Here is a 45,634-nt window from a genome sequence, read left to right as displayed (position 1 = left end):
CACCTCTTCAAACTCGACATTGAAGGAGGATTTATTAAACTCTCAACTCCAAGTGGAAGGCTGGAACTGGAGTTTTATCGTGCAAAGTACCACGAGAAGTTTAGGGAGTGGAAAATAGGACAAGCGTGGCTTGTTAAAAATTCAAAGGGGAGTTTCATCAATATTGTCTTTTCCGAGGAGGTTGAAGTTAGAGAGCCAAAAGCCTTTGTTGGTGTGGACTTGAACGAAAACAATGTTACCCTTAGCCTTCCAGAGGGGGATTTTATCCAGATTATCACTCACGAGAGGGAAATTAGAACGGGCTACTTCTTGAAGAGAAGGAGAATCCAGAAGAAGCTAAAAACGGGTAAAAAGAGGAAAGAGCTTTTGGAAAAGTATGGTGAGAGGGAGAGGAACCGGCTGAATGACTTGTATCACAAGTTGGCCAACAAGATTGTCGAGCTGGCGGAGAGATACGGCGGTATTGCTCTCGAAGACTTGACGGAAATCAGGAACACAATAAGGTATTCGGCTGAAATGAACGGTCGCTTGCACAGGTGGAGTTTTAGAAAGCTCCAGTCTATAATCGAGTACAAGGCGAAACTGAAGGGTGTGAGTGTCGTTTTTGTCGATCCTGCTTACTCTTCATCCCTGTGTCCGATATGTGGGGGTAAGTTAAGCCCGAATGGGCACAGGGTTTTGAAATGCGAGTGTGGTTTTGAGGCTGACCGTGACGTGGTCGGCTCTTGGAATATTCGTTTGAGGGGCCTGAAGATGTGGGGAGTCTCCGTTCCCCCCGAAAGCCAGCCAATGAAGACGGGAGGCTGGAAGCCTACCCGTTATGAAATTAACACTTTACACACACTTTACGGGTAGGCAGAACGGCTATAAGCTACTTCGGAGACTCTTGATTGCTTCTTCTACTCGTTTTCCCGGTTTCACTTTGATTGTTTTAACCTCTCCCTCTCCAAGTATCACCTTTCCCTTGGGGCAGTCCATAGGTGTCGAGAGGACGTTTACTCCTCTTTACCGCCGCAGATTGTGTTCTTGTCCTTACACCTTCCAGCCTCAAGCTGAACCGTCACGTGGGTTATTCCAAACCTTTTTAGCCTCTCTGCAATATCATCTATGAGCTTTTGGGCCTCGCTGAGGGGCATATCGTTAACCTCAACGTGACACTCGAAGTGGACTTCCTTCTCTCCCACCCTCCAGGCGTGGAAGTGGTGTGCATTCTTAACAACTGGGATGCTCTCAATTTCCCGTTTTATCTCCTCAAAATTTAGATTTGGTGAAGCCTCCATGAGCACTTCAACGCTCTCTTTTAAAATTTCGTAGCTTTCACGGAGGATGTAGAGCGAGATTAGGACTGTGATGAGGGGATCTATCCAGAGGATGTTCCACTTTATGATAGCTATTCCACCGGTCACAACTGCGACTGAAGACAGTGTGTCACTCAATAGATGGAGATAGGCAGAGCGGACGTTCATGCTCTCGTGTGCGTGCTCATGAAGCAGGAGAACCGAGATTAAGTTGGCGAAAAGACCAATTAAAGCAACGCCGAGCATAAGAGGCCCGTTTATAGGTTCGGGATTTTTAAACCGCTTGTAGGCCTCAACAAGGAGGAAAAGGGCAACACCGACGAGAACGGCCGAGTTAACGAATGCGACCAGAATCTCGGCCCTCTTATACCCAAAGGTGTACTTTTCGTTCCTCTCGCGCTCGCCAATCTTTATGGCCAAATAGCTCACGAGGATGCTCATTGAGTCGCTGAAATTGTGGAGGGAGTCGCTCAGAAGGGCCAGGCTTCCGGAGAGAATGCCGCCGATGACTTCAGCTAGTGTTGTCACTATGTTGAGGACGAAGGAAAACAGCATTCTGCCCTTGAGGTCTTTGTGGTGATGCTCCCTTATCATCTCCACTCTCACCACTCTCAACTCTTGAGTGATAGTATAAAAGACTTTCGAACGTTAAGATCTGCATGGAAACGGGCTTTTATTTGAGATGGCGTTCATTTTAAAACGGTGATACTATGGAGCGTCTTGAGTATTCTGCACACTTAAAGTGGGACGGCAATGTCGGGAGCGAGGCAAAGGTGAGAGAGTTTACATTTAATATAGATACGAACACAGATGGTCATAACAAGGGACCGAATCCTACGGAATATCTCTTAGCGGCGATAGGCGGTTGTATAACCGTCAACTGGGGGAGGCTCATCAAGAAGATGCGCCTCGACGTGAAGGCCTTTGAGGTTGAAGTTAGGGGCTGGCGCGGGCTCGATGAGCCTCAATTGAAGGAGATAACTTACAAGATCACCATCTTCACTAACGAAGACGAGAAGAAGATCATGCGCGTTAAAGAGCTTGCCGAGAAGTACGGAACTGTTTTCAACACGGTCGGGGCGGAGAAGATAAAGGGAGATGTGGAGATAGTAAAACCGGCGGACTAAAGAGCTTCTGCTTTGTTTTTCTCATTAAGCCTGAAGCAGGCCTCAAAGGGACACCTTACCCCCTCCGCAAGCTTTAGATAGAGGATGAGGAAAATTATCTGGAATATTGGAAGTGTAGCCGCTGGAATGGCCACGAGGGGTTGGAAAGCGAGCGTCGCTATCGCTATAGCCGTTCCGTTGTTCTTCCCGACGCTGAGGAAGGCTATCCCCATGTGTTCCTTGTAGCTCAGGCCGAGAACCCTGTCCAGCCACGTTATGACCCCGAGCATGATGAGCATATAGACCGTGTTCACAATAGCAAGCTCAACGAGAAGGGTCCACTTGCTGAGCAGGAGCTGGGCCTTCATGAAGAATATCAGTCCCACGAGGAGGAGCATGGTGCTCATTGTTATCGAACCAAAGAGCGGCTTTAGCTCAAGGAACCTCTCCTTGCCAAGCTTTCTCGTGAGGAACCTCCTCGTGAGGTCGCCGAGGAGCATGGGGAGGATGAGGACTATGAAGACCGTTCTCAGGAGCAGAGAGAGCGGAACAGGGACGTTGTAGGCACTGCCGAGGAGCTTTATCCAGAGCGGGAGCATGATCGGGATGAGGAGGAAGTTAACGCCGAGCGCCACCGTAGCAACTTCAAGGTCCCCTCCGGCTAAACCGGCGTAGCCTATGCTCATGGATGAGCCGGGGACGAGCATAACCAAAAGAAAGCCGAGGGCTAAGTTGGTGTCATGGATGAAGCCCTTAACGAGAAGGAAGGCTATCAACGGCGTCAAAACGAAGTTGTACACCAGACTCAAAAGGACGGGCTTCGGCTCCTTCAGCACCTTGGGTATCCTCTCGAGGTTGAGGTTTATCATCATCGGGTATATCATGAGGAAAACCAACACCGTGGTCAGGTTGCTCAGAGATACCTTGTGGGCCTTAGCAAAGCCAGGGAAGACCAATCCAAGGCCCCACCCAACGGCTATGGCTATGAGAGAGTACCACAGCAGGTTTTTCTTAAGGTTGTTTGCGAGCTTACTGAACACATGCATCACCTCATCATGATATTTTCTTCATTTGAAACTAAATTGATTCGAATCCGATATCATTTAAAAGCATTGCTGGACAGAGCTGGGTAAAAGGCTCAAGCGAGCCAGAGAAAGCCTACCACCCTTCCGTCCTTCACGAGCTGGACCTTGGTACCCCATCTTCCGTACCAGTATGCACCGATCTCCACCTCTTTGGGGTCAACATCTTCCCAGAGCTCACCAATTATTTCCCCCTCAATGAGCAAGGGGACGTGGAGGGTTCCGCAACGGCACTTCCATGCAGCACCTTTGCTAACTTTCTCAAGCAGATCTCTTGCTTTTGTCTTGATTTCCTCGTAATTTGACTCTTTTTCCATCACATATCCAAACCTTCCAACCTTCCACTTCCATCCGGGAACTCCAAACGGCATCTCAACCACATCCAGTTTTTCTGAACTATAATATCACAATGTTGTTTATAAAGTTTTCTATAATATTCTAAGCAAAAGTCATCTAGAGCGGTAATTTTATAAGGGTTTAATGGTTAAGCATAATCGGTGAGGGGAGTGCCAAGATGGATGATGGAAGAAATGAGAAATCTGAAAAGTTTGATGATGCTCCTCAAGCCCCTTTTAGCAGAACCAAAGAGAGGCATTATCAGGATTCTCAGCGATGGCGTTAAGGGGACGAACGAAATCTATCAGGCCCTCCAAGAGAGGGGCCTTGAGATGCCCCGCTCAACGCTCTACTACCACCTCTCAGCCCTTGAGGACGCCGGAATAATAGAGATGGCCGGGTATAGAGAAGAAGGCGGTGGCGCCCCGGAAAAGCTCTGGAAGCTAAAAACTAGAAAAATCGGGATAGACCTCGTCACGGGAGAAATATTCAGAGAGTGAAGAGGCTCTTTCTTCCTATTATCTCGTCCCTGCTTTTATCAGCTTTTAAATCCTGGATTAACTTAAGGACTCTGGATTTTATCTCGTCCCTCACTTCCCGGTACTTCTCTATTGGCTTTCCATAGGGGTCATCTAATCCCCAGTCCCAGGTCTTCTCCGGAGGGGCGTAGGGGCACCTGTCGAGGCACCCCATGGTTATGACGATGTAAGCCCTCTCGGCCATCTCCTCGGTGTAGAGCTTCGGGTACTGCCCCTCAAGGGAAATCCCGATTTCCTCCATGACCTTCCGCGCAAGAGGGTCTATCTCCTCAGCCGGCTCCGTTCCGGCACTCATTGCTTTAAATCTCGAATCGTCGTTAAGGTGATTAAAAAATGCTTCCGCCATCTGACTTCTGGCTGAGTTCTTAACACAGACGAAGAGGATGAGCCTTTCCTCCATTTTTCTCACCATAAAGAGCTTATGAGACCCTTTTAAATATCTTTTCGCAATAGTCTATAGAGACCAATATAGATGAAACAAATCTCATTTGAGTTTTCACCTTTGGTTTTAAAAAGGCTTTTATTTGAAAACTCCTTCAACTCAAATGGGTGCGGGAAATGGGCGAGAAAAAAGGGTTAAGCTTCTTCGAAAAATACCTCTCACTCTGGGTGGCTCTCTGTATAATGGCGGGCATAGCCATCGGAAAGCTCTTCCCAACAGTACCCCAGGCACTCTCAAAGCTCACGATAGCTAACGTTAACATGCCCATAGCGATTTTGATATGGGCGATGATTTATCCCATGATGGTTAAGGTAGACTTCTCCGCTATAAGGCGCGTCCACAAGGGGCAAATGTTCAAGGGCCTAATCGTCACTTGGGTGACCAACTGGCTGATAAAGCCCTTCAGCATGTTCCTCATAAGCTCCCTCTTCATCGGGGTGCTGTTTTCATCGAAGCTCGGCCTAATCGAGCCCTCACTTGCCAAAGAATACATAGCTGGGGCAATACTCCTCGGTGCTGCTCCCTGCACGGCAATGGTCTTCGTATGGAGCTATCTTGCAGATGGAGATCCGCTCTACACGCTCGTGCAGGTTGCAACAAATGACCTCATAATTCTCTTCGCCTTCGCTCCAATAGTCGGCTTCCTAATGGGCCTCAACAAGGTTCCCGTCCCTTACGACACGCTCCTCCTCTCGGTGGTGCTCTTCGTTGTCATCCCCCTGACGGCCGGTTACCTCTCAAGGAGATACATCCTCACAAGGAAGGGGCAGAAGTGGTTTGAGGAAAAATTCCTTCCAAAACTCAGCACCGTATCAATAATAGGCCTTTTGCTGACGCTGATACTACTCTTCTCCTTCCAGGGAGAGATAATCCTCAAAAACCCACTCCACATTGCCCTCATAGCGATCCCGCTGACTATACAGACTTATTTCATCTTTGCTATAGCCTACGGGTGGGCGTGGCTCTGGAAGCTTCCACACAAGGTTGCAGCTCCAGCATCGTTCATAGGGGCAAGCAACTTCTTTGAGCTGGCCGTGGCGGTCGCTATAGCCCTATTTGGCCTCGAAAGTGGGGCGGCTTTAGCCACAGTTGTGGGTGTTCTTGAGGAAGTGCCGATAATGCTGAGTCTGGTATGGATAGCCAACAAAACCAGACACCTGTTCACGTCCGAATTCGAGGCCGGAAGTGCAGTCCCAACGCTTGCTGAGGAGTAGTGACTTCTTCTCAGCTTTTTTATTTTTAACACCAAAACCCTAATCAATGAAGACACCGTCATTAATTCTGGGATGTGCCATGAAGGTTGAACTTCCTGCACCGAGACTTAAAGGTGAGATGAGTGTTGAGGAAGCGATAAACCTGAGGAAGAGCATAAGAAAATACAAAGATGAGCCATTAACCCTTGAAGAAGTCTCCCAGATACTCTGGGCCGCGTATGGAATAAATGCCTGGGGTAAAAGAACTTCTCCAAGCGCAGGTGCTTGCTATCCATTTGAAGTTTATGTAGTAGTCTCAAATGTCGAAGGGCTTAAACCGGGCCTCTACCACTACGATGGCAAAGCCCATACTCTGGAATTAATCCGCGAAGGGGACTTGAGCAAACCCCTCGCTAGAGCATGTCTCAATCAAAGGCACGTAGAAACAGCTCCGATAAACATCATCATAGTGGCGCACTACGAAAGGACGACAAGAAGATACGGGGAGAGGGGGTATAGGTATGTGCACATAGATGCCGGACACATGGGGCAGAATATTTATCTGCAGGTTACCGCTTTGAAGCTGGGGACAGTTGCTGTAGGAGCTTTTATAGATGAAGAAGTTAAAAAAGTGCTTGATGTACCAGGAGAGCCGCTCTACATATTCCCCGTGGGAGTTCCAGAGGACTAAAGCTCGCTGGCTTTGTAAATGGCTATATCTTCCCCTTCTTCAATTAATTTTGCCTCGTACCGTTTTATTTTGCCGTTGGTGTTTATCTCCATGATCACCTTTTCTGGAGAAAGCTTTTTATCTGTTGTGAACTCCTTTGTCTCTATTGCCTGTGTAAAGAAGTCCCCACTCCGATCGAACTTAAAGACGAGTGTATTTCCTTCAAATTCATAGCCTTTGTAAACCGCTCCTCCCATTCTGAAAGTGGCTTCTAGAGTAATGTATTTTTCCTCATTAGCGTTGCTAATCACGTACCCTCCCACAAAAACTATCGCCAAAACCAAAATTCCGAAAAACGCTTTCAGACTTTTCATACTTTTTCACCTAGAATACGCTCCGTTTAAAAATTTAAAAGAATTTTGACAGCTTCAAATATCTTTGAAGCTAAATTTTGTGAAGCTCCTCGAATTTCAGCAGGACTTCCTCCTTTGTCCTTATGAGGTTCTGCCTTCCGATCTCTTTTCCGTCTTTGAGATAAACGAGTGTGGGAACGTTCAGAATGTCGAATTTCTTCACGAGGTCTTCCCACTTCTCAGCGTGTACGTGGATAATCCGAATATCCTTGAATTCGTCACTTAACTCCTCCATGAAGGTCTCAACCAGCCTGCAGGGCGGGCAGCTTGGAATGGAAAACCAGAGCACAACCTTCCCCCTGCTAAGATCAACCTTTCCATCGTATTCGAGTATCATACCAACACCACCATTATTTTGCCTTCAAAGGATAAAAGGATTGTCAGATATTAACGCGCTTAAGCATAAGCGAGTTCGTGACCACGCTGACACTGCTAAGGCTCATGGCCCCGGCGGCCCACTCGGGCCGGAACTGGACGCCGAAGAGCATGTAGGCCAGCCCGGCCGCGAAGGGTATCAGTATGGTGTTGTAGAACATCGCCCAGAATATGTTCTGCTTTATCTTTGAAAGCGTCTTCTGGCTGAGCTTTATGGCCCTTACGACGTCCCTCGGGTCGTTCCTCACGAGCACTATGTCGCCGCTCTCCATCGCTATGTCGGTCGCGTTCCCCACAGCTATCCCCACATCCGCCTGGGCCAGTGCTGGGGCGTCGTTAATCCCGTCCCCCACGAAGATGACGGTTTCTCCCTTCTTCTGGAGCTTCTTTACCTCGCTGGCCTTATCGCCCGGAAGCACCTCTGCTAAGATGTAGTCCACGCCGAGGGCCTTTCCAATCGCTTCGGCAGTCCTCCTGTTGTCGCCGGTTATCATGCCGACCTTCTTGCCCATCCTGTGCAGCTCCTCAATGGCCTCCTTGGCGCCCTCCTTTATCGTGTCAGCAACCCCAATCACGCCGGCCGTTCTGCCGTCCACCGCCACTATTATCGCCGTCTTTGCCTCGTTTTCCAGCCTGTGGAGAACTTCCTCGATGCCCTCTATTGAGCGGCCGCTTTCAGCGAAAAGCCTCCTGTTCCCTGCCAAAACCTCTCTTCCGCGGACTCTGGCCCTGACGCCTTTTCCGGTGATCGCCTCAAACTCCTCCGGCTCTTCCACCTCTATCCCCAGCTCCTCGGCCTTCCTCACTATGGCCTCTCCAAGGGGGTGCTCCGAGCGCTTCTCCGCCGAGGCCACCAGTTTCAGGAGCTCCCTTTCGTCCATGCCGAAGGCTATCACGTCCGTGACCTCGGGCTTCCCCTTCGTGAGCGTCCCGGTCTTGTCGAAGAGCACTACCGTTGCTTTCCTCGCTATCTCAAGGGCCTCGCCGTTCTTGATGAGTATCCCCATCTCGGCGCCCTTGCCTATGCCGACAGTCAGAGCCGTCGGGGTGGCTAATCCAAAGGCACAGGGGCACGCTATGACGAGGACGCTCAGCAGGGCTGTAAAGGCGAACACCAATGGCTTGCCGGCTATGAAGTACCAGTAGGCAAAGGAGAGAAGGGCTATCGTGAGCACCGCCGGGATGAAGTAGGTCACCACCGTATCAGCCAGCCTCTGGACTGGAGGTTTGGTGTTCTGCGCCTCCTCCACAAGCCTTATTATCTGAGCTAAGAGCGTATCCCTTCCAACTTTTTCCGCTTTAACCTTAAGGACGGAGTTCTTGTTTATTGTCCCCCCGATGACCTTATCTCCCGCCCGCTTCAGGCTTGGGATGGGCTCACCGGTTATCATTGACTCGTCTACGTAGCTTTCTCCCTCGATGACAACCCCATCGATGGGAATCCTTTCACCGGGCTTTACGATTACCACGTCCCCGGCCTTGACCTCGGTTATCGGGACTTCGATCTCCTTCCCGCCCCTCAGGACGGTTGCCTTCTTCGCCTGGAGTCCCATGAGCTTCTTTATTGCCTCGCTCGTCCTTCCCTTTGCCCTCGCCTCAAGGTAGCGTCCGAGCAGGAGGAACGCCATAAGGAGGACGCTAGCCTCAAAAAAGTTGAACTCCCTCGGGATTACCCCAAATGTCGCTAGGACGCTCGTCAGGTAGGCCGAGCCGATACCTAAAGCGTACATCACCTCCATGTTGAGGGTCTTGTGCTTGAGCGAGGAGTAGGCCTTCCTGAAGATTCCCCTGCCGGCGTAGGCTATGGCAACTGTGGCTAGGAGGAAGTGGATGTAGATCAGGTTTTCAACATAAATTCCAAACCTCTTCAGCTGCATGGAGAGAAAGAGGGGTATCCCAACGCTCCAGGCCACTATGAGGTTGCGCCTCATCTCCCTTATATGCTTTTCCCTCACTTCCCTTTCGATGTCGTGGCTCTCTTCACCCTCCACGCCCAAAAACTCGTACCCCACGCTCTCAACGGCCTTCTTGATGTCCTCAATACCAACAAGCGAGGGGTTGTAGGACACTTTGGCCGTCTCGGTCGCGAGGTTGACGTTCACCTCAAGGACTCCGGGGAGCTCTTTTATCGCGTTCTCAACGGTCTTAGCGCACATCGCGCAGGTCATGCCGCCGATTTTGACCACAGCATCCCTGCGCTCCCTTATCACCTCGTACCCGACTTCTTCTATCGTCCTGATGATCTGGCTCAGGCTGACCTTTGACTCATCAAAATCAACGAAAACCGTCTCACTGTTCAGGTTGGCCTTTGCAGTTCTCACACCATCTAATTCAGCCAAGGCCATTTCTATGGTTTTAACACACATGGCGCACGTCATGCCGTTAACTTTAAGGGTTATCTTCACACTTACCACCATTATTTACTTCGTGATGAAACTTATAGGCATTATTTATACCAAAATGTAAAGTCCAGTCGAATGTTTTTTATATTTTGGTAACCCATCGGCAGGTGAGGTGTTAATGATGAACAGGCTGGACGACCTTGACCTAAAGCTCATATACCTCCTGCTGGACGACGCGAGGCTCAGCATATCCGAGCTGGCCGAGAGGCTTGGAGTCAGCAGGCCGACTGTTAGGGCTAGGCTGGAAAAGCTTGAAAAGGAGGGAATAATCGAGGGCTACACCATACGGCTGAACCCGGAGCTTCAGAGGGCCCACAACGTGATCGCTCTCATCGTCAAAACTGAAAACCCGGAGAAGATGGATGAATTTGATGAGATATTTGAGATCAACCGCTTCACGAGCACCAAGTACCTCATAAAAGTCGCCGTCAATACCATGGAAGACCTCAAGCGGGTCATCGAGGGGACGGGCGTTGAAGTCCTCGAAATAATGCCCATCCTTGAGAGCAGGGAAAAAAGGCTCAGACCCAAGGTAAAGGTTCCCTTCAGGTGCGACTACTGCGGAAAGGAAATCGTTGGGGAGCCGATAGTCTATAGGTACCGCAACAGGGCCTACTTCTTCTGCTGTCCGACCTGCCTCACGGAGTTCAAGAAAATCCGGGAGAACCTGGAGAAGACAAAGGAGAAGGGCGCAGTGGGAGCCAAGGGGCACGAACATTGACCTCGGGACTCGGGAAGAGTGAAGAGTAAGGGGGTCTTTATTAAACCCCCCAACTCGGCTTTTTCGTGAAGGAAGCTTTTGGGGGTTTACCCGCTTTCCGGAAATTCCCCCATCAAACGTTACCAACCACGGGTTTACAAAAATTATAAATATCTGGTAGCTCTGTTTTTATTCACCGGTGTTTTAATGGAGATGTAGCAATGGCAGATAGGCGGAAGTTTCCAGGTTAATGGCACTTCCTTGCAATCCCAAATCCCGGCTTGCCGGTAGAAGGTGAACCCCATGGTCAGCGAGGTGATCCGGCTAACCGGCGTCTCCAAATCCTTCAAATCCTTTGGGGACGTTGAGGTGCTTAGGTGCATAGACCTCTCAATCCGTGAGGGGGAGTTCGTGGTGATAGCCGGAGAGAACGGCTCCGGTAAGACAACGCTCAAGGAGAATCTTAATGTTTCTTATGGATTTAGAACTTGATGAGCATACTAGGGGAATACACAATGAAGAAAAATGCTTTATTTTTATCCCTTGCATATTTTCTTTCTGTAATTGGAGATGGTGTTAGAACGGTTGTTCTGCCATTAATAGTTTTAGATATCACGAACTCAACGTATTTCATGGGCTTGGTCTTCTCAATTGAGACGATGGTTTTTATTGTCTGTGGGATGTTCTCGGGTGCTATTGCAGACAGGATGAACAAAAAATACCTCCTTATTGGCTCAGATATATCGAGAGCAATCCTTGTTTTGAGCATTATTCCCATAGGTAGTGGTTACCCCCAGTTTTTCAAAATCTGGGTGTTAATTGTGGCAGTGCTGATGAGCTTTGCGGAAACATTCTTTAGGCCCGCTTTTTTTGCTCTGGTGCCTGAAATCGTTGATGAAAAGGATATTGATAGGTTTAATTCACTTTTAACTACATTGTCCAAAGGTGGGGACATAATTGGATTCTCGCTTGGAGGGGTTTTATACAACATACTAAAGATTAACGCCCTCCTCGTGGATGGGCTATCATTTTTAATTTCCGCAGCGATAATCGGGACTATAGCAGTAACTCAAAAGCCGATGGTGGGGTCTAACAGGAACATACTAAAAGACCTGAAAGAGGGCATGGTATTCATAGGAACCAACGGATTCATACGGAGCATACTGTATTACGGCCTTTTGATGAACTTTTTCTCCGCCCCCATAATGATCACAATGCCGGCGCTGGCGAAGGTTCTCTTCCCAGAAAAAAGCGGATATGTCTATGGACTCATGAAAATAGGGTCGAGTGCGGGGGTAATAATCGCAGGTATTCTCCTTTTATCCCTCAAAAAGATAAACAGAAAAACCTTGTTTGTTTTGGGCATCACGGGAGAGGGCGTGGCGATGCTCCTACTCGGATCATTACAGCCAATATCTGGACAATATGAGCTAATACTGCTGATACTGATAGCAATGAACTTCATCCTGGGCGTTTCTGTGGCTATACTGAACATACCCATTACCAGCTGGCTCCAGATATATACTCCTCAAGAGATGAGAGGAAAGGTGAAAATGATTAATGACGTGATTCTGTCTGTTCCAATTGCAGTCTCTCCTCCATTATTTGGGTACGTATTAGAAAAAATTAACATCTTCCATCTGCTTATCTTTATGGGTGCCATGACGACCATTATTGGGTTCAGTGCATATTTTAATATGGTAGAGCCTGAAAAGGGATAGTGTTTACAAAAAGCTCGGCTACACCATCGAGAGGGAGCACGAGATTGAGCTTGAAGGCAAAAAATACAGGTTCTACAGAATGGTGAAGCCGTTCTAACCCCAGATAGTTCTTCTGCCTTCAAAAAGCAGTTATTTGTGGATTTCTTCTCTGGAGAGCACGTACACCCCAAGGAGCATGATCATGCCAAAGACGACCTTCAGTGCCGTGAGGCTCTCGCCAAGAGCTAGGAAGGCGAAGAGAGCACCTATGAGTGAAGAAGTTGAGAAAATTGCCCCCGTCCTCATCGCACCGATTTCTCTGAGGGCAAAGAGAAATAACACGAGAGAAAAGCCTATGCTGAACGCACCGACGGTTAAAACGTACGGAAGGCTCTGGAGCGGGATGTAAAAGGGGACTCCAATTAGAGAGGCCAGAGTTAATAGTGCACTTCCTCCAAACAGCCCCTTCAGTGAAGTTACTAGGAGCAAGTCCCTCTTAACACTTAACAGCTTGCTCAGGTTATTATCTATCGCCCATGAAAGACCTGCAAGGATTATTAAAATGTTCCCAAGAATGCCTTTGCTCAACTCCACTTCTCCGAAGTTTTCTGTCGAGATAACAACGGCTCCGATTAAAATTAGAAGAATTCCCAGAATACCTCTTCTTGAAGTCCTCTCTTTAAAGATTAGCAGGGCGATCAACACCGTAAACAGCGTTTCAGTGTTGAGCAGGAGGGATGCATTGACTGCAGTCGTTCTATAAAGCCCAAACATAAAGAACAGCGGCGCCAGAAAGGAGCCGAAAAGCACTATAAAAGCCAGCAACAGCAAATCTCGCCTTGAGAAGCCTTCCTGGGCTTTAACGCTGGATTCAAGCCGTTCAAGGATTCTATCTTTAAGGGGCGTGAGACGGAGGAACATCAGGACCACTCCGGCTGTTACGTAGATGCTACCCGCCACGATCATCGGGTGGACGTCCCTGAGGGATATTTTGTTCAGGGTCGAGCTCATCCCGAATAAGAAAGCTGCCAGGAGGGCACTTGCGTAGCCGTAATGGTGGGTCATGTGGTAAAGCTGGAATAAAGCCTTTATAAGCCTTGTTCACACGAAAAGGGTGAGGGTAGCATAAAATCGCACTGTTTCATCTAAAGTGCCACCGGCTGGGATTGCTCCCTAAGTTATGGGTGCAGAGAGAAGGAATGCCGCGAATTTAAAAAGCCCGAACCCGAAAAATCCGGTTAAGCAAGAAAAATGATGTAGAAGAGACTCACAGCCACGAGCACCACACCCACGGCTAAGTCCATGTTTCCAATTATCTTTGAAAGCCTGTTAACAGCTTCTCCGGCTTTTTCGTATTTTCCGGCATAGTGGAACCCGAGAGTGACCAGCAAAAGCGGAAGGACTGAAATACCCACAAAGGTTAGCAGAAAGACCATCTTGGTCATAATCGAGAACCCAGCTCCGGAGACTATGGAAGACATAACCAGATATATGGGAAGGGCACAGCCACAGGAAAGCGATATCAATGCCATTATAGAGCCAGAAAGGAAGGCAACCGGGGGAGATGTTGCTTTTTCTATTACAGTATTTGTCTTTTCCCGGAGGGGGTTCATCAACTGAAAGCTCACAACACCTTTTGCGGAGAGTATCTTGTAGGCTCCAACAGATATTCCAAGAAAGGCCGCCAAATAGCGCAAAACTGAGAACTTGGTAACGAGCCCCATAAAGAAATACCCCAAAAGGGCGAATCCCACAAAAGCTCCTGCAGTGAAGGATAGCCCAACCTTGAGGACTTTCCTCTCATCTACGAGAACTATAGCGGATAGAAGAAAAATTATCATCAGAAAAACAGAGGGCCGGAGGGCATTAAGAATCCCCAAAGCCACAACCGATAGGGTTGTTCCGGCATATTGGGAGAAAGACTCAGCTAACACGTAGGTAGGTAATAAACTTAACAAAAATAAGAAAACCAACGAATAAAATTTACGCCTCATTTCTCTCGCCTTTAGCTTTAGTGCTCCTCTTCCTCTTCAAAGCCCATAAACCTTTCGCAGGTCTCGTGCATTTCCTTCATCTCTTCCCAGCTAACGCCCATGTACGCTCCCATTTCCTCGTGGAGCTCCGTGAAGTTTCCATCGGCCATGTAATCCTCCATTTCTTCGTGTTCATCCATCATATCATGCATGCCATATCCCATCATGCCCATTCCGTGACCACCCATCATTCCCCAGCCATTCCAAAAGCTTCCTCTCCCTTCATTAACCCCGCCGGAATGGGCCAGGCCGTACGGAACCGCTATAAGCGCCCCGACTATGAACCCTATCAGCAGTGACTTCCACTCCATAGTACCATCTCCCTTTTTCCAAGCACTACTAAGTGAACAAATGCTAATAGGCTTATCATTCCCAACATGATAAGCAAAAGATTGTTTCTTTGCCAGTATGGAAGGATAAACTTAATTGGAAGTTCGCAAAGATAATCAACAGGCGAGAGACGTGAATCCCGCGAAAAAATATGATAGATTTGCAAGGTTCTACGATCTGTTTGAAAGCCCTATGGAAATGAAAGCCTTTTCAAAGTACAGGAAGAGGGCATTAAGCCTGGTTAAAGGTAGAGTACTTGAGATAGGGGTAGGTACAGGCAAAAACCTGGCCTATTACCCAAAGAACGTGGAAGCCATTGGTATAGATTTCAGCAAAAACATGCTAAAGAAGGCTGATGAACGAAGAAGGAAGCTCGGGCTTGAAAACGTCAAGCTGTTATACATGGATGTCCAGGACCTGGAGTTTGAGGATAATACTTTTGATACCATAGTTAGTACATTCGTGTTTTGCACTGTTCCGGATCCAATTAAAGGGCTAAAAGAGGCTTACAGAGTGCTAAAACCTGGAGGAAGAGCAATATTCTTGGAACACATGAAGAGTGAGTCAAAGCTTCTCAACGTCCCCCTCTACCTCATGGAGCCCTTCATAAGAACGCTCCTCGGAACTTCTCTGCTGAGGGAAACTCAGAGAAACATCGAGAGGGCGGGCTTTAAAATAGAAAAGGTCGAGAACCTCTTCTATGATATCGTGAGGCTGATAGTGGCGACAAAGAATAAGGAGTAAATTGTTAATCATTATCCTTCGAGGATCTTCAGCGTCACGGTTTCCAGGGGGAAGCTTTTGGGCATCCACGAGATGCTCCTCAGTATTCCGCTTGATCCGGTTCAGCTCGTGTTCATTAGAACTCTCGGAGGTTTTATCATAGGAATCACGGGGGATAGCTTTGGGTAGTATCGCCGGATGGATGCTTACTGAATACCTAGGCAATCCACTCTCCCTGACAAAGATATTCAGTGGAGTCCTAATATCGGCTCCTCTCCTCTTCAGCTTCACTTTTCCGGTAATCCTGATAACGTTCCTGTTCCATTAGATACGCCTTGACGTTGCAAAGGGAGTCATTGCTCCTGTGGCATTCTTTGCGCCCCTCTACATCTCCAAATATCCGGGGATGGGACTCTCAATACCAATGGCATTCGGTATTTCCCTGCTCCTTTCCATGGGGGACCATCGTTGTATCTTCTCTGATGATAAAATCCCTCTATGGTTGGTCTAAGATTATATACGTCCAAACAGTGAAAACTATCGGAAGTTGTAAGTTTTTACGTACTCAATGTTCAGACATCAGGTTCACAGGATATTGCTTTTTTATAGTAGTTTGTTAACTTAATGTTTTAAACATAAAGTTTAGAAAAAACTTAAATTCGTAATTAATACTATTTGTAATTGGAGAGCTAGTAAGGATGTCAGAAAGTAACAGGTGGCCCGGACAGATGTGTTTTAACTCTATCTTGCTTCATTACTTTAACAGGCTTATGAAATACTACGGGCTGGCGATGGGCTCTTCATTATTCTTCTCTATACTTTCAAAAACGCCATTTATAATCGAGCCACTCATTTTATACATCACAGTATTTGTTATTGGATATGTTATTGAATGCAACTCTACGTTATACCAGATAAGGAAATTCTCCTGTGGTGGTAGATATTACAATCTTGAAAAATTTGGTATTATATCAGCGCTTTTTGCCTTCTCCATGTTTTATGTATTCTCAGTTTCTGGCATTATGATAGCTATTGGTGGATTTGAATTCTCGGTGAATGATATCCTGAATATGAGCCTTGTCTCAACAATTTATTCGTGCTTCCTTCTGTTTGGAGTATTTCTGATTTCTGGTCTAATCCCTGCGGTAATATTGCTAATGATTGTGGTGATTCAGACATCATTGATAGTTGGGAATTCGGGAAGTATTTCAGAGTTGGTTATGGGGATCCCTAAAACTGAGAATCCCATCTTAATATCATTATCAACCATGGCCCTTACCATACTATTCCTAACATTTATAGGAAGGGAGCCAAGTGTGAGACCAGTCATGATCCCAGTAAAATTTTTTAAAGGAACCCTGGCGTGGATTTCCTTCATTATGAGCTACTCAGTAAGGTACTCCTTTATAACTGCCCCTATACTTATGTCCCCCATTATTTACAAATATATTTCAGGGCTTGAAAGAATTGAAATAATATACATGACTATTGGATACCTTCTCCCATCTTTTTTGATTAGTAGTGTTAGTGTGGCAGATACGTTGAGACTCTTAAACTTTAGGAAACTCTTTATTTCCTTATCAATGTTCACCCTGTTTTCAATGATCATAACCGTTCCATTTACCGTCGGGATAAACACTAAAATTATCCTCAGGTTGATATTGTGGTCATTTCTTGGTTCCAGTATAGCACTCTTGAGGAAATTCAAAAAGTACTACGGAAAAGATTCAATATTGCTTCCCTTTCTGGCGTCTATCCTAATGATCCTGGGGATATATTTTGGACCAATGGTAGTTCCCTTTGCGTTCATATTTTTGTATGTATTCCTGCGGAGGTGTGAATGATGGGGGAACCTCTCATTATGTGCAAAGAACTAACAAAAACATTTGGAAAAACACGTGCTCTTGACAGGATTAACTTTTCAGCCCCTCCGGGACTGATAATATTGCTTGGTAAAAACGGAAGTGGGAAAAGCACCTTGGCTAAGATAATCAGTACGCTTTTACCCTACGACGAGGGGAATGTAAAGGTAAAAGGAAAGGAAGTAAACTCAAACAAAAGAGAAATCCGGCAAATGATATCATACCTACCCCAAGATAATATAGTCGAGGATGTCTTAACTGTTCAGGAAATTGTTGAACTGTATTCCAGGCTTTTTGGAGAACCCGAAACTAAGGCAGATGAGCTATTGGATTACCTGGGGCTCTCTCCGTATAGGGACACTCTTGCCGGAAACTTAAGCGGAGGCTTAAAAAGGCGCCTGTCAATACTCCTTGCATTTCTACCTGACAGAGACATTTATATTTTGGACGAACCATTCGAAGAGCTGGATTTTTGGGGGCGAATTAAGGTTATGGAGCTAATTCATCACGCTTTAAAGAAAGGTAAAAGCATTTTCCTCATATCTCACACGGCCACCTGGCTTGAGGAGATAGCCGATTATATATTGATTCTACATCAAGGAAAACTACTGTACGCAGATTCTCCCAACAATCTGAAACAGGCATTTAAGGATGTTTATGCAATAGATATGGAGTCACTTTCGGAGATTAAGAAAATCCTGAAAAACCCCCATAATGTAACAGTGGCAATCAATGAAAGAGTGTCGGTCGTTGGAGAACGCCATGCCCTCTCCAATATTACAAAGATTAAAAACGAAGAGATCCGGGAGGCATCTATCAGCGAAATATGCGCTTTTATCGCGAACAATGCAGCTTTACAGCAAAGCAACTTCATCAAAAAACTATAAAATTTCATACTGCATGCTCTGGAGGTTTGAGAAATGCCTCACAAGATGATCAAATCTCGGTTAATGGAGGAAGTTAAATACACTGCGAAAGAGCTTGGCATTCTTGGAGTGAACGCCTTAGCGAACGTAGTCATAATCATATGGCAATTTCCAGAGGATGCAAAGGCGGATGTAGATCAAGAGCTTACTATTTCAGTGGTAAAAATCCATCTGCCCCGGATGTTATCTTCTGCAACCTCTGGAGGCTCTTGTTTTCGGAAAATATCAAAGAACCTCAGAGTTGAGAAAAATGTCCGAGATAATAATCAAAATAGAAAATCTTGACCTCATTTACAAGCGTGGCCAAGAGCGCATCAAAGCGTTAGATTCAATTAACTTGACTATCAGCAAAGGTGAAAAAGTTGGCATACTGGGTCCCAACGGGGCGGGGAAGTCATCACTAATAAAAATTTTGGCGGGAATTATTAGGCCTACATCTGGAAATGTAATTTGTTTAGGTTTGAACCCCTTTAAAGACCGTCGTAAATATCTGGAAAAAATTGGAGTTGTTTTTGGGCATAAAGGTTTTTTAATCCCAGATGTACCTGTTATAATGTCTCTTGAACTCGCAGCTGCAGTATATGGTGTGCCTAAAGAAGAATTTAACAAAAAACTCAAAGAATTGACTGAAATTTTAGGAATTGAACGAAGTCTTCTAAAGCGCCCTCCTCGCTTGATGTCCCTTGGTCAAAGAATAAAATTTGAACTAATTTCTTCTCTCCTTCACGAACCCGAACTTCTTATTCTCGATGAAGCCCTAATCGGAATTGATGTTGTGTCAAGACATATTATAAAAAACTATTTGACAAAAATAAACAAGGAACTTGAGACCACAATTTTAATTTCATCCCATATTTTATCTGACGTGGAAGATTTTTGTGATCGAGTCATAATACTGAACAGTGGCAAGTTAGTACTTGACACGAGCATAGAACAGCTGAAAAAGCGGCTTGGACAATTAAAGCAAATTGAAATGCACGTAATTTCCGAAGCTTATGCACCTTACGTAGCGGAGATGCTCAAGAAGGTCTCTTCTGATGTTACAGTGGACGGGACATTTGTAAAGTGCAGATTGCCATCTGAAAAAGTCAATGAAATTTTAACACTCATGTTAATGCCCAACAATCACAAATTGAACATTATAGAGGACATTATCATTAAAGAACCTTCTTTGGAAGACATCATTAAGAAGGTGTCTAACTATGAATAGGCTGTCTTGTGTAATCAACGTCCTCTTAAAATCTGCAGTGGAAAGGGTTAGGCTGTATAAAACCGACTTAGCTCTCTATTTAGTAGCATGGTGTGGATTTACCGCTCTGTTAATGACCTTCTGGACTTCGGTGTTAGCCAATTTTGAGATTGTGACCTTTACACGTGGAGAAGTGCTTGCATTTATAGGGATGTACTATATTGCATGGGGCATCGTTTCTTTTTTCTGGGGTGTACGGGATCTTCATGTTTACATTGTAGATGGCACAATTGACGTTTACCTGACCAAGCCCATAAATCCTGTGTTTTTAGTAATCTTAACAAAAAGCCATGCTGGAGTAGTTTTGGAAATTCTTACTGGAGTGATTCTACTCCTAATATCAATTCCACTATTGCCCAACCCAATAACTACTAAAAACATTTTTTTAAGCATTATTTTCCTCTCAGGAGGCGTAGCTCTTTATGCTTTAATCTACGGGGCTTTGAGTATGTTGGCCTTCTTCGTAGGTAGGATGGAGCACACTATTGAGCTAATTGACTACGCCTATGAATACACGTATTATCCGCTAAATTTTCTACCTAAGGGTCTGAGAAGCATTCTTACTTGGGCATTACCCTTGGCATTCTTAGTCACACTCCCTACTCTCAGTTTACTTGGGAAACTATCGACTAAGAAGCTCATAATATCAATCATCGGGGAGGGTATTCTACTCATCGTGTGGTTTGGGATTTTTGTGGCTGTTTTCAAAAAGGGCTTAGAGAAATACACATCTGCAGGAGGATGAGTGTATGAAGCTCGCAGTGGTGAAAACTCTTGTACAGGTTCATTTTGAGAAGCTCAAGACGTATAGGCGGGATTTTTTAATAGGGTTTGTTTCTGCTCCCATACAATTTCTCTTTCTTGTAGCTTTTTGGAGCTATGTCTATAGAACCTTCTCTCAAAAAACAGATATACCTACACTTAACGTAACGATTGCTTATTATGCTCTTCTCCTTATCTATGATAATGCAATCTCAGCATTAAATATCTCTGGAAAGCTCTCTAGAGATATATTTACGGGCAGAATTGATGTACTTCTCTCTAAGCCAATTTCTCCCCTGCTTAATTATGCCATTGAAGGTTATGTAAGATACCTTGTTTTTATACCGGTCTACCTCATTGTTTACTTTCCTATTGCGATAAAACTTGGTTTAAAATTTGACACTGAACATATTCTGGTAGCTTTCTTAGTTTTGTTGGCCTCCTCTACTATCAAGTTTTTAATAAGCTCTCTACTCGGCTTAGCTTCTGTATGGACTGGTAAAATAGTAGGTATAACAAGAATATATCAATTTGTTGAGTTAATACTCTCTGGAGGATTTGTTCCCTTATACCTTTATCCTGAGCCACTAAAAAGTATTGCAACATTCCTTCCTTTTTATTACCTCGCATACGTGCCAGTAGTGATTTGGATAGCTCCTGAGCTTGTTGCTCCTTCAACTTTTGTACTGTTGACTGTGTGGATTGTAGTATTGCTCTTCTTGGTGCATGTTATAACTCATCGTGCTTTATCCTCATATCAGTCTTCGTATGGATGATTTTTGGTATTTCGCATTGGCTCATCCACCTATTGTGACTGAAAGGTTTTAGAGTTTTCTTCCTGAGGGCTTATCATGGCAAGTGCCCCCAAACTACTATATATCATGAGATTCTAATTCTTTTGGTGTTGTTTGAGTGAGAATAGCTGAATGGATGTGTAAGCGCCAATGCTTACTAAAAAAACCAACACTCCCAGCCTGACTACGTTATTAAGGAGGAATAATCTGTCAATCACATTAAAAATTAACCCCGGGATGATTAATGTTAAGATGGTTGAAATTAAGGCTGAGTAGTAAGAGTTAAACTCTTTCTTAAACCCCCAGAAGACGATTAACAAAAAACTAAAGGATATGAAGTAATCAACCATCATAATATCGCCGTCCAATAAGTCCATGTTATCTTAATGTCAATCCGAGTATTAACTCTCCCAGCATAAGTTATTGTGACATGCCCCGAACGGTCATCCGGATTTAAAGAAAAGTAGTCCCAGTCAAAATAAGATTTGTCAAATGCATCATATGCTTGAATTTTTATGGAATGAAATGTCATAGGAAGTGGTAGAGGTACATCAGAAATTTCGACGGGAATAGTTTTGGGACCATCCCACTCAAGATATAATGGGCATGCATACTCTGAGCAGTGTATAAGATCAAGCTTGGCATAAGCATAGAATTTGCCATCCTCAGCCGTTCCAGAGGCTGTGTAAATGTGTCCGGCATCACCTACTTGAAGGTGCAAGGTTATGGTGATGTCTTTGAAATATACTACCTGTTCTGGGCTTATTTCCTTTTGGTTAGTAGGTTCTGCTACTGTCATTTGGGCAGTCCCCACCAAAACCAACACTAACAACCCCAACAGTAAACCTAAGAGTTTTCTCCTCATTGAGAGACCCCCTTTACAAACTTCTTGTATTATAGCATAATGTTTTATGTTTTCAAATCTTATAAATTTTTTCTTCAAGTTGTAAATATTATCATGATAAGCAGTTAAGGTTAAGTTTTTGGCAGTAGAAAAAGAAGGAGAAGAGGACTGAAACCATCATATACTGAGCGGTTTCAGCATTAAACTTCTCGCAGAAACAGAACCCTATACACCGTCAAAATTTGACGTCCTCTGAAATCACCACAATGCTCTTGTATGCAAAAATATTAAAATATCTTCGTCTACTAATAGCATTAGGGAGTTAATGGCTAATTTACGCAATAAAAGCTCACCGCTTAACTAAACGCTATGACTCAACATTAGCACTCGACTCTTTAAGCTTTAGCGTAGGGCAAAATAGGATAATTGGACTAATAGGATCAAATGGGGGCTGGAAAGACGACTTTAATAAAAATTTTAACTACTCAGCTCAAGCCTACATCAGGGAAAGCCTACGTTCTGGGCCATGAAGTGGGAAAGGGGAGCACTGAAATAAGGAAGAGAATTTCCCTTCTACCTCAGGAGGTCAAAGCCCACTTCTACACCCTCACACCTTTTGAGTATATCTACCACTACCTTAGAATGCGCGGGCTGAAGAGGCAAGAGGCAAAAGAAAAAGCCCGTGAAGCTATAAGAGAATTCAACATAAGCTATGCCGACAAGCCAATGGTAGAGCTCTCGGGCGGGATGGTTAGAAAAGCGCTGGTTGCTATGGTCCTTTCCTTCGACGCTGAGCTGTACTTCTTGGACGAGCCTACAGTCGGCTTAGACCCCTCGGCGAGGTTCGAACTCTGGCAGATTTTAAGAGAGAAAACCAAAAGTTCAACGATTTTTCTGACCAGTCATTATATAGATGAGGTCTCAAAGGTCTGCGACGAGGTAATTCTGCTTGACAAGCGGATACTGCTCCAGGGGGAGCCCGAGGATATCGTAAAGCACTACTTGCCGCGCTTTAGGAAGAAAGTTGTGCTGTTTGAGTACGCGGACGTAGGAGAATATGCTGTCAAAAAAGCAGGGAAATACACTTTTGTTTATCCGGAAAGCGAAAGCGAGCTTGAAGAACTCACAGAATCGCTCATCTCCAGAGGAGTGCCCTTCAAAATTGAAGAACTTACAATTGAAGACCTGTTCCTGCTGGGGTGGTCTGATGATTAGCGTAATCGAGTACTACGCCAAGGCCCTCACGAAGAGCAGGGCTTCCCTTATAAGCTTCGCCATTAGACCACTCTCTTTTATCTTTCTCTTAACCGTCGTGAGCGGTGGAAAGCTTTTCCCAACGGCACTCATTGGGGGAATGATTAGCTTTGTCACAGGCATTGGAATAGCTGACTTGACCATAGAGATAGCAGAAATGAAGACGCGCTCAAAGTTTTATGATGTACTCTCGACCCCCAGTGCATTCGCTGAAACTCGGCCTTAGAATTTCAGTAGGGATGAGCATTCCCGCGTTGCCTTACTTGGTTGTTCTCATTGCTACCTTAACCTGCGTGAGGGGACTTTCTCTCTCGGGAATAGTTCAAATAATCCTTCTCTTAGTGTTTTTATGGCTTTGGAGTGTTTTCGTTGGACTCTACATAAGTGTGAAGCTCAAGGAGCCGATAGTTATAATGAGAGTTTCGAACATCACCCTAACAGCTTTAACGGTCTTCGCCCCAGTTTACTATCCCATTGAAGTTCTTCCAAACTTTGCCCACAAAATTATTCTCTTTTTACCGACGACAAGCTGTGCATACCTAATTCACTCACTTTATGAGCCATTAAGTGAGTGGAAAATCGCTTTAACGAGCTTAACATTTTGGTCTTTAGGGATCGGGGTTTTCAAAGAAGAATTGACGCTAGAGGGCACAACACGGCATTTTTGATATATCTCCTTTGAAGGAAAGTGCGGCAAGCTTTATTGCCTCGCTCATCGTCGGGAAGACGTGAAGAGTGTCTATAACCTCATCTATAGTCATTCTGTTCCTAATTATCACAGCGGCCTCATGGATCATCTCAGCGGCGTTGTAAGCTAAGATATGAACCCCAAGGATTTCCTTCGTTTTTGCATCAACGACCATTTTTATCAGGCCCTTTTCTTCACCCAGGATCAATGCCTTTGGGACGTTCGAGATCTCTACCGTTCTGCATGAGCATCTTGTAATCCTTTGAGCTTCTCCATCAGTCAATCCAACGCTTGCAAGCTGTGGATCAGTGAATACAACCTCTGGAACAACTCTATAGTCAATTTTAATATTCTTGCCCTCTAACGCGTTTGTTGCTGCAGTAAACCCCTCCTTAGCGGCAACCGTTTCCAACATAGGTTCGCCTACCACATCTCCAGCTGCGTAAATGTTTTTGCCTGCTTTCAGCGTTTCATCCACAACCACCTTTTCGTTGGTTTTCACATTAGTGTTCTCAAGGCCCAAACCGTGAGTATTTGGACTCCTCCCAGTCGCGAAGAAAACGTACTGTCCTTCAAACACCTTCTCTTTTCCCCCTCACTTCAGCATGGACTCTAACTCCCTCTCCAGCTCTTTCAAGGCGTCTTATCTTCACGGAAGTGTTTATATTGACCCCCTCCTCACCTAGAATGTCCTCAAGCTCTATTGCCAGTTCAGGCTCAGCTGTGGGCATTATCCTTATGCTTCTCTGCAGAAGAGTTACCTCGCTCCCGGCCCTCGCAAAGATCTGGGCGAATTATAAGGCTTGGGCTCTCCCACCGATGATTACAACTGAGTCGGGAGCCTTTTCAAGTTCAAGTGCCTCAATATGGGTCAGAATTCTGTTCTTAACGTCTTCAACACCGTCTATAGTTAAAATTCTTGGCTTTGCACCCGTTGCTATGAGAGCTTTCTTAAATTTAATCTCCCTACCATCTACTACAATTCTATGATTCGACTTAAACCTTCCTGAACCGTTGATATAGTCAACGTGCTCTAGACTCTCCAGAACTTTCTCATACTTCTCTCTCCTTAGCTTTTTTACGAGTTCATCCTTTCCGTCCAGCAGTTTTCTAAAGTCAAACTCCTTAAGGGTGAAGCCTAAGCCGGAGTAATGATTCACTAACGCCCTTTTCTTAAGTTCTAGGGCGGTTAGGAGATACTTAGTAGGAACACAGCCAACGTTTACACACGTCCCTCCAATCGGGCCTCGGTTGACCATGAGAGTCTTTACATCAAGCTCATCCGCTTTTAAAGCCGCAGCAAAGCCCGCCGCTCCGCCTCCAATAATAACAAAATCGTATTCGTTCATCATGTTGTACCTCCACTAACAAAAAATCTGATTCTAGTGCACCAAAAGATTAAGGGCGAAAAAGATCAGTGGCAGCATCCATGTCTTCTGTGGCCATGTTCGTGGGAATGCTTTCCATGTTCGTGTTCCATCTCTTCCCCTTTAATGTATTCTTCCGGGTTAGCTTCAAATTCAGCCTTGCATTCAGGGGAGCAGAAGTAGTAAACTTTGCCATTATATACTGCTTTAAGTTCAGTTCCTTCACTAACTTCCATTCTACATACCGGATCAATGGGCATTTACTCCACCTCAACTTCGTAGCCGTATCGCTCTATTGCCCTTACAATGTCTTCAAGCCTTGTCTTTTCAGGATCGAACTCAACAACGGCAGTCTTCTTCTCAAGGCTGATCTCTCCCTTAGCTCCAACACTCTCAATTGCCTTGCTTATCCTCATAACGCAGTGCTGGCAGCTCATATTAGGTATTTTCAATATAGCTTTCATCATTTTGCCATCACCAGAATTACCTTAGAATAGAACATTTATTGCCCTTATCTTTTTCAAAGTGGGAAAAGTAATCAAAAAAGTTTTAAAAATTGAAATTACAGGGACTCGATAATTTTGATAACCCTTTCCTCCATGGGCTTCATGAGCTTAACTACTTCTTCCCCTGCTATCTTCCATGCCACACTGGGCAAAGTAACGCCGAGGTAGTTTCCGTCCTCTCTGCGGTAGCCAAAGCCCGTGCAGGGGAGCAAAGCCCCTATATTTGGGTCTATCTTCACAAGCTCTGCCACGAGCTCTTTGTCACATATGAATAGGAGATGATAGTCCGCGACAATGCCGTCCTCTCTTTCCACTATCGCCACAGGAATCCTTTCCCCTATGAGAAGGAAACCTTCCTCTTCAAGCCTCTTCTTGAAGCGCTCCCATAGGAAGTCAAGGTCTTCCTCGAACTTTCTCACGTAATAAAACACTCTCACACCTCCAGGAACATCTTTTTGTCGCTCGTCTCGACCATTATGCACTTTTCAAAACTGTATTCCACCCCTACTTTCTCTAAAAATTCCCTTATCTCCTCACTCTCGGCTCCAGGCTGGAACCAGAGTTTTTTGAAGCCTGCTTCAACAGCCTCCTTCGCCACCTGCAAACCTACTTTAGGTGGAACTACAAAGACTATGACATCTACATCCCTTGGGAGCTCTTTGATGCTTTTGTAGCACTTCACGCCTTCAATCTCATCGTAATTCGGATTCACTGGAAGGACTTCAAAGCCTTTGCTGAGGAGATCCTTCAATATTATATTCCCATACTTAGCAGGGTTTTTGCTTGCTCCAACGAGAGCTATCCTCTTGAATTCTTTCACATTCATTTTCCTCACCAAGCTTGAATTACGGTTCACCCTTTTTATACGTTTTTGGACAAAAATGGATAAAAGAGGATCATCCAGTGCTTTTTAATCTGGAATTCCTTGGAGCTAAGGAAGGTTCTTTGCCATATGCCCTCAAGACAAGATAGAGAGCCACTATAAGGTAGCCGAACTGAACTATCACCCTTCCCCACTCCATCTTCACTGAGTAGCCGAAGAGCACCGCGAAGATTGAACCAATAGCTCCCTTGTGGTGGAACACGCTCTCCTTGGGAATGCCGAGGTCGTAGGCAGGTTCTTCAATAAAGCCTAGGTGCATTCCCTCTTCCTCAGCCCACTCTATGAGCTCGTGGGTTCCGTAGCCGGCTAATCCAGCGGCAACAAACACGAGCAGTATAGAACTGTAGTAGAAGAACGTCCTCAGGTTTATTCTCATTCCTACCCCATAGATTAGGTATGCTAAAACCAAAGCGCTGATGACACCACCTATAAGCCCCGCTAAAGTTCCTCCCAAGTCCTGGGTGGCGAAAGGCGTAAGGAATAGCACCGTCTCAAGACCCTCCCTGAAAACTACTATGAAGGTGAATCCTATTAAAGCGAAGGGGTTTATGGCCTTGCTTACCTTGCTTTCTATTTCGGCTTTAATATTCCTTCCTTTGGTGGCCATCCAGTAGATCATGCTCGTTAGCACTATAACAGCCAAGTAAGAGGCAACTCCTTCAAAGAGCTCCTTCTCCTCAAGCCCCCCGTAGATTTTCAAGATCGCACCGCCGAGGATCACGCTGGCGAGCACGGAAAGGCCGACCCCAGTCCACACGTCCTTGATCTGCTTTTCCCTTCCGGTACGCTTGAGGTATGCGATTATGATGGCCACGATTATGGCCGCCTCAAGTGCTTCCCTAAACGTGATGAGGAACGCTCCAACATTCATTCTTCCACCTCCAAATTCTTAGGCTAACCTAAAATAAATCGGGTGGCTTATTAATTTTACCTTTGCCAAATTGAAATCTCTGACTCTTGGTTAGGAATTTCCCAGGAGCTTTATTGAACATGATGTTTGTCAAACCTTTGAGGTTTGATTAATGAAGTACAAACAAGCGATTCTCGTACAGAATATATGTTTTCGAACCCTACTCATCCTTGGCCCTTCAAAAGTGCAGAATTGGGGAGGTATAATTTCAAAGTGGAAAAGTGTAGCAGATATTAACCCCACGTATAGTCAAAGGCGCAATTTCGTAGAAGGTGCAAAAGTTTAAAGGCTGACTGCTCCCCGCCGTGAAGGACGAGGCTTTCGAAAGAAAAATGTAAAAAGTAAATAAAAGCAAACTGTGCTCACAGGAGCTCTTCAACGAGGGTTATTACGTTGCTCCTCGCCTTTGACTTTAGCTTCTCTAAGTGGTCGCTCAAGGCTTCTCCGATGCCGTGCACGAAAAGCCTCAGAGCCTCTTCTCTGCTTAATCCTCTAGACTGTAAGTAGAAGAGGGCATCCTCATCGAACTGGGCAACGCTTGATGAGTGGGATGCGTTCTCTATCTCTCCAGTATCCACTTCAAGCATCGGCACGCTGACGCCGAGGGAGCCCTCATCCATTATGATGACATGGGAGCTGACCTCACTCGATGAACCTTTGGCCTTCTCGAAAACCTTCGCCACGCCTCTGTGCACGACCCATCCTCCCCTGTAGGAGTAGCCGTTCACCCTCGTCTCGCTTTTGCTTCCTTCTCCATACTGGAGGACGTTGGTGAGATAATCAACTGCCGAGCCTATCCCTATGGGAATTCCCCTTAGGATAAGCTCACTCCCAGTGCCTTCAAGAGAGTAGTCCTCCCTGTGATGGCTCATCTTTCCGCCCTTAACTACCGTGAAAGCCCTGACTTTCGATCCATCGCCGAGTGTAGCCCTGAGGAGGTAGTGTGACAGAGCCTTGTGGTTCCCAACGGTCAGGATTTCCGCTTCGGCGTTTTTGAGCCTCAGTTCGACCACAAGGGACTTTGTACCGTTTTCAGAGAGATCGTAGATTATTATGGGTGCATTGGCGTTTTCCACTTCGATGCTGAGGTGGTGGCTTATGAAGGCGTTTTCAGAAAGATGTGAAACTATTACAAAGGGCTCAAGCAGGTTCTTGGTTATCCTAAGCCGGTAAGCTTTTTTGAGAGCATAGAAATGGAAGCCCAGAATCCTCGACTCCTCCGGTTGGGAAAGACCGAGCGTGCCTTCCGCAAGCTCAACGCCCTCTGGAAGGTCAAACTTTGACTCGCTTCCGGAGAAAATCACATTGGCATTGATTCCCACATCTTCACCCTTCGCTTCGGTCGGGAGCTTGAGGGGCGAGTTTTCTTCAAAGAGATTCCATTTCGTGTAGCTCTTTATTGTAGGGCTGTCACCATACTTCTGGTAGGTGAGCTTTTCAAGGACTTCCAGGGTTATTTTCGGCATATTAAAGTGCCCGCTGGGGAATCCAGAAGAACACATCATCCAACACCCCCAACCTCGCTGAATTCGAGCTCTATGACTTTCTTGAGAACCTCCACATACTCGAACGGCAACCCCTCAAGAATCTCGCTGATAAAACCGAGTACTATGAGGCTCTTGGCTTCTTCCTCTTTTATACCTCTTGAGTTGAGGTAAAAGAGCTTGTCCTCGCTGAGCCTTCCGGTTGTTGCCTCGTGGATTATGCTTGCTGAAGGCTCGTCGTTCTGGTTGTGCGGGTAGGTATAAGCCTTGCTCTTCTCGTCGAGGATGAGAGAATCACATGAGACTGTGGCGGTCGAGTTCTTTGCACCTTTTGCTATCCTCACGAGACCGCGGTAGATGTTTATTCCACCATTGGCGCTTATGCTCTTGGAGACTATCTTCGAACTGGTGTTTGGAGCGAGGTGCCAAGTTTTAGCCCCAGTGTCCTTGAGGTAAGGCCCGTTGCTGAGCGAGACCACGTATTGGGCTGTCCTCGCACCTTCACCCTTGAGGACGCTCGATGGGTAAGTGTAGGTTATGTGACTCCCTATGCTCCCTTCAATCCACTCTACGTAGGCGTTCTCTTCTATTATGGCGCGCTTGTTGTTGAAGTTGATGACGTTCCTGCTCCAGTTCTGTATTGTGGTGAACTTCACCGTGGCGTTTTTGTGGGCATAGATTTCCACCATACCGTCGTGGAAGGAGAATCCCTTGTACATTGGGGCGCTACAGCCCTCTATGAAGTGAACGTAGCTTCCCTCGTCAGCTATAAGGAGGGTGTGCTCAAACTGCCCCTCAAGGGCAGACCCTATAACAAAGAACGCTTCTATCGGGAAGGGAACTCTAACGCCTTTTGGAATGTAGACGAAGGCCCCACCGCTCCAGAGCGCGTGGTGGAGAGCTGAGAACTTGTGATCTCCCGGCGGGAAGACTTTTCCGAAATACCTCTTGACCAGGTCGGGGTACCTCTTTACGGCCTCCTCCATTGGGAGCATGATAATGCCCTTCTTTTCGAACTCCTCTTTGAGCTGGGAGTAGACGCTCTCGCTGTCAAAAACAGCTGTAAGGCCAGAGAGGAACTTCTTCTCTATCTCCGGGATGTTGAGCCTCTCGAATGTTCTTCTAATGTTTTCGGGCAGATCGTCCCAGTCCTTTACTTCTCTCTCAAGCTCCGGCTTGGAGTAGAGGGAGAAACTCTCAAGGTCAAGCTCTTCTATTCCCACTACCCATTTTGGCATGGGGAGCTTTTCAAAAAGCTCCAGAGCTTTTAGCCTGTGCCTAAGCATCCACTCCGGCTCGTTCTTTATTCTCGAGAGCTCCTCTACAGTTTCTCGGCTTATCTTCCCTTTAAGTTCGATTTCCTTGGGATATGGGACGGCGGTGCCGAGTATTTCTTCGAGGGAACCGGCCTTTAATATTTCTTCAAGCTTGGAGTGCTCGCTCATAACTCCTCCACCGCCGCAAAACCCTTCTCCTCTATCATTTTTACCAGCTCAACTCCATCTGATGCCACTATCTTTCCTTCCTTGATAACGTGAACTCTGTTTGGCTTAAGGTGTTCGAGGATTCTTCCGTAGTGAGTTATCAGCAGAACGGACGTGCCCTCTTCATGGAGCTTGTTTATGACACTCGCTATCATCTTCAGGGAATCAACGTCAACTCCGCTGTCTGGCTCATCCAGGATGAGGAGCTTCGGCTTCACAAGATAAGCCTGGAGCATCTCGAGCTTTTTCCTCTCTCCACCAGAGAATCCAACGTTTAAAAACCTCGCGAGCATTGATTCGTCAAGCCCAAGCTCTTGAACGGCATTAAAGATGAGCTCGTAAGCCTGTATCTCGTCCAGGCCCTTGAGGTTTTTCAAAACCCTCTGCAGAAACTGAATCACCTTGACGCCTTCCACTTCTATCGGGTGCTGAAAGCTTAGAAAAATTCCTCTTTTAGCTCTTTCTTCGGGAGGCAGATTGGTTATATCTTCTCCCTCGAAGAGTATTCTTCCGTCTATAACCTGATATCTAGGATGGCCCGCTATGGTTAGAGCAAGGGTGGATTTTCCGCTCCCGTTTGGTCCCATCACGACATGAAGTTCTCCCTTATCAACGGTGAGAGAAATGCCCTTTAGGATTTCTTTGTCTTCCACTTTGACCCTTAAGTTATCCACTTTCAACATGACCATCACCGTCCATTATCGGTACATTTTTGGGTAAGGAAAAATGCTTTTAAAAGTTTTCTACACAGAAGTGAGTAATTTGGGCTTGAAAGAACACCGAATGAAATCTAAACGAATTCCCGGAGATTAGAGAAGATATCTAGAATGAAAGAAAGGAGCAAAAGGAGAACGAAATTACTCCCCGCCCTGCATTAAGATAGTCGGGAGCTTTGGAGCTCTTGCAGCTAATTCTGTATCGAGCATGAATATAATCTGCGGGCTGTCCTTTGCGAACTTTAGCTTATCGAGTATTTTCTTTACGCTTGCCTCTTCCTCAATCTGCTCGTTGATGAACCACTCTAAGAACGCCCTTGTCGGATAGTCCTTCTCCTCTTCTGCGAGTGCGGCAATCTCGTGAATTGACTTGCTTATGAACTTTTCATGCTCATAAGCTGCTTCAAAAGCGTCTATTGGACTCTCCCACTCCTTTGGGGGCTTTGGAATCTCACTAAGCTCAACTCTCCCATTCCGGTCGTAGATATAGTTGTAGAACCTCAATGCGTGGCCCATTTCTTCCTCGGCTTGGGCCTTCATCCAGTTGGCAAAGCCCTCAAGGTTCAGATCGTCAAAATAGGCGGCCATGGCAAAGTAGAGATAGGCCGAGTACAGCTCCTTGTTGAGCTGCTCATTCAGGGCTTTTAACATTTTTTCGCTTAGCATGTTCATCACCAAATTGATTTGGTTTTCCAACTATTTAAGTATTTGGTTCAAATTATTCCTTCTTTTTTCAATTCGTTCCTGATTTTCTCGAATTCCTCTAATTTGCCCTGTGTGACAACTCTTTCAGGTCTGAAGGGGCAGTCACAGTATGGGTATTCAAGGAAGGCATCGTAGGTGCCGATTTTCCTTGCTATGGCAACTATCTCCTCTTTGTCAAATCCCAGAAGAGGCCTGTGAACTGGAAAATCCACGCTCATAGTCTCAAAGTAGAGATTCGTTAGGGTTTGAGAGGCAACCTGACCAAGGGAATCTCCCGTTACTATTCCGAGGGCGCCCTTTTCTTTCGCTATCTCAGCCGCCCTCCTCAGCATGGCAACTTTACAGACCACACATGTCCATTCTCTTCTGTGGAGCTTGTTCAAAGTGACGACGTAGGGTTTGAGAATCTCGAAGTGGTTTTCCACAATGAGCTCTATCGGCTCCGGGGAATAATCATTAAGGATATCCACCACTTTTTCGACAACTTTCTTTGCGTTCTTTCCCTGGTCAAAGTGAACCGCAACTACCTCCGCTCCGCGCTTGAGCATTAAAAAAGCTGCCACCGGTGAGTCTATTCCTCCGCTCAAGAGAACAACAACTTTTCCCTGCGTTCCGACAGGTAACCCGCCAACGCCCCTAATTTTCTCAAAGAAAACGTAAGCCTTCCCATTTATTATTTCAATCCCTATCACGAGCTCGGGATTTTCCAAATCCACCTTCCAGCCAAATTCCTTAACAACAAAAGCACCTAGCTCCTTATTAACCTCCACTGAAGTTTTCAAGAAAGTTTTATCCAGTCGCTGGGTTTCAACCTTGAAGCTCTTTACATTAAACCCTCTAAGGGCCTCCCTGAGATACGCTGGCACTTCATCGTAGTCCATAACCCTTGCTGGGGATACCGAAACGACTCCGGGGACTTTGGCGATTATCTTGGTTGCTTCATCAGGAGCGTCAACCAGAATCCTTCCCCTTATTACCTTAGCTGTCCCTTCTATCCCCTTTCTTCTGAGGACTTTCTCGATGTTTTCAGCCAGTTTCCTCTCAAAATCCCTTCTTTTTCCGCCTTTTATAGCTATCTCGCCGTACCTTACGATTATCACTTCAACCACCCAGGTATCTTGCAAAGATATTCTTTGCTTCTCTCTCTTCTTCAGCTCCCCTTATTACCATTCTCCCGCTTTTGAAGATCAGTATTTCATAGTCCTCATCCTCGAACTGAATGAACTGGGGAGTTTTTAGGTATTCAATGCCGAGCTTTTCGAGTTGTTTTCCAAGCTCGTCGAAATTAACATCCATTTTTTCCGGAGGAGTTACCTGAATCGAGCCATCGCAAAGCCTTTCTATTTTAATTTTCTTCTCTAGGAAAGTGAGCTCTTTCCTTACACATGCTGGACAGTCCTCTCTCCTCGGCATCTCAACTTTTTCAAAATCAAGGCTCTTTGTATCGAAGAATATGAGTTCGCTTTTGACCTCTTCTCCCAGCAAAATCTTTGCTGCAATGCCAACAGCTATTGACGCTGCCAAAGGCGGTACATAGCTCATGATTCCAGCTATTGCACAGGTGGGCATGGGCCTTGAGGGCAATTTTGGCATAAAACACCTAAAACATGCAGTTTTACCGGGGATTATTGGCATTATGTTCCCGTATGTGGCTAAAACCCCAACATAAATCCACGGTTTGTTGTTTTTGATTGCGTAATCGTTTATAACTTGTCTCGTGTAGATGTTGTCGGTTCCATCTATTATCAGGTCAGCTTCATCGAGAAGGTTAACTGTTGAGGGGTTCAAATCTTCAAAGTAGCCTTTAACCCCAAACTTTTCCTTTAACGCATCTACCTTCGGCTTCCCGAGATCTTCCTTCGTGTAGACCGTCCTCGGCAGGTCGCTCTCGTCAACGAAATCCCTGTCTATAACGATTATCTCTCCAACACCGAGCTTGTGGAGGAAATAAACTTCCCAACTCCCTAAAGCTCCCGCTCCTACAACCGCCACTTTGCTCTCGCTCAGCTTTCTCTGCCCTTCAATACCTATAATGGGGAAATGTCTCGAAAAGTCCATCATTTCTCTCACCGAAAAAAGTAGGGAAAGCGGTTTATGAATTTAATTGTTTCAAAATTAAAGCTCCTTGAGAAGCTTGTATATCACCGAGAAATCCAGTTCTTCAAGGTCTCTTTCAAAGGCAAGTCTGTAGAGCTCCCTGACCAGGGCGTTCATCGGTGTTGCCTTTTTCGCGCTGACAGCAAGCTCGTGGGTGTAGGAGAGGTCTTTCACAAGGTTTCTGACGGAGAAGTGCGTCGAGTAGTCCTCCTTGAGGAGCTTCTCCTTTTTCGCTTTCAGCACCACCGAGTTGCCCGCTCCGCTCTCAAGGACTTCTATCAGCTCCTCTTTTGGAATTCCTGCCTTTTCTCCAAGGGAGATAGCTTCACCCAGAGCCGCCATGAACGCTCCGAGAACGAAGTTGTTTATCAGCTTGAGCTTCGTTGCCTTCCCGGGCTCCTCAAAGTGGAATATCTTCTTACCGAGCAGCCGGAGGTATGGGAGAGCCCTCTCATACGCTCCCTTCTCACCGCTTACAAGGATAGTTAATTGACCATTTCTAGCCGGAATGACACTCCCAATCACCGGGCTTTCGAGGTAAGATGCCCCGGCGTTCCTGTAAAGTTCGTGGAACTCTAGGACTTTTTCAGGGTGGTTCGTGGTGGTATCTATTATCACCTTTCCGCTTAAGTTGGACTTCAAAAGCCTCTGGGAGACCTCCCACACAGCGTTGCTGTCGTAGAGCGAGAGGAAAATCACATCTGCCTTCTCGGCAACCTCCTCTGGTGTTCTGGCGACATTCGTGAAACCCTTTGCTTTCTCTATTGTCCTGTTCCAGACGATAAGCTCGTACTCCTCCGAGAGTCTCTCAGCCATTGCCCTTCCAATATGTCCAAGGCCAATCCATCCTATCATACCCAATCACCTAAGAACGAAATTTTCCAGGGATTTTTATAACCATTGCGTCAAATGAATGGGCTTTGAGATGGAAAAAGTAACCACAATAAGTTAGGAAAGAGATTCAAAATGTGGAACGTACCAGGCGTTTTAGCTCTTCTATGAGCTCCCGTATATCTTCGTCAAACGTTTTGTTAATGATGACCTTCTTGAGGAGCGGCTTTTTGCCGTAGAGCTCTTCCATCTGCTCCAAGCACTTCCCAGATCTTCCGGCACAGGTAGTGAAAAACACGACTCTCTTTATTTTGTCTCTGTTCTGAAGCAAGTACGTCCTTATTGCGGGACTCACCTTGCCGTTCCATGTTGGACCACCAAGAATCACTAGGTCGTAGTTAGAGGGGTCTTTTTCAAAGGCAATGTCCGTTGTCTTGCCCATAGTAGCATCATAACCGGCTCTAAGAAACCCAAATATCCCTCTCCGGTTCTTCCTGTCGATTATCTCATCAAGATTAGCATTCAGATCCTCTGCGATTCTCCTTGCCGCTTCTCTGGCATGTCCATCCCTTGAATAAAAAGCAACAAGGACTTTCATTTTCTCACGCTCGGAGGGTTAAGACTTTCCGCCCTGAGCCTTTCTATGCCTCAGGACATCAGAGAGAAGCTCTCCATTGATGCCAACGTTTTCAGTTTCATTCTCGTGGATAACCACGCTCACGTGGTGGACTCCATAAACCTCTCTGACCACCTCAGTAAGCCTCTTTACAAGCTCTCTTTTGGTATCTTCATCAGCTTTGGGACCCTCAACTATTATTATCGGCATTGAAATCACCGATAATTACTTGGGAGTAGCTACTAAAAAGCTTTTTTGCAGAGGGGGACAACTGCTCCGACAGTACTATATCCTCAAGCATCAAGCTTAAAAGGAAGTGAAGTATCTTTTATACTGTGCGTTGTTGCCGAATAGAACTAACTAAAAGCTGAATTAAGTTTTGCAAAATGATAACCGTTCTCTAAACCGCAACGAAAGGTCCTGCGGAAGATAACCTGAGAAATAAAGCAATAAAATGATTGGAGGGACAAAGGTGAGTGAAAAAGCCACCAAAGGAGTCCAGCTTCTGAGAGGGGATCCTAAAAAAGCCCTTGTAAGGCTTTCGATACCCATGATGATAGGCATGTCCGTCCAGACCATTTACAACCTTGCAGACGGAATATGGGTGTCGGGACTCGGTCCCGAAGCCCTCGCGGCAGTAGGCCTCTTCTTCCCAGTTTTTATGGGAATAATTGCGCTCGCCGCGGGCCTTGGGGTAGGTGCGAGTTCTGCAATAGCGAGAAGGATCGGTGCAAGGGACAAGGAAGGTGCCGACAACGTTGCCACCCACTCCGTCCTTCTCGGCCTGATTGTTGGAATTGTGATAGCCCTCACAACGTTGCCCCTGATTGATGAGATTCTCATGGCAATGGGGGCAAGGGGAAGGACCGTCGAGCTTGCCGTGGAGTATTCCCGCGTTCTCCTTGCGGGGGCAGTGGTTGTTGTCTTCAACAACGTGGGTAACGGCATCCTGAGGGGAGAAGGGGATGCAAACAGGGCAATGTATGCCATGGTTCTCGGTTCCGGCCTCAACATAGTCCTTGACCCGGTTTTCATCTACACCTTTGACTTCGGCGTCGTTGGAGCTGCCTACGCCACAATGGTCTCGATGGTGATAACCTCGCTCTTCATAGCCTACTGGCTCTTCATCAAGAAGGACACTTACGTTGATATCTCCCCGAAAGAGTTCTCCCCAAGCCGGGAAATCCTCAAGGACATCCTCCGCGTTGGGATTCCGGCTTCCCTTGCCCAGCTCACGATGTCCATAGCAATGTTCTTCCTCAACAGGATAGCAATTATGGCCGGAGGAGAGAACGGAGTCGCTGTATTTACAAGCGCGTGGCGCGTCACCATGCTCGGGATAGTCCCCATCCTCGGGATGGCTTCGGCAACTACGGCCGTTACCGGGGCGGCTTATGGGGAGAAAAACATCCAGAAGCTTGAAACAGCTTACCTGTATGCCATAAAGCTCGCCTTCATGATAGAGCTTGCCGTTGTTGCGTTCATAATGCTCTTCGCTCCACAGGTTTCATACCTGTTCACATACTCTGAGTCCGCTCTCGTGATAAAGGAGGAGCTAATAAAAGCCCTTAGGACGTTGCCCGTGTTCCTCGTGCTCACACCCTTCGGCATGATGACTTCAGCGATGTTCCAAGGAATAGGAGAAGGAGAAAAATCCCTGATACTTACGATATTCCGCACGGTTATCATGCAGATCGGGTTTGCATATCTCTTCGCAAGCTACACGGACCTCGGTCTCAGAGGAGTGTGGCTTGGTATCGTGCTCGGGAACATGACCGCGGCATTAGTCGGCTTCACCTGGGGAAGAATTAGAGTAAGGCATTTAAAAGAAACATTTGGTAGCTCATGAATCATTTTATTTTGTTCAAATTATGAAAATCCTCCCCGATTGAATTTTTCACTTTGGAAAAAATAAACCCCATAAAATCTTTATCAAAGTTTGTTATGTGATGCTTATGAAGGCAAAAGTATGCAAGTTCTGTGCAGGGGAGAAGCTTGAGGATATCGTAAATGCCCTTGAGGAGAGAGGCTTTGAAGTCAGCGTTGAGGAGTGCATCGGGCTCTGCGCAAAGTACACGTGCGGGAACATAAACATCATAGCCGGAGAGAAGGAGATTTCCGTGAAAAGCTTTGATGAGTTCCTCAAGGCCCTGGAGGGATGAGGGTGGTAAAGGCACTGGTCATCATCTCGGGCGCTGATGAAAAAGCCCTCGTAGGGTTCATGTGGGCGACCAATGCAATAAAGCACGGGTGGGTCGAGGACGTTGAGGTCGTTCTCTTCGGCCCAATAGAGAAAGCTGTGGCGGAAGGAGATGAGCGCTTTATCCCTTGGATTGAAAAGCTAAATGAATTCGGAAAACTCCCAATAGCGTGCAAAAGGATAGCAGAGCTTGAAGGATTTGAAGTTTCCCTTCAAAAATACGTCAAAGTTGAATATGTGGGAAAGATAATCGCAGAGTACTTGGAGAAAGGATACGTTCCAATGACATTTTAATGAAAAATGCTTCAAGAAAAGTCTTTTAATTATTTTTCCGGATTCTTTTGGTGGGTGAAAATGTGAGAAAACCCATTATGTTCCTGATTGTGTTTGGGACTTTCATAAGCTTAGTGAGTGCGGGTATTGTAGCTTATGGAGATTTGGAGTTTTACAGTGTCTCAAATGAGGAGGAGCTTGAGGCGTTACTTTCAGCCCATGAAGGAGAGTATTTCTTTATCTTTTACCATTCGGAGACCTGTCCAGCCTGTAATTATATGAAAACCAATGTTTTCCCGACACAAAAGGCAAAGGAAGTCTTGAGGGGCGTAAATTTGGTGTCTATTGACGTGTACAAAGGGAGAGCATTAACAAACCTTCAATATTTAGTTTACGATGAGGTTCTCGTTATTCAGCCGGACAATATGGGATATTACACTCCCAGAGAGCCCGGAGAGAGAGTAAACGTTGGAATTCCTGGGACGCCAACGATGGTAATATTCAAGGTGGAAAATGGCGAGAAAGTTCTAAAGGGCGTGGCTATCGGAGCGTTGAACCCTGACGGTTTGGAGTTTTTTGTTAAGAGGGCAATTGGAGACGAACTTAATGCCTTCGCTGGGGAAAACGCATTAACTGAAAACGTTGAAAGTGAAACACATGATAGGGAACCCCAAGATACAAAGCTCAGTCTGGCAGTGCTTCTCCCGATATTCTCGGCTGGAATTCTAAGCGTATTTTCACCCTGTGTCCTTCCCCTTATAGTTGGAACTTTTTCACTTCTCTTTGCGAAGAGAAAGGTTGAAATCGTCATAACGGGTCTCGTGGTATCTTTTTCTTTGCTTGGGGCATTGGCAGGTAGTCTGGGCTCTTACATCGCTCAGATTAGGGGGGCCTTATACCTCCTAGGGGGCATGGGTTTCATTCTGGTCGGGGCGTCGATGATAAGCGATGGCATTAACCAAAAACTTCTCAGATTCATGCCTTCTCCTGCAGATAGAATTTCGTCGAAAAATGGCTACGTTTATGACTTTCTACTGGGCTCCGCACTTGGAGCTACATGGATTGGATGTATAGCACCATACGTTGGGTTTGCCGTTATTACAGCGGCATTAAGTGGAAGCGTCTTAAAGGGAATAGTTGTCATGAGCATCTACGGGCTTGGCATGGGGCTTACCCTCTATTTAATCCTTAGCTCAAAGGATTTAGCCGAGTGGATAAATGGAAAGCTCCTGTCGAACAGACTAAGCTTAACTGTGGAGAAAAAAGCCAAATGGGAGAAGATTTTAGGGATTTTGATAATTATCTTTGGAGTTCTAATGCTCACCGAACTAACTCCCTTCAAGCTCTGGAGTGCGCTATTTGAAAAGTTCGCAAAAATTTAAGGGGGTAGTTGAATGTTCAGATACAGGAGAAAGGTTGAAATGTCCCTGAAAGAGGCTGAAGAAAAGTTAAAGGCAAAGCTTGAGGAAAAGGGCTACAAGGTTGTGCTTGAGTTTACACCAAGTGAAGTCGTTAAGGCAAAGCTCGGTGTTGAGATGGAGCCTTATAGAATCCTCTACGTCTGCAACCCGAAGAAGTTCTACGAGATGACAAAGGTGGAGTACGAAATCGGCTCCTTCGCTCCCTGCCCGGTTCTCCTCTACGAGAAGGACGGGGAGGTCTACATAGCCATAAACACCGCTGAAGATATAGTTGACGTTATCAGGGAGCCCCTTGAGGACGTTAGAAGTGTCATAGACTCTCTTTAGTTTCTTTTCCACAATTTTAATAAGGTTAAGATGCAAAATTTAATGAGGTGATTTTCATGCAAAGAGCTCTCGTGACTCTTACTCCATCTGAAAGCAAACGTTTGATTGCCAAGGCCGTTGTTGCTATGGAGGAAGTCCAAAACGCCCTCAAAAACGGGTACGTTTACATAGCAACCGGAACCACAGCCGCTTACATAGCCGAGGAAATTCTTGGCGAGAAAATTGAGAAGGAAAAATGGACGGTGGGGACGGTAAGTAAGGGGAGAACTTGTGTAACAGCCAAGAATACCTGGCCAAAACACCTTGTTCTCTACAAGGGAAAGCCCTTTGAGGGTGACCCGGTAGAGGCGCTAAAGGAGATGGGACCTGAGGACGTGTATATAAAGGGAGCAAACGCCATTGACGTCAACTGGAACGTGGCTGTTTTTGCAGCCGCTCCAGACGGGGGAACAATCGGCAGAACTTTTGGATGGACAATAACCAAGGGAGTATTAACCATAACCCCAATCAGCCTCGAGAAGTTCACTCCAACGCCTGTGGAAGTAAGCGCAAAGATAACTGGAATCCATTCATTTGACTGGGGAACAGGGCTATACTCCGCTTTGGTACCTATTCCCCACGCAATCCCTATAACCGAAGTTGAAGCCTACGAAATACTTGCCAACGTTGATGCAATCCCAATAGCCGCTGGCGGCGCTGGAGGAGCGGAAGGAAGTGTAACACTCGTCCTTGAAGGGGACGATGAAGACATGGAGAAGGCAAAAGAAATAACGAAAGCAGTTAAAGGTGAGCCCCCATTAAAGCCATACACAGAGGACTGCTCCATCTGTCCTTTTGCAAAGATCTGCGGAATTGGCACTGGAGCTTTCTGATTTTTAATATTTTGTCACGTTCTCTAACTTTTTGCCAAGTATGAAAGTGTCCTCCTTCTTTACTGCCCCTTCCGCTATCATCAGAGGGGCGTGAACCATGGCGAGCACCATACCTTCCTTAGCCTCCATCGCCCTGTGTGGGACAACTATCGTCGTTATCGGGTCTTCCTCGATGAGAAGTCCAACGCCATGAGTGTAGCCGGTTATGTAGTACTCCTTAAGGCCTTTAGAAGTGTAGATCTTCTCAATCTCCCGCTCCACCTGGGCAAATCTCACACCGGGCTTTGTATTCTCTACAGAAGTTATGTATGCTTCTTCCATAGCCGCTATGGCATTTTTTGCCCTTTCACTTATTTCTCCCACTGGAAAAGACCTAGTTATGTTTGCGTAGTAGTGGTTCCAGTCGGCGCCTATTACCACTGAGACAACACTTCCCTCCCTAATCCTAACATCTTTGAAGGGCTCTGCATGTGCCCTTGGAGTTGCTGAAACGTAGACTTTTGGCTCCTCGCTACCGTTAAGCATTAACTCTCTCACAATCTCAGCAGCAACTTCAAGCTCCGTCTTTCCAGGTTTTATCTCATCCTCCGCAACTTTCATTCCCTTCACAGCTATTTTTCCTGCCTTTCTTATATTCTCCAGCTCCCATTTGTCTTTAATCATCCTAAGCTCCATTGAAAGTCCTCTAACGTCCACAACCTCTACATCGGGGTTGAGCTTTTTAAAGAGTTCATAAAAGAGAATGTATGCGTCTCTCTCCACGCTGAACTCCATGCCAACTCTGCTGTAACCATTTCTCTTTATCCAGATAGTTACATTGGCCATGAGGTCTTCCGTTTTTTGAAACTCTATTACGTTTTCGATCCAGCTTCTCTGTTTGAAGAGTTCGGCTTCCCCTTTGGCAACGATTACGGTTGGTTCTCCCTCTTGAGGTATTAAAAGGGCTGGCCTAAGCCACTTCGTGCCGGTGAAGTAAACAAAAGTCGAGAGTGTCCTTATTACGGCACCGTCGATGTCTTCCCTCTTCAAAAGCTCCTGGAACCGGTTTATTCTTTTCTCAAATATCTTGGAATCAGGTAACATTTTCATCACCAAATCTTCTTAACAATTTGTCCATTAAAAATACTCCGACTCCTCCGATGAAAACGGCAAAGCCCGCAGAGAGCAGGACCAGTTTAGTTCCTACAAGGGCAATAAAACCACCAATAGGACTTCCAATTGACACACCAACTATGTTAAACACTTGTTGCAGACCTACAGAAGTTCCCCTAACTTCTTTAGGCACCTCCGTAACAAGCAGGGTGCTGGCGAGCATAAGACCCGAAAGCGCTATTCCAAAAGCCCCTAATGTACCAAGCAGTAGCCCGGGAGTTCTAACCACGATTCCCAGCAAAAAGGCAGAGAAAGATATTATCGATGAGTAAGCTGCAACTTTTTGAGGGCCTGCTTTTAACGTCATCTTCCCATGTATAAAGAAGAAAACCGATGCCACAATGGATGAGAACCCAAAGCCGATTCCCGTTATCATTCTGGCGGAACGTTCATCCACTAATTCTCCTTTCACGAGACTGGAGGCAAGACCCCCGACCATAATGCCCAGTGCTACATAAAGGAAAAATATCAACCAGAGGCCTGTAAAGACATTGTACTTAAACTCTCCAAGCAGTCTCCATGAGTTTACTCCCTTTTCAGAGGATCTCTCCCCCAAAGTTTCGGGCAAGGTTGTGCTTATTAGCGCAGAAAGGCCTATTATGAATGCTAAGATTGCAAATGATGCCTTGTACCCAAGCCTTGCCGTTAGAACACCTGCCGTCGCTGAACCTATTGCTATAGCAAGTGCCATGGAAGATAAAACCTTTACGATATTGTTTTTTCCTTCGCCATCTGATTCCCTCGCCATGGCAAAAAGGGCTGGAAAAACAAGGCTACCACCAAACGCATGAAGTACCCTCAGAATTGCGAGTTGGTGGTAGCTACTTACATACCCATAAAGAAAAACAACGAAAGCATCCCACATAAGACCTAAGGTGAGCGTTCTTTTTCTCCCTACGCGATCTACTAAAAGACCTGCAATGATGCTAGCTGGTATGGCGGCTATGCTGTAGAGGGCTGCTATGATACCGGCTTGAGGTAGACTTGCTCCGAGAGAAATTGCATAGAGGGCAATAATGGGCATCATAAAAGATGTATCAAGAATCCCTGCAAATGATGCAAAGGCTTGAGCAAAGTCGCGCCTCATATGTTGTCACCTTAAGTCTATCCGAGCTTTACCACGAGGAATTTCAAAGGTAAACTGCCCGCGTTCCTGACGGCATGAGGAATATTTTTTGGAAGAAAGACTAGGACGTCTTTTTTAGCTTCCTCGCTTTCCTCCCCAACCTCCACGAGGGCTTTTCCCTTTATGATGTAAATAAACGCATCAACAGGCGTTGTGTGCCTCTCTAAAGCCTCTCCTGGGTTTAAAGTGACAAGCATTACCTTTGCATTCTCCCTCTTGAGCAGGGCTCTAACGTCAGCACCGTAGGGGTTCTCTATCCTCTCAGCTTCTTCAGCTTTAACTACAAACATCTCAATCCCTCCAATCCAAAAGCCTTTTTTCACCCTCTATTTTCTTATAGGGTGCTATGTCCATCGTCATCTCAAGCGTCCCTATGTACTCGCCATGGTCGTTGAACAGCGGTACGTACTTGATGTAAACGTACTTTGGGCCGAGTCTGAGCCAGAAAGTAGCCTCTTTCTTTCTTCCCTCCTTGAAGGCCTTGAGGATTTTGTTGACGACGTAAACGCTCTTCGGCGGGTGGCAGAGCTGAACCGGCCTTCCGAGCACCGATGGTGTCCTCGTGAAAATCCTCTCTCCGGGTGAGAAGAACCTAACCCTATCGTCTTTGTCTATGAAGGTCACGTCAACAGGGAGCGCCTCAAAGATCGCCTTTAGCTCTTCTAAATTCAGATAGCCCGTTCCGAGGTCTATGTCTCCCTCACGCTTTAGCTGGGTTTTATCGAACTCTAAAGGCTGACCTCTAAGGGCCTGCTGGACTTCCTTCGGGAGGGTAAGGAGTTGTTCAACGCTCAGCTCGGGGTTTATCTCCCAGGGGTGGAGGGGCTTAACGTCCTCACCCGGATCCCACTCCGGCGGCTTTACCTTGTAGTAGCCGATTTCATCTTCCTGCATCTTTATTGCCTTCCACTCGCCCTCGCTTAAGAGAGCCTTGAGCGTTGGGTAGAAGATGTTGTTCTCCCTGAAAACCATGTCACTCAAAGCGAAGGCCGCTTCACCGGCCTTTGCCTTGAATTTCTCCACAAACTCCTCCCAGGGCATCTCCTCTCTCTTTCTCAAAAGCTCTGCAAGTTGCTTTATCATGGCCCTTATCTCGTCGTGCTTCGTCCAGAGGACTGTGGCTATGGCAGTCAGGCCTCTCCTCTCTATGTACGGGAATATCAACATCTCCTCGCGGTTGTAGTGGGTGAAGCCGACCATTCTCAAGTTGTCTACTATCTCCTCCAGAACGCCTGGGATTTCTTTACGCATACGTTCGTCTTTTGTTGTTGCCAAAGTTCTTGCATAGAGATTGAGCATCTCAGCGTCCTTCATTATTTCCTTGTTCTCCTGGTATAGGATCTTAAGTGGATGACCTTCAGGCAAATCTTTCTCTTCTAGTTCTTCGGTTCCCTTGACTGCTTCACGGAACAGCTCGACATGAAGGTCGCACATCTTGGCTATATCCCTGGCGGAAATTCCCTCCTTCACAAGCTCCTGCTCGATGAGGGGTATCTCAAGCGGAGAGATGTTGCTCAAAACTGCTCTAAACTCTTCCTTGAGCTTTTCAACGCTCTCTCCCTCGTGTATCCTGAGGAGGAGCTTCTTGAGCTGTTCCTTCTTGTATTCGCGGTTGTTCAAAAGTTCGGTCATTTCACTCACCCCTAACTTTTTTCGCCAAGAGGTCAGCTAAACTGTAAAGAGCTTCGTAATCCTCTTCTTTTGGTCTCGCATGAACATCAACACTCCCAAGTAGCTCAAAACTTGTCCCCTTCAGAATCTCCAGTATTGCATTTATGCTCCTCCCGTGCCACCCGTGGGAGCCTATTAAGACGGCATACTTTGCCGGAGGCCTTAGGGCCTTCACGAGGTAGGCGGCATAAACGGCGAGTGGATGAGCACTCCCGAGCACAGTGGGCGCTGCCAGAACTATGGCCCTTGAGTCAACGAGGTCCTTTGCGAGCTCCCCGATGTCAGCACTCACGAGGTCGTGAACCTTAACATCAATCCCCCTTGCCACGAGCAGGTCAGCCAGCTCCTTCGCCAGCTCCCTGTTGGAGCCCCACATGCTCACATAAGCTACAAGCACCTTCTCCTTAGTCTCCCCCTTCACCCAGCTTTCGCAGGCTTTTAGAATCCTCTTCGGGTTTCTGTAGATGGGGCCGTGGCTTGGGGCTATCATTTTGATCCCCAGCCCTTTGAGCTTCTCCATGGCCCTCTTAGCCATGCCCGAGAAGGGCATCATGATCTCACCGAAGTACTTCTGTGCATATTCGATTATAGAGGGAACCTCATCATCGTAAAGGCCGTGGGCAGTATGAGCACCGAAGAAGTCACATGAAAACAGCACTTTGTCCTCAACGAGATAGGTAAACATCGTCTCCGGCCAGTGAAGCCATGGAGCCTCTATAAAGCGGAGCGTTTTGCCTCCGAGGTTTACCTCATCACCGTCCTTCACGACCATTATCCTCTCATCAGGCACATTGTAGTATGCTTTCGCGAGCTCTTTTCCCTTTTCCGTTGTGGTGAGAAGAGCCTTCCCGTTGCGCTCCATTATGTAGGGTATTGCACCCGCGTGATCAGGTTCAGCATGGTTCATGACCACGTAGTCTATCTTCTCAAGGGGGAGTATCTCATTGACTTTTTCCTCAAGTTCCCTCTCAAAACCCGGGTTTACCGTGTCTATGAGAGCGCTCTTTTCATTACCGACCACAAGGTAAGCGTTGTAAGAGGTGCCTTCCGGGAGGGGGATCAGGGAATCGAATATCCTCCTATCCCAATCTTTAACACCGACCCAGTAAACTCCATCGAGGATTTTCACACTTTTCATATTATCACCTTCATGACATATGTCATATCAAATGCTTTTAAGCCTTTCTGGGCAGAAGGGCGTGTTTAGTTTCACCCCCTGTTATTTAAACAGTATTTGACTCTGAGGAGGATTTTCAGACCATAACACATTAC

General features: G+C 46.2%; 56 protein-coding genes and 1 pseudogene. 25 read left to right on the top strand and 32 right to left on the bottom strand.

Translation table 11 applies throughout. The features are described 5' to 3' along the window. Positions 1-855 (top strand): RNA-guided endonuclease TnpB family protein (locus GBV73_RS01725; protein WP_152878847.1); only part of this gene is annotated, 855 nt, incomplete at its 5' end. A gap of 140 nt (positions 856-995) precedes the next feature. On the opposite strand, the gene GBV73_RS01715 is transcribed toward GBV73_RS01725, so the two are convergent. After that, positions 996-1,892 carry a cation diffusion facilitator family transporter gene (locus tag GBV73_RS01715; protein WP_042699620.1) on the bottom strand — a complete coding sequence of 299 codons (897 nt, stop codon included), beginning with the start codon at positions 1,890-1,892 and terminating at the stop codon, positions 996-998. Between the two features lie 116 nt (positions 1,893-2,008). On the opposite strand from GBV73_RS01715, the gene GBV73_RS01710 reads away from it, so the two are divergent. Then, positions 2,009-2,425 carry an OsmC family protein gene (locus tag GBV73_RS01710; RefSeq protein WP_152878846.1) on the top strand — a complete coding sequence of 139 codons (417 nt, stop codon included), beginning with the start codon at positions 2,009-2,011 and terminating at the stop codon, positions 2,423-2,425. Here GBV73_RS01710 and GBV73_RS01705 read toward each other — a convergent pair. Next, positions 2,422-3,450 (bottom strand): arsenic resistance protein, encoded by a 1,029-nt coding sequence (locus GBV73_RS01705; protein WP_152878845.1) that lies wholly within the window; start codon positions 3,448-3,450, stop codon positions 2,422-2,424. The genes GBV73_RS01710 and GBV73_RS01705 overlap by 4 nt on opposite strands. 92 nt (positions 3,451-3,542) lie before the next feature. Continuing rightward, the gene (locus tag GBV73_RS01700; protein ID WP_152878859.1) at positions 3,543-3,857 is read right to left on the bottom strand and encodes a hypothetical protein; all 315 of its coding nucleotides are present in this window, start codon (positions 3,855-3,857) and stop codon (positions 3,543-3,545) included. Between the two features lie 126 nt (positions 3,858-3,983). On the opposite strand from GBV73_RS01700, the gene GBV73_RS01695 reads away from it, so the two are divergent. Beyond that, the gene (locus GBV73_RS01695; protein WP_371716973.1) at positions 3,984-4,322 is read left to right on the top strand and encodes an ArsR/SmtB family transcription factor; all 339 of its coding nucleotides are present in this window, start codon (positions 3,984-3,986) and stop codon (positions 4,320-4,322) included. Here GBV73_RS01695 and GBV73_RS01690 read toward each other — a convergent pair. Next, complete coding sequence (locus GBV73_RS01690) at positions 4,312-4,761, bottom strand: arsenate reductase ArsC (protein WP_152878858.1); 450 nt, start codon at positions 4,759-4,761, stop codon at positions 4,312-4,314. The two genes, GBV73_RS01695 and GBV73_RS01690, sit on opposite strands and share 11 nt — an antisense overlap. A gap of 158 nt (positions 4,762-4,919) precedes the next feature. On the opposite strand from GBV73_RS01690, the gene arsB reads away from it, so the two are divergent. Together arsB and GBV73_RS01680 are read left to right on the top strand one after the other, a co-directional pair. Continuing rightward, positions 4,920-6,017 carry an ACR3 family arsenite efflux transporter gene (arsB, locus tag GBV73_RS01685; protein WP_152878844.1) on the top strand — a complete coding sequence of 366 codons (1,098 nt, stop codon included), beginning with the start codon at positions 4,920-4,922 and terminating at the stop codon, positions 6,015-6,017. Positions 6,018-6,096: 79 nt separating this feature from the next. Beyond that, complete coding sequence (locus GBV73_RS01680; protein WP_042699643.1) at positions 6,097-6,687, top strand: SagB/ThcOx family dehydrogenase; 591 nt, start codon at positions 6,097-6,099, stop codon at positions 6,685-6,687. Here GBV73_RS01680 and GBV73_RS01675 read toward each other — a convergent pair. The 3 genes from GBV73_RS01675 to GBV73_RS01665 form a co-directional block, all read right to left on the bottom strand. Further along, positions 6,684-7,040 carry a hypothetical protein gene (locus tag GBV73_RS01675; RefSeq protein WP_042699646.1) on the bottom strand — a complete coding sequence of 119 codons (357 nt, stop codon included), beginning with the start codon at positions 7,038-7,040 and terminating at the stop codon, positions 6,684-6,686. The genes GBV73_RS01680 and GBV73_RS01675 overlap by 4 nt on opposite strands. A 70-nt stretch (positions 7,041-7,110) precedes the next feature. Then, entirely contained in the window at positions 7,111-7,416 is a 306-nt protein-coding gene (locus GBV73_RS01670) for a thioredoxin family protein (RefSeq protein ID WP_152878843.1), read from the bottom strand. A gap of 43 nt (positions 7,417-7,459) precedes the next feature. Then, the gene (locus GBV73_RS01665; protein WP_371716972.1) at positions 7,460-9,859 is read right to left on the bottom strand and encodes a heavy metal translocating P-type ATPase; all 2,400 of its coding nucleotides are present in this window, start codon (positions 9,857-9,859) and stop codon (positions 7,460-7,462) included. A gap of 118 nt (positions 9,860-9,977) precedes the next feature. On the opposite strand from GBV73_RS01665, the gene GBV73_RS01660 reads away from it, so the two are divergent. The 3 genes from GBV73_RS01660 to GBV73_RS01650 all read left to right on the top strand — a co-directional run bounded on the left by GBV73_RS01660 (position 9,978) and on the right by GBV73_RS01650 (position 12,277). Beyond that, positions 9,978-10,577 carry a TRASH domain-containing protein gene (locus GBV73_RS01660; RefSeq protein ID WP_152878841.1) on the top strand — a complete coding sequence of 200 codons (600 nt, stop codon included), beginning with the start codon at positions 9,978-9,980 and terminating at the stop codon, positions 10,575-10,577. A gap of 282 nt (positions 10,578-10,859) precedes the next feature. Beyond that, positions 10,860-11,048, top strand: coding sequence for an ATP-binding cassette domain-containing protein (locus tag GBV73_RS01655; protein ID WP_152878840.1), 189 nt, complete (start codon positions 10,860-10,862; stop codon positions 11,046-11,048). Then, complete coding sequence (locus tag GBV73_RS01650) at positions 11,048-12,277, top strand: MFS transporter (RefSeq protein ID WP_152878839.1); 1,230 nt, start codon at positions 11,048-11,050, stop codon at positions 12,275-12,277. The genes GBV73_RS01655 and GBV73_RS01650 overlap by 1 nt, the downstream gene beginning before the upstream one ends. 129 nt (positions 12,278-12,406) lie before the next feature. Here the strand turns inward: GBV73_RS01650 and GBV73_RS01640 are convergent, their stop codons facing one another. The 3 genes from GBV73_RS01640 to GBV73_RS01630 all read right to left on the bottom strand — a co-directional run bounded on the left by GBV73_RS01640 (position 12,407) and on the right by GBV73_RS01630 (position 14,600). Further along, a complete protein-coding gene (locus GBV73_RS01640; protein ID WP_152878838.1) occupies positions 12,407-13,321 on the bottom strand; it encodes a DMT family transporter in 915 nt (304 codons plus the stop codon). Between the two features lie 173 nt (positions 13,322-13,494). Further along, positions 13,495-14,190, bottom strand: coding sequence for a cytochrome C biogenesis protein (locus GBV73_RS01635; protein ID WP_371716971.1), 696 nt, complete (start codon positions 14,188-14,190; stop codon positions 13,495-13,497). Between the two features lie 77 nt (positions 14,191-14,267). Then, positions 14,268-14,600, bottom strand: coding sequence for a hypothetical protein (locus GBV73_RS01630; protein WP_152878836.1), 333 nt, complete (start codon positions 14,598-14,600; stop codon positions 14,268-14,270). Positions 14,601-14,751: 151 nt separating this feature from the next. Between GBV73_RS01630 and GBV73_RS01625 the strand changes: the two genes are divergently transcribed. The 8 genes from GBV73_RS01625 to GBV73_RS01595 all read left to right on the top strand — a co-directional run bounded on the left by GBV73_RS01625 (position 14,752) and on the right by GBV73_RS01595 (position 20,917). After that, complete coding sequence (locus GBV73_RS01625; protein WP_371716970.1) at positions 14,752-15,363, top strand: class I SAM-dependent methyltransferase; 612 nt, start codon at positions 14,752-14,754, stop codon at positions 15,361-15,363. A gap of 160 nt (positions 15,364-15,523) precedes the next feature. Continuing rightward, entirely contained in the window at positions 15,524-15,670 is a 147-nt protein-coding gene (locus GBV73_RS11095) for a hypothetical protein (protein WP_172967182.1), read from the top strand. 442 nt (positions 15,671-16,112) lie between these two features. Beyond that, positions 16,113-17,186 carry a hypothetical protein gene (locus GBV73_RS01620; RefSeq protein WP_253910275.1) on the top strand — a complete coding sequence of 358 codons (1,074 nt, stop codon included), beginning with the start codon at positions 16,113-16,115 and terminating at the stop codon, positions 17,184-17,186. Continuing rightward, positions 17,186-18,091: an ABC transporter ATP-binding protein gene (locus GBV73_RS01615; RefSeq protein ID WP_253910274.1), complete on the top strand. Its 906-nt coding sequence runs from the start codon at positions 17,186-17,188 to the stop codon at positions 18,089-18,091. The genes GBV73_RS01620 and GBV73_RS01615 overlap by 1 nt, the downstream gene beginning before the upstream one ends. A gap of 33 nt (positions 18,092-18,124) precedes the next feature. Further along, entirely contained in the window at positions 18,125-18,415 is a 291-nt protein-coding gene (locus GBV73_RS01610; protein ID WP_152878833.1) for a hypothetical protein, read from the top strand. After that, positions 18,381-19,340 (top strand): ATP-binding cassette domain-containing protein, encoded by a 960-nt coding sequence (locus GBV73_RS01605; protein ID WP_052315901.1) that lies wholly within the window; start codon positions 18,381-18,383, stop codon positions 19,338-19,340. The genes GBV73_RS01610 and GBV73_RS01605 overlap by 35 nt, the downstream gene beginning before the upstream one ends. Next, complete coding sequence (locus GBV73_RS01600) at positions 19,333-20,124, top strand: ABC-2 family transporter protein (RefSeq protein WP_042699668.1); 792 nt, start codon at positions 19,333-19,335, stop codon at positions 20,122-20,124. The genes GBV73_RS01605 and GBV73_RS01600 overlap by 8 nt, the downstream gene beginning before the upstream one ends. A gap of 4 nt (positions 20,125-20,128) precedes the next feature. Then, positions 20,129-20,917 carry an ABC-2 family transporter protein gene (locus tag GBV73_RS01595; protein WP_042699671.1) on the top strand — a complete coding sequence of 263 codons (789 nt, stop codon included), beginning with the start codon at positions 20,129-20,131 and terminating at the stop codon, positions 20,915-20,917. Between the two features lie 367 nt (positions 20,918-21,284). On the opposite strand, the gene GBV73_RS01590 is transcribed toward GBV73_RS01595, so the two are convergent. Beyond that, positions 21,285-21,878 (bottom strand): hypothetical protein, encoded by a 594-nt coding sequence (locus GBV73_RS01590; RefSeq protein ID WP_172967181.1) that lies wholly within the window; start codon positions 21,876-21,878, stop codon positions 21,285-21,287. A 345-nt stretch (positions 21,879-22,223) separates the two neighbouring features. On the opposite strand from GBV73_RS01590, the gene GBV73_RS01585 reads away from it, so the two are divergent. The 3 genes from GBV73_RS01585 to GBV73_RS01580 are packed head-to-tail and all read left to right on the top strand — an operon-like array spanning position 22,224 to position 23,701. Continuing rightward, positions 22,224-22,994, top strand: a complete 771-nt coding sequence (locus tag GBV73_RS01585; protein WP_172967180.1) for an ABC transporter ATP-binding protein — start codon at positions 22,224-22,226, stop codon at positions 22,992-22,994. Further along, positions 22,987-23,259 (top strand): hypothetical protein, encoded by a 273-nt coding sequence (locus GBV73_RS11280; RefSeq protein ID WP_238981949.1) that lies wholly within the window; start codon positions 22,987-22,989, stop codon positions 23,257-23,259. Before GBV73_RS01585 ends, GBV73_RS11280 begins: the two co-directional genes overlap by 8 nt. After that, positions 23,234-23,701 carry a hypothetical protein gene (locus GBV73_RS01580; protein WP_238981950.1) on the top strand — a complete coding sequence of 156 codons (468 nt, stop codon included), beginning with the start codon at positions 23,234-23,236 and terminating at the stop codon, positions 23,699-23,701. Before GBV73_RS11280 ends, GBV73_RS01580 begins: the two co-directional genes overlap by 26 nt. Here the strand turns inward: GBV73_RS01580 and GBV73_RS11225 are convergent. From GBV73_RS11225 to dmpI, 16 genes and pseudogenes are all read right to left on the bottom strand, one after another. Beyond that, positions 23,675-24,301 carry an FAD-dependent oxidoreductase gene (locus GBV73_RS11225; RefSeq protein ID WP_216643931.1) on the bottom strand — a complete coding sequence of 209 codons (627 nt, stop codon included), beginning with the start codon at positions 24,299-24,301 and terminating at the stop codon, positions 23,675-23,677. The two genes, GBV73_RS01580 and GBV73_RS11225, sit on opposite strands and share 27 nt — an antisense overlap. Next, positions 24,294-25,070: pseudogene (locus GBV73_RS11215) on the bottom strand (FAD-dependent oxidoreductase). Before GBV73_RS11215 ends, GBV73_RS11225 begins: the two are co-directional and overlap by 8 nt. A gap of 65 nt (positions 25,071-25,135) precedes the next feature. Beyond that, positions 25,136-25,348, bottom strand: coding sequence for a YHS domain-containing protein (locus GBV73_RS01570; RefSeq protein ID WP_004067992.1), 213 nt, complete (start codon positions 25,346-25,348; stop codon positions 25,136-25,138). After that, positions 25,349-25,555: a heavy-metal-associated domain-containing protein gene (locus tag GBV73_RS01565; RefSeq protein ID WP_152878831.1), complete on the bottom strand. Its 207-nt coding sequence runs from the start codon at positions 25,553-25,555 to the stop codon at positions 25,349-25,351. 95 nt (positions 25,556-25,650) lie between these two features. Beyond that, positions 25,651-26,025, bottom strand: a complete 375-nt coding sequence (locus GBV73_RS11520) for a DUF302 domain-containing protein (RefSeq protein WP_087037022.1) — start codon at positions 26,023-26,025, stop codon at positions 25,651-25,653. Between the two features lie 2 nt (positions 26,026-26,027). Next, on the bottom strand, positions 26,028-26,420 hold the full coding sequence (locus GBV73_RS01555) for a CoA-binding protein (RefSeq protein WP_152878855.1): 393 nt from the start codon (positions 26,418-26,420) through the stop codon (positions 26,028-26,030). Between the two features lie 70 nt (positions 26,421-26,490). Further along, positions 26,491-27,348: an FTR1 family protein gene (locus GBV73_RS01550; protein ID WP_152878830.1), complete on the bottom strand. Its 858-nt coding sequence runs from the start codon at positions 27,346-27,348 to the stop codon at positions 26,491-26,493. A gap of 401 nt (positions 27,349-27,749) precedes the next feature. Beyond that, on the bottom strand, positions 27,750-28,889 hold the full coding sequence (locus GBV73_RS01545) for a SufD family Fe-S cluster assembly protein (RefSeq protein ID WP_172967184.1): 1,140 nt from the start codon (positions 28,887-28,889) through the stop codon (positions 27,750-27,752). Next, entirely contained in the window at positions 28,889-30,316 is a 1,428-nt protein-coding gene (gene sufB / locus GBV73_RS01540) for a Fe-S cluster assembly protein SufB (protein WP_152878829.1), read from the bottom strand. The genes GBV73_RS01545 and sufB overlap by 1 nt, the downstream gene beginning before the upstream one ends. Next, positions 30,313-31,038: a Fe-S cluster assembly ATPase SufC gene (sufC, locus tag GBV73_RS01535; protein WP_152878853.1), complete on the bottom strand. Its 726-nt coding sequence runs from the start codon at positions 31,036-31,038 to the stop codon at positions 30,313-30,315. Before sufC ends, sufB begins: the two co-directional genes overlap by 4 nt. A gap of 174 nt (positions 31,039-31,212) precedes the next feature. After that, positions 31,213-31,737 (bottom strand): ferritin, encoded by a 525-nt coding sequence (locus GBV73_RS01530; protein ID WP_042699698.1) that lies wholly within the window; start codon positions 31,735-31,737, stop codon positions 31,213-31,215. 47 nt (positions 31,738-31,784) lie between these two features. Further along, complete coding sequence (gene thiI / locus GBV73_RS01525) at positions 31,785-32,876, bottom strand: tRNA uracil 4-sulfurtransferase ThiI (protein ID WP_371716968.1); 1,092 nt, start codon at positions 32,874-32,876, stop codon at positions 31,785-31,787. Between the two features lies 1 nt (position 32,877). Next, entirely contained in the window at positions 32,878-33,837 is a 960-nt protein-coding gene (locus GBV73_RS01520) for a ThiF family adenylyltransferase (protein WP_152878852.1), read from the bottom strand. Between the two features lie 54 nt (positions 33,838-33,891). Further along, entirely contained in the window at positions 33,892-34,728 is an 837-nt protein-coding gene (locus GBV73_RS01515; protein ID WP_152878827.1) for an NAD(P)-dependent oxidoreductase, read from the bottom strand. A gap of 106 nt (positions 34,729-34,834) precedes the next feature. Then, complete coding sequence (locus GBV73_RS01510) at positions 34,835-35,302, bottom strand: flavodoxin domain-containing protein (protein ID WP_152878826.1); 468 nt, start codon at positions 35,300-35,302, stop codon at positions 34,835-34,837. 18 nt (positions 35,303-35,320) lie between these two features. Next, complete coding sequence (dmpI, locus tag GBV73_RS01505) at positions 35,321-35,530, bottom strand: 4-oxalocrotonate tautomerase DmpI (protein WP_152878851.1); 210 nt, start codon at positions 35,528-35,530, stop codon at positions 35,321-35,323. Between the two features lie 262 nt (positions 35,531-35,792). On the opposite strand from dmpI, the gene GBV73_RS01500 reads away from it, so the two are divergent. From GBV73_RS01500 to GBV73_RS01475, 6 genes are all read left to right on the top strand, one after another. Continuing rightward, positions 35,793-37,169 carry an MATE family efflux transporter gene (locus tag GBV73_RS01500; RefSeq protein WP_371716967.1) on the top strand — a complete coding sequence of 459 codons (1,377 nt, stop codon included), beginning with the start codon at positions 35,793-35,795 and terminating at the stop codon, positions 37,167-37,169. A 106-nt stretch (positions 37,170-37,275) separates the two neighbouring features. Further along, entirely contained in the window at positions 37,276-37,482 is a 207-nt protein-coding gene (locus GBV73_RS01495; protein WP_152878850.1) for a hypothetical protein, read from the top strand. Then, the gene (locus tag GBV73_RS01490; protein ID WP_152878824.1) at positions 37,479-37,814 is read left to right on the top strand and encodes a hypothetical protein; all 336 of its coding nucleotides are present in this window, start codon (positions 37,479-37,481) and stop codon (positions 37,812-37,814) included. Before GBV73_RS01495 ends, GBV73_RS01490 begins: the two co-directional genes overlap by 4 nt. Positions 37,815-37,876: 62 nt before the next feature. Beyond that, positions 37,877-39,175 carry a cytochrome c biogenesis protein CcdA gene (locus GBV73_RS01485; RefSeq protein WP_371716966.1) on the top strand — a complete coding sequence of 433 codons (1,299 nt, stop codon included), beginning with the start codon at positions 37,877-37,879 and terminating at the stop codon, positions 39,173-39,175. 12 nt (positions 39,176-39,187) lie between these two features. Further along, the gene (locus GBV73_RS01480) at positions 39,188-39,541 is read left to right on the top strand and encodes a DUF302 domain-containing protein (RefSeq protein WP_152878823.1); all 354 of its coding nucleotides are present in this window, start codon (positions 39,188-39,190) and stop codon (positions 39,539-39,541) included. Between the two features lie 56 nt (positions 39,542-39,597). Beyond that, entirely contained in the window at positions 39,598-40,413 is an 816-nt protein-coding gene (locus tag GBV73_RS01475) for a hypothetical protein (protein ID WP_152878822.1), read from the top strand. 3 nt (positions 40,414-40,416) lie between these two features. Here the strand turns inward: GBV73_RS01475 and GBV73_RS01470 are convergent, their stop codons facing one another. From GBV73_RS01470 to GBV73_RS01450, 5 genes are read right to left on the bottom strand one after another with little or no spacing between them, the layout of a single operon-like run. Continuing rightward, entirely contained in the window at positions 40,417-41,496 is a 1,080-nt protein-coding gene (locus GBV73_RS01470) for a Xaa-Pro peptidase family protein (RefSeq protein WP_152878848.1), read from the bottom strand. Beyond that, positions 41,486-42,652 carry an MFS transporter gene (locus GBV73_RS11265; protein WP_225807296.1) on the bottom strand — a complete coding sequence of 389 codons (1,167 nt, stop codon included), beginning with the start codon at positions 42,650-42,652 and terminating at the stop codon, positions 41,486-41,488. Before GBV73_RS11265 ends, GBV73_RS01470 begins: the two co-directional genes overlap by 11 nt. A gap of 17 nt (positions 42,653-42,669) precedes the next feature. Then, on the bottom strand, positions 42,670-42,981 hold the full coding sequence (locus GBV73_RS01460) for a cupin domain-containing protein (RefSeq protein WP_152878821.1): 312 nt from the start codon (positions 42,979-42,981) through the stop codon (positions 42,670-42,672). A gap of 1 nt (position 42,982) precedes the next feature. Next, positions 42,983-44,323, bottom strand: a complete 1,341-nt coding sequence (locus GBV73_RS01455) for a DUF438 domain-containing protein (protein WP_152878820.1) — start codon at positions 44,321-44,323, stop codon at positions 42,983-42,985. Position 44,324: 1 nt separating this feature from the next. Next, complete coding sequence (locus tag GBV73_RS01450) at positions 44,325-45,500, bottom strand: FprA family A-type flavoprotein (protein WP_152878819.1); 1,176 nt, start codon at positions 45,498-45,500, stop codon at positions 44,325-44,327. Between the last annotated feature and the right edge of the window lie 134 nt (positions 45,501-45,634).

This window comes from Thermococcus sp. 101 C5 (genome assembly GCF_009372125.1).
GTDB classification, from domain to species: domain Archaea; phylum Methanobacteriota_B; class Thermococci; order Thermococcales; family Thermococcaceae; genus Thermococcus_A; species Thermococcus_A bergensis.
This window is presented reverse-complemented; position numbering and strand designations above follow the sequence as displayed.

What these genes read in the sequence shown, in the direction of transcription:
- GBV73_RS01715 (WP_042699620.1), bottom strand. Translation starts at nt 1,892, where the DNA reads ATGATAAGGGAGCATCACCACAAAGACCTCAAGGGCAGAATGCTGTTT.
- GBV73_RS01710 (WP_152878846.1), top strand. Translation starts at nt 2,009, where the DNA reads ATGGAGCGTCTTGAGTATTCTGCACACTTAAAGTGGGACGGCAATGTC.
- GBV73_RS01705 (WP_152878845.1), bottom strand. Translation starts at nt 3,450, where the DNA reads ATGCATGTGTTCAGTAAGCTCGCAAACAACCTTAAGAAAAACCTGCTG.
- GBV73_RS01700 (WP_152878859.1), bottom strand. Translation starts at nt 3,857, where the DNA reads ATGCCGTTTGGAGTTCCCGGATGGAAGTGGAAGGTTGGAAGGTTTGGA.
- GBV73_RS01690 (WP_152878858.1), bottom strand. Translation starts at nt 4,761, where the DNA reads ATGGAGGAAAGGCTCATCCTCTTCGTCTGTGTTAAGAACTCAGCCAGA.
- arsB (WP_152878844.1), top strand. Translation starts at nt 4,920, where the DNA reads ATGGGCGAGAAAAAAGGGTTAAGCTTCTTCGAAAAATACCTCTCACTC.
- GBV73_RS01680 (WP_042699643.1), top strand. Translation starts at nt 6,097, where the DNA reads ATGAAGGTTGAACTTCCTGCACCGAGACTTAAAGGTGAGATGAGTGTT.
- GBV73_RS01675 (WP_042699646.1), bottom strand. Translation starts at nt 7,040, where the DNA reads ATGAAAAGTCTGAAAGCGTTTTTCGGAATTTTGGTTTTGGCGATAGTT.
- GBV73_RS01670 (WP_152878843.1), bottom strand. Translation starts at nt 7,416, where the DNA reads ATGATACTCGAATACGATGGAAAGGTTGATCTTAGCAGGGGGAAGGTT.
- GBV73_RS01660 (WP_152878841.1), top strand. Translation starts at nt 9,978, where the DNA reads ATGAACAGGCTGGACGACCTTGACCTAAAGCTCATATACCTCCTGCTG.
- GBV73_RS01655 (WP_152878840.1), top strand. Translation starts at nt 10,860, where the DNA reads ATGGTCAGCGAGGTGATCCGGCTAACCGGCGTCTCCAAATCCTTCAAA.
- GBV73_RS01650 (WP_152878839.1), top strand. Translation starts at nt 11,048, where the DNA reads ATGAGCATACTAGGGGAATACACAATGAAGAAAAATGCTTTATTTTTA.
- GBV73_RS01640 (WP_152878838.1), bottom strand. Translation starts at nt 13,321, where the DNA reads ATGACCCACCATTACGGCTACGCAAGTGCCCTCCTGGCAGCTTTCTTA.
- GBV73_RS01630 (WP_152878836.1), bottom strand. Translation starts at nt 14,600, where the DNA reads ATGGAGTGGAAGTCACTGCTGATAGGGTTCATAGTCGGGGCGCTTATA.
- GBV73_RS01620 (WP_253910275.1), top strand. Translation starts at nt 16,113, where the DNA reads ATGAAATACTACGGGCTGGCGATGGGCTCTTCATTATTCTTCTCTATA.
- GBV73_RS01615 (WP_253910274.1), top strand. Translation starts at nt 17,186, where the DNA reads ATGGGGGAACCTCTCATTATGTGCAAAGAACTAACAAAAACATTTGGA.
- GBV73_RS01610 (WP_152878833.1), top strand. Translation starts at nt 18,125, where the DNA reads ATGCCTCACAAGATGATCAAATCTCGGTTAATGGAGGAAGTTAAATAC.
- GBV73_RS01605 (WP_052315901.1), top strand. Translation starts at nt 18,381, where the DNA reads ATGTCCGAGATAATAATCAAAATAGAAAATCTTGACCTCATTTACAAG.
- GBV73_RS01600 (WP_042699668.1), top strand. Translation starts at nt 19,333, where the DNA reads ATGAATAGGCTGTCTTGTGTAATCAACGTCCTCTTAAAATCTGCAGTG.
- GBV73_RS01595 (WP_042699671.1), top strand. Translation starts at nt 20,129, where the DNA reads ATGAAGCTCGCAGTGGTGAAAACTCTTGTACAGGTTCATTTTGAGAAG.
- GBV73_RS01585 (WP_172967180.1), top strand. Translation starts at nt 22,224, where the DNA reads ATGGGGGCTGGAAAGACGACTTTAATAAAAATTTTAACTACTCAGCTC.
- GBV73_RS11280 (WP_238981949.1), top strand. Translation starts at nt 22,987, where the DNA reads ATGATTAGCGTAATCGAGTACTACGCCAAGGCCCTCACGAAGAGCAGG.
- GBV73_RS01570 (WP_004067992.1), bottom strand. Translation starts at nt 25,348, where the DNA reads ATGCCCATTGATCCGGTATGTAGAATGGAAGTTAGTGAAGGAACTGAA.
- GBV73_RS01565 (WP_152878831.1), bottom strand. Translation starts at nt 25,555, where the DNA reads ATGATGAAAGCTATATTGAAAATACCTAATATGAGCTGCCAGCACTGC.
- GBV73_RS01555 (WP_152878855.1), bottom strand. Translation starts at nt 26,420, where the DNA reads ATGAATGTGAAAGAATTCAAGAGGATAGCTCTCGTTGGAGCAAGCAAA.
- GBV73_RS01550 (WP_152878830.1), bottom strand. Translation starts at nt 27,348, where the DNA reads ATGAATGTTGGAGCGTTCCTCATCACGTTTAGGGAAGCACTTGAGGCG.
- GBV73_RS01545 (WP_172967184.1), bottom strand. Translation starts at nt 28,889, where the DNA reads ATGTGTTCTTCTGGATTCCCCAGCGGGCACTTTAATATGCCGAAAATA.
- sufB (WP_152878829.1), bottom strand. Translation starts at nt 30,316, where the DNA reads ATGAGCGAGCACTCCAAGCTTGAAGAAATATTAAAGGCCGGTTCCCTC.
- sufC (WP_152878853.1), bottom strand. Translation starts at nt 31,038, where the DNA reads ATGTTGAAAGTGGATAACTTAAGGGTCAAAGTGGAAGACAAAGAAATC.
- GBV73_RS01530 (WP_042699698.1), bottom strand. Translation starts at nt 31,737, where the DNA reads ATGCTAAGCGAAAAAATGTTAAAAGCCCTGAATGAGCAGCTCAACAAG.
- GBV73_RS01520 (WP_152878852.1), bottom strand. Translation starts at nt 33,837, where the DNA reads ATGATGGACTTTTCGAGACATTTCCCCATTATAGGTATTGAAGGGCAG.
- GBV73_RS01515 (WP_152878827.1), bottom strand. Translation starts at nt 34,728, where the DNA reads ATGATAGGATGGATTGGCCTTGGACATATTGGAAGGGCAATGGCTGAG.
- GBV73_RS01510 (WP_152878826.1), bottom strand. Translation starts at nt 35,302, where the DNA reads ATGAAAGTCCTTGTTGCTTTTTATTCAAGGGATGGACATGCCAGAGAA.
- dmpI (WP_152878851.1), bottom strand. Translation starts at nt 35,530, where the DNA reads ATGCCGATAATAATAGTTGAGGGTCCCAAAGCTGATGAAGATACCAAA.
- GBV73_RS01495 (WP_152878850.1), top strand. Translation starts at nt 37,276, where the DNA reads ATGAAGGCAAAAGTATGCAAGTTCTGTGCAGGGGAGAAGCTTGAGGAT.
- GBV73_RS01490 (WP_152878824.1), top strand. Translation starts at nt 37,479, where the DNA reads ATGAGGGTGGTAAAGGCACTGGTCATCATCTCGGGCGCTGATGAAAAA.
- GBV73_RS01480 (WP_152878823.1), top strand. Translation starts at nt 39,188, where the DNA reads ATGTTCAGATACAGGAGAAAGGTTGAAATGTCCCTGAAAGAGGCTGAA.
- GBV73_RS01475 (WP_152878822.1), top strand. Translation starts at nt 39,598, where the DNA reads ATGCAAAGAGCTCTCGTGACTCTTACTCCATCTGAAAGCAAACGTTTG.
- GBV73_RS01470 (WP_152878848.1), bottom strand. Translation starts at nt 41,496, where the DNA reads ATGTTACCTGATTCCAAGATATTTGAGAAAAGAATAAACCGGTTCCAG.
- GBV73_RS11265 (WP_225807296.1), bottom strand. Translation starts at nt 42,652, where the DNA reads ATGAGGCGCGACTTTGCTCAAGCCTTTGCATCATTTGCAGGGATTCTT.
- GBV73_RS01460 (WP_152878821.1), bottom strand. Translation starts at nt 42,981, where the DNA reads ATGTTTGTAGTTAAAGCTGAAGAAGCTGAGAGGATAGAGAACCCCTAC.
- GBV73_RS01455 (WP_152878820.1), bottom strand. Translation starts at nt 44,323, where the DNA reads ATGACCGAACTTTTGAACAACCGCGAATACAAGAAGGAACAGCTCAAG.
- GBV73_RS01450 (WP_152878819.1), bottom strand. Translation starts at nt 45,500, where the DNA reads ATGAAAAGTGTGAAAATCCTCGATGGAGTTTACTGGGTCGGTGTTAAA.